We start from the raw sequence: 55,793 nt of genomic DNA on the forward strand, positions 1-55,793 counted from the left end.
CGTGCACGGCAGCGGACCGGCCTCACCGAGCACGAGCTTGCCGAGGTTGGTCGGGTGCAGGCCGTCGACGTCCTTGGCGGGATCGACGCGCGAGAGCAGGGCGAACTCGTCGAGGCCGGTGGGCTGCTGGACCAGGAAGCCGGTGCAGGCGGGGTCGGCGTTGAGCTCGTCGATGACGGCCTCCACCTCGGCCTGGGTGGCGCTGGCGGGCAGGTCACGGCGGATCGAGGAGATCCCCAGCTCCGCGCAGTCCTTGTGCTTGGCGCCGACGTACCACTGCGAGCCGGGGTCGTTGCCGACGAGCACGGTGCCGAGCCCGGGGGTGATCCCGCGCGCCTTGAGGGCGGCCACGCGCTCGGTGAGCTCGGCCTTGATGGTGCGCAGCGTTGCGGCGCCGTCGAGAGTCTGGGCAGTCACGTGGTCTCCAGGGTGGGCGAAGGGGTGGTGTCGGCCACGGGTGAACCGTGGTGGGCAAGGTACCGCTCGGCGGCCCGGGCCGCCGGGTGGGAGACGGCAGCGGCCGTGATGCCGATGAGGGCGATCACCGCCCAGCCTGGCGCGCCCCAGGTGAGGGCGAGGAAGGTGTAGAGCGCGGGGAAGACGAGCGGCTCGATCTGGTAGCCGAGGCCCCACACACCTTGGTAGTCGCCCATCCGGCGCGGGTCGGACAGCTCGGCGGTGAAGCCCCAGTCCGAGGCCGACTGCCAGAGCTCGGCGCCAGTGATGGTGATGTGGCCGATCCAGATCAGCACGATGGAGACCCAGCCGACGGTCTCGTGGGTCACGCTCAGGACCAGGCACGACAACACGAACGCCCAGCCCGATCGGCGTACGGCGCGCAGCGACCCGTTCACCGAGTCGGCACCCCGCGAGGCACGGACCTGGAGCAGGACTGCCAGCACCGTATTGGTCCCGAACAGCCACGCCAGCAGAGTGTGCGGCGCGTCGGTGCGCTCGACCAGCCAGAGCGGCACGACGACGTTGAGCAGGATCTGGTTGGAGGAGAGCACCCCGTTGCACACCCCCAGGACCAGGAAGCCCTTGTTCTTCAGCGCCGCCGGGGTGATGTGCAGGTCGGGCCCGGTCGAGACCTCCACCTTCCGCTTGATCGCGGGCAGGAACGAGACCATGACCGCGTTGATCGACAACAGGGCGGCGGTGATGAGGGGGATGGCGATGATGGCTTCCCGGGTCCCGATGCCGAGGGCCACGCCCGCCGTACCGGCACCCAGGGAGTAGCCGACGTTGCGTGCAGCCCGCTGGTAGGCCATGGCGCCGACCCGCTTGTCGCGCGGGAAGACCTCGATCCGGTAGACGTTGCGCGCCGAGCGCCCCGCCGTCTCGACCGACGCCAGCACGGCGAGCAGGACCACGAACGAGATGAAGCCCGAGGCGAGCGGCCAGGCGAGGTAGAGCAGCGCCTCGAGGAGAGCACTGATCACCCAGAGCCGCTTGGCGCCGACCCGGTCGCCGAGGCGACCGAGCGGGATCGACAGCGCGAGGGTGACGAAGGCCGCGGCCGACATGCCCAGACCGATCTGCGCCCCGGTGAGGCCGACGATCTGGGTGAAGAACACGGCCGTGCCGGTGAGGAACGAGCCGGTCGCGAACGCCGACAACACGCTCTGCAGCGCCAGGTCCCGTTCGAGCTTCGTGGGCGGCAGGATCGCCCGCAGCCATCTCGTCACCACATCACCCTCCCCCGATATCTTGACGTCAAGATATCACCGGTCAGTGGAAGAAGTGCCTGGCGCCGGTGAAGTACATCGTGATGCCGGCCTTCTCGGCGGCCTCGATGACCTCGTTGTCGCGCACCGAGCCACCGGGCTGGACGATCGCCGTCACGCCACCGTCGATCAGCACCTGGGCACCGTCGGCGAAGGGGAAGAAGGCGTCGGAGGCCGCGACCGAGCCGACGGCCCGCTCCCCCGCGCGCTCGACCGCGAGGCGGCAGGAGTCGACGCGGTTGACCTGGCCCATGCCGACACCGACCGAGGCGCCGTCGGCCGCGAGCAGGATCGCGTTGGACTTCACGGCCCGGCAGGCGCGCCAGGCGAAGGCGAGGTCGGCCAGCACCTCGGCCGAGGCGGCCGTGCCGGTCGCGAGCGTCCAGGTCGACGGGTCGTCGCCGCCACCGTCGACGACGGCGTCGATGACGTCGCGCTGCTGCACGAGCAGGCCGCCGGAGATCGCGCGGATCTCGGTGCCGCCACGCGGCAGCGGGGCCGACTCGAGGATCCGGATGTTCTTCTTCGCCGCGAGGATCTCGACAGCGCCGTCCTCGTAGCCCGGGGCGACGACGACCTCGGTGAAGATCTCCGCGACCTGCCTGGCCATCTCGACCGACACGGGCACGTTGGTGGCGATCACGCCGCCGAACGCCGAGACCGGGTCGCAGGCGTGGGCCTTGCGGTGGGCGTCGGCGACGTCCGCGCCGACCGCGATGCCGCACGGGTTGGCGTGCTTGATGATCGCCACCGCGGGCTGGTCGAAGTCGTAGGCGGCGCGCCGGGCCGCGTCGGCGTCGACGTAGTTGTTGTAGGACATCTCCTTGCCGTGGTGCTGGGTCGCCTGCGCGAGCCCGGGACCGCCGGGGAGGTGGCCGTTGGAGTAGATCGCGGCCGACTGGTGCGGGTTCTCGCCGTAGCGCAGCACCGCGTCCTTCTCCCAGGTCGCGCCCATCCACGCCGGGAAGCCCGTGTCGTCGCTGGAGTCGGTCAGGACGTTGCCCATCCAGGACGCCACGTGCACGTCGTACGTCGCGGTGTGCACGAACGCCTCGGCGGCCAGCGCCTTGCGGGCGTCCAGGGTGAAGCCCCCGGCAGCGACGGCGGCCAGCACGTCGGCGTACCGCGCAGGCGAGGTGACGATGGCGACCGAGGGGTGGTTCTTCGCGGCAGCGCGCACCATCGAGGGGCCGCCGATGTCGATCTGCTCGACGCACTCGTCGGGGCTCGCGCCCGAGGCGACGGTCTGGGTGAAGGGGTAGAGGTTGGACACGACCAGGTCGAAGGGCTCGACGCCGAGGTCGGCCAGCTGCTGGACGTGGGTGTCGAGGCGACGGTCGGCCAGGATGCCGGCGTGCACGCGCGGGTGGAGGGTCTTGACCCGGCCGTCGAGGCACTCGGGGAAGCCGGTGAGGTCCTCGACCTTCGTGACGGGCAGGCCGAGGTCGGCGATCAGCTTGGCGGAGCCACCGGTGGAGACCAGCTCGACACCGGCGTCGTGCAGCCCGCGGACGAGCTCGTCGAGCCCGGCCTTGTCGTAGACGGAGACCAGCGCGCGCTTGATCGGGATCTGGTCATGGGGGCGTTGGGACACGGGGCTGCTCCAAAAGTCGCTGCGGAGGGGAGCACCCAGGCGTTCGATGCTCCACGGCTTCACTCCCTGGTGGTCACCCACCTGCGCCAGTCGTGTGGGGGTCAGCCTACGGGGCCGCGGGGCCGATGTGCACCTTGCGTCCCTCGACGACCAGGCTGCCGTGGGCGATCCGGCCGACCGCGTCGACGAGCATCTCCCGCTCGGCCGCCTTGATCCGCTCGTGCAGGGACTCGACGTCGTCGTCGTCCTCGACCGGGACGGCCGTCTGGGCCACGATCGGGCCGGTGTCGATGCCGCCGTCGACCAGGAAGAGCGTCGCGCCGGTGACCTTGACGCCGTAGGCCAGGGCATCCGCCGGACCGTGCATGCCGGGGAACGACGGGGACAGCGCCGGGTGCGTGTTCACGACCCGGTGCTCGAACCGGGCCAGGAAGTCGTCACTGACCAGCTTCATGAAGCCCGCGAGCACGATCAGGTCGGGTTCGAAGCCCGCGACCGAGGTCGCCATGGCCCGGTCCCAGTGCTCGCGGCTGGTGAACTGCGACACCTGCTTGACGAAGGTGGGGATGCCGGCGCGGTCGGCCCGCGCCAGGCCCTCGATGTCGTCACGGTCGGCACCGACGGCGACGACCTGGGCGCCGTACGCCGGATCGGCGCAGGCGTCGATCAGGGCCTGGAGGTTGGTGCCTGCACCGGAGACGAGGACGACAAGACGAGAGGTCACGCGGCGGATTCTAGGGCGCGACGTCGCTGCCACGGCGCTGGTACCAGGCCATGGCCACGGCACCGACCAGGCCGCCGAGCCCGAAGGCCGTGATCGCGGCGACCAGCACGTCCGGCACGAAGGGCCCGACATGGCGCATCCGGCCCGGACCGGCTGCACCGCCGGCGACCGAAGCGAGCAGGGCGAAGACGACACCGGCCACGATCCCGCCGCCGCAGCCGCGCAGGGCGGCCTCGCGCCAGCCCGGCGCCGGGTGCCGGCGCTGCCACCACATGGTCGCGAGCGCGGCCACCAGCGGCGGCAGCCACACCAGCGACGACAGGAGGACTCCGGGCGCACCGACGCCGGGCAGAGCGGCGAGCAGCGCGAAGAGCGGGAGCGCTCCCAGGACGACGGTGCCGGGCGAGACGAGGGTGTTGCCACCCACGGCGAAACCCGGGCCGAGCAGGAAGGAGCCGGAGAACAGGGTGGCGTTGGGCGCGAAGCCGGCGTTGGCGACGGCGTAGACCGCGCCCTCCCCCACGCCGAGGTGCAAGCGGCTCATCATCGTGGCAGCCTCGCCGACGCCGAAGGCCAGAGCGACGAGGAACACGACGGTCGAGAGCGCGAGGAAGGCGGTCAGGACGACCGCCGCCGTGGCGGCGGCCTGCCGGACGACGGGCGGGACGAAGGTCGCCCAGATGGCTGCTCGACCGGAGCCGATCGCAATGGCGGGCGCGGCGATGACGAGCGACATCCCCAGGCTCCAGAGCACCACCCGAGGCACGCTCAGGGTCGTCTCGACGCTCGCGGTCAGGGTTGCGACCACCACCGCGACGAGGGCGTAGCCGACGAAGAACAGCCCAGAGCCCATGGGCACGGTCAGGTCGCGCTCGCCGTCGGAGATCCGGTCGGAGTCGGGGCCGTGGCCCGACAGGGCCTCCCCGACACGGTGCCCCAGCCGCCACATCGACCAGGCGCAGATCGCGGTCAGCCCGAGCGGCACGATGCCCACGGCGGTGCCGTAGACGGTGATCCCGGAGCCGTGGGCCATCAACCAGGCGACCGCACCCATCCGCATGCCGTCGCGCGGGACCCCGTGGGCGCCGGCGTCGGCGGCGAACCAGCCGATGATGCCGACCGCCACGCAGACCAGCAGCGGTGCCAGGGCAGCCGCCGCCCCGCCCAGCGTCGCGACGAGGACCAGCGGTCGCTGCGCGCGGGGGCTGGTGGTGCGGTCACGGCGGTCGAGAAGCAGGGAGGTCATGGCTCCGCCATCATGACCCGATCGCCGAGCGCGTTCGCGCTGCCACGCCGCGACCCCGTACCGTGGAGCGGTCATGAGGAGCCCTGAAGCGTTCGACGCCTTTTACGCCGGATCACGTGATCGTCTCCTGCTCGAGACCTACGCACTGACCGGAGACCTGCCCGCCGCGCGCACCGCCGTGCGCGACGCGTTCGCGGTCGCCTGGCACCACTGGGCGAAGGTGGGACGGCTCGAGGAGCCCGAGGCGTGGGTGCGCCCGCACGCCCACAGCCGGGCCCTGCGCCGGCACGCCGCCCGCCCGTGGCACCGCGACAAGGGTGTCGACGCCAACGTCCGGGCGACGCTGGACGCGCTCGGCAAGCTCAGCGGCCACGAGCGCAAGGCCCTGGTGCTGACGGTCCTGTCCCCGCTGCCGCTCGCCGACATCGCCCGCGAGGTGGGCCTCCCCCGTGCCGAGACCGAGCGCGCGCTGCAGAGCGCGACCACCCGGTTCGCGCTGGCACGCTCCGTTCCGAGCACCGACGTGCGGCTCCGGCTCGACGCGCTGCGGGCTCCGCTGATCGACACCCGCTGGCCACGCGGCCCGATCATCCGCCGGACGGGCACCACCCGTCGCCGTACCCACACACTGATCGGCTCAGCGACCGTCGGTCTCGCCCTCCTCGTCTCGGGCACGGTCGTCTCCTCCGGCGGCGCCGAGCCGAGCAGCCTCGACCAGGAGAACGCCCTGCCCGGCATCACGGTGCGCGAGGCCTCGGCCGAGGCCGCCCCGGCCCTCGACGACGGCACGCTCCTGGCCGCCGCGCAGACCGAGCGCTACGGCCGCGGCCTCACCTGGCGCGAGGCCGAGACCTCCGACAACCTGGCGGGCTCGGGCCTGGTGATGCCGTGCCAGCAGACGCGCTTCGCCGACCCGGCGGGCGCGGGAGCGCTGGTGCGCTCGTTCAGCGGGACGGCCCAGGTCACGAAGCCGGCGGGGAAGAAGTCCGCGAAGAAGCGCAAGGTCACCGAGGAGCGAGCCACCGCGATCGAGTTCGTGGAGCTCTCGGCCGACCAGGCGCAGGCCCGCGCCGCGTTCGAGACCACGCGCGGGTGGTATGCCGACTGCCTGGACGCCCGCACCCAGCTGTTGTCCACCGAGTCCGTGCAGCGCGTCGGCGACGAGGCCACGGTGCTGATGCTGCGCACCTGGAACAAGACCCCGAGCCGGATCGCCGTGGGACTCGCACGCACGGGCCAGCTCACCGTCACGACGATGGTGCGCTCGACCGGTGCCCCGGTGGCTGCCCGCACGGCCGCCGCGGGGCTGGCCGCCGCCGTCAACGCCACCTGTGGCGCCCCGGGCGCCGGGGCCTGCGCCGGACCGCCCCGGCTGCGCGCGAGCGAGCCGTTCCCGATCGGCCAGCCGTCGGGGCTGCTGGCCGCGGTCGACCTGCCGCCCGTCTCCGGCGCCGTCGGTCCGTGGGTCGGCACCGATCCCGTCCGTGCGCGGAACAACTACGCCGCCACGCGGTGCGACAACACCACGTTCCGCGGCAAGGGCCTCAAGCAGGCCCTGACCCGGACCTTCCTGTTCCCGGCGACGAAGAAGGACACCACCTTCGGGCTCACCCAGACGGTGGCCACGACGCGGGCCGACCGGGCCCGCGACTTCGTCGGCGAGGTGCGCAGCCGCATCCGCAGGTGCGGCCAGGCCAACCTCGGCACCTCCGTGAACACGCTGGTCAACCGCTCGGGCAAGGACGTCGAGATGACGGTCTGGGACCTCGACGTGGAGATCTCCGACAATCGCACGATCCAGTTCTGGATGGCGATCATGCGCGACGGCAACGCCGTCTCCCAGGTCGGCTTCACGCCGGCCGGGGACATGACCATCGCGCGTGACGACTTCACCGCGATCGCCGAGCGCGCGCTGGAGCGCCTCGACGACCTGCCCAGCGCACAGCGCTGAGCGGTCACAACTATCGCTGGGAGCCGCGCGTCTCCTGAGCATGCGACGACTCCTCCTGCTGGGCCTGCTGACCCTCGCACTCACGGGATGCAGCCAGGAGCGTGAGCCAGGGCCTGGGAAGCCACCCGTGTCATCGTCGCCGGCGACCGTGATCCCCGAGGACTTCCCGTTGGCCGACGAGATGCACGACGACGTCCACGTCTCCGCCCAGAGCGTCGGGATGCGATCCCTCGACTTCTGCGGGCGCAAGCCGCTGCGCGGCCTCGCGCCCGCCGACCGGCTGGCCGCGGAGGCCAGCGGCGACGAGTACGCCAGCACCCGCGACCTGATGCTCTTCGACGACGCCGCTCGCCCCGAGGCCGTGGTGCGCGACGTCCGCGCAGCCGCGATCGCCTGTCCGGCCGAGGAGGTGGGGCCCGGCGCCCGCCTGCTGACCGAGGTCCGCGAGTCGTCCTTCGGCCCGGCGGCTGCGACCGTCGTCCACACCTACGAGCAGGACGGCGAGGTCGGCGTCGGCGCCGAGGTCATCGAGGTCGTGCAGGTCGGTCGCGCGTTGCTGGTGACGTCGACGTACGGCGAGTGGGACCCGGCCAGGAACCTCGACGAGGGCATCACCGAGGACGCCGACCTGCTCGCGGCGACCGTCGAGGCGATGGCGGCCTTCGAGGGCGCCCTCCCGGCTGCCACGCCCTGAAGACAGCTGTACCCACCCTGGAGAGCTCCAGGGTGGGTACAGACAGGTGGATCAGAGGCCCTGCAGGATCTCCCGCGCCAGGGCGGCGGTGGCGGACGGCGTCTTGCCGACCTTCACGCCCACGGCCTCGAGGGCTTCCTGCTTCGCGGCAGCGGTGCCCGCGGAGCCGGACACGATGGCGCCGGCGTGGCCCATGGTCTTGCCCTCGGGGGCGGTGAAGCCCGCGACGTAGCCGACGACCGGCTTGGTGATGTTGGCCTTGATGTAGTCGGCCGCACGCTCCTCGGCGTCGCCGCCGATCTCACCGATCATCACGATCAGCTTGGTCTCCGGGTCGTCCTCGAACGCCTGCAGCGCGTCGATGTGGGTGGTGCCCACGATCGGGTCGCCGCCGATGCCGATGGCCGTGGAGAAGCCGAAGTCACGCAGCTCGTACATCATCTGGTAGGTCAGGGTGCCCGACTTCGACACGAGACCGACCGGGCCCTTGCCCGCGATGGTGTGCGGCGTGATGCCGGCCAGCGACTCGTCCGGCGTGATGATGCCGGGGCAGTTGGGGCCGATCATCCGGGTGGACCTGCCCTCGAGGTAGGCAACGACCTCGGCCGTGTCCTGGACGGGCACGCCCTCGGTGATGACGACGAGCAGCGGGATCTCGGCGTCGATGGCCTCGATCGCGGCGTCCTTGGTGAACGCCGGCGGCACGAAGGCGACCGACACGTCGGCGCCCGTCTCCTTCATCGCCTCGGCGACGCTGCCGAAGACCGGCAGCTCCTTGCCGCCGAGCTCGACCGTGGTGCCGGCCTTGCGGGCGTTGACGCCGCCCACGACGTTGGCGCCGGACTCGACCATGAGGGTGGTGTGCTTGGCACCCATCCCGCCGGTCATGCCCTGGACGATGATCTTGGAGTCCTTGTTCAGAAAAATGCTCATGGGATTCTCTCCGTCCTCAGGCGTTCGCCAGCTCGGCGGCCTTGTCGGCCGCGCCGTCCATGGTGTCGACCTGGGTCACCAACGGGTGGTTCAGCTCGTTGAGGATCCGGCGACCCTCCTCGACGTTGTTGCCGTCGAGGCGGACGACGAGCGGCTTGGTGGCCGCGTCGCCGAGGATCTCCAGGGCACCCTTGATGCCGTTGGCGACCTCGTCACACGCGGTGATGCCACCGAAGACGTTGACGAACACGCTCTTGACCTGCTCGTCGTTGAGGATCACGTCGAGGCCGTCGGCCATGACCTGCGCGTTGGCGCCGCCACCGATGTCGAGGAAGTTGGCGGGCTTGACGCCGCCGTGGTTCTCGCCGGCGTAGGCGACGACGTCGAGGGTCGACATGACCAGGCCCGCGCCGTTGCCGATGATGCCGACAGCACCGTCGAGCTTGACGTAGTTGAGGCCCTTGTCCTTGGCCTTCGCCTCGAGCGGGTCGGCCTCTTCGCGGATCTCGAAGGCGGCGTGCTCGGGGTGACGGAACTCGGCGTTCTCGTCGAGCGAGACCTTGCCGTCGAGCGCCTCGAGCTTGTCACCGGTCAGCCGCGCGAGCGGGTTGACCTCGACGAGCGTGGCGTCCTCCTCGGTGAAGACCGTCCACAGCTGCTGGACCATCTGGATCGCCTGGTCGCGCAGCTCGGCGGGGAAGCCGGCCTCGTCGACGATGGCGGTCGCCTTCGCCTCGTCGACGCCGGTGCCGGCGTCGATCGGGATCTTCTTCACGGCGTCCGGGTTGGTCTTGGCGACCTCTTCGATCTCCACACCGCCCTCGACGCTCGCGATGCAGAGGTAGGAACGGTTGGCGCGGTCGAGCAGGAAGGAGAAGTAGTACTCCTCCTCGATCGACGCACCGGGGACCACGAGCACCCGGTTGACCGGGAGACCCTTGATCTCGAGGTCCAGGATCGCGCGGGCGTGCTCCTCGGCCTCCTCGGGCGTCTTGGCGACCTTGACGCCACCTGCCTTGCCACGGCCTCCGGCCTTGACCTGGGCCTTGACGACGACGACGCCACCGATCTTCTCCGCGGCCGCGCGAGCGTCCTCCGGAGTCTCAACGGTGATGCCGAGGGCGCCAGCCACTCCATGCTTTGCGAAGAGTTCCTTCGCCTGGTACTCCATCAAGTCCACGACGTACCCAGTCCTTTGTGTGCTAATGCGTCCGGGGATTTCCACTGGGCACCCTAGACCTGTTGGGCGGGTCACATCGAGGCTGGGTTGAGTGGCCCTCCTCACCCCGTCGCTACGTTGAGGTGCATGGCCTCTGTCCTGTGGTTGCGCCGCGACCTGCGCGTGCGCGACAACCCGGCGCTCCTCGCAGCGCTCGACGACGGTCCCGTGACCGCACTGTTCGTCGTCGATCCCGCCATCTGGTCGGGCGCCGGTCCGGCCCGCCGGGCCTGGCTCGCCGCCACCGTCCTCGAGCTCGCCGAGCGCATCCCCCTGACCATCCGGTACGGCGACCCGCTCGACGTCGTCCCGGCCGTCGCCGGCGACCGGGCTGTCCACGTCGCGGCCGAGACCACGCCCTACGGCCGCCGCCGCGACCGCGCCGTCGGACAGCGCGTCGACCTCGTCGCCACCGGGTCGCCGTACGCCGTGGGGCCGGGGCTGGTCACGAACGGGACCGGCGATCCCTACCAGGTGTTCAGCGCCTTCGCCCGGGCCTGGCGCGAGCGGGGCTGGCCGGAGCCGGCCACCACACCGCGCTCCCCCGACCTCGCCCCCGCCGACTCGGACCCCGAGGCCGTCGCCCTGCTCGAGGAGGCGGTCGCCGAGGCTCCGTTCGACCTGCCGACCGCCGGCGAGGACGCGGCCCGCCGCCGCTGGCACGCCTTCCGCAGCGAGCACCTGGACGACTACCCCATCGAGCGGGACCGGCCCGACCACGACGGCACGTCCAGGCTCTCGCCGTACCTCCACCTCGGGGTGCTGCACCCGCGCTCGCTGCTCGCGGACCTCGATCCGGGCTCGACCTATGCGACCGAGCTGGCCTGGCGCGAGTTCTATGCCGACGTGCTGTGGCACCACCCGGCGTCGGCCTGGTCCGACCTCAAGCCGGCTCTGTCGGCGATGACCTACGACGAGCCCGAGGACGCCATCGACGCCTGGCGCACCGGCACGACCGGCTATCCGATCGTCGATGCCGGGATGCGGCAGCTGCTCGCGACCGGCTGGATGCACAACCGGGTCCGGATGATCACCGCGTCCTTCCTCACCAAGGACCTGCACGTGTGGTGGCCGATCGGCGCCCGGCACTTCCTGTCGTTGCTGATCGACGGGGACGTCGCCTCCAACAACCACGGCTGGCAGTGGGTGGCCGGGACGGGCACCGACGCGTCGCCGTACTTCCGCGTCTTCAACCCCGTGACACAGGGCAAGAAGTTCGACCCCGACGGCACCTATGTACGCCGCTGGGTGCCTGAGCTCGCCCACCTCGCCGGCGCCGTGGCGCACGAGCCGTGGAGGTCCGAGGCCGGCTACGAGGGCGGCTACCCGTTGCGGATCGTCGACCACGCCGACGAGCGGCGTGAAGCGCTCGAGCGCTACCGATCCGCCAGGGGCTGAGTCGACCCCCACAGGCCCGCGGCATCGGGCGTGAACACGGTGACCTCGATGTCGTCGGCCTCGCGCTCGGCGAGCAGGGCCGTCACGCGGTCGGCGTCGTCGGCTGCGGGTCCGGTGAGCGCGACCAGGTCGGCGTCCTCCTGGACGGCGGTCGCGACGAGCTGCTCCACCGTGTGCTCCCCGCCGGTGAAGATCACCTCGTGACCGCGGTCGCGCAGCGCGCGGGCAAGCCCCGGTTCACCGGCGATGATCCTCATGGTGCCAGCCTAGCCAGCGACGTGACCCACCCCACAGGGTGACGACGATCTGGGAGCAAGTACGGTGAAGCGCTGCGAGCGCCCGGTGTCGTCATCCACAATCCTGTCACCACGGATTTCGGCGGTCGTGACCAATCCGTTACAGTCTGACGTCGCCTTCCGGCGAATCCCCCCGCACAAAGGAACTCTCTATGGGAAACCACCGAGCGCACCGCGGCCCCCGCCGCGACCTCTCGGCAGCACCCGTCGCGGGTCGACGCAAGGCGAGCAAGCCGCCTGCGCGCCACCCCTTCCTCAGTGCCCTGCCGTCCGCCCCGATCATCGTGGGTGTGGCGGCTCTCGCCGTCTCTGCCGGCGGTGCCGTCAGCGCCGCCGATGCCGACCTGGTCGGCCAGGTCACCTCGCAGACCGGCTCCATGGCCGCTGCGGGCAGCACCGGCCTCGCCAACGTCGCCCCGATCGCCCACCGCGACGCCATCGTGTCGCGTGACTCGCGCCGTGACGCCCTCGCCGACGCCGCCAACGAAGAGCTGGTCGCGCAGGCCGAGGCCCAGGCCGAGCAGCAGCACGCCGCGCTCAAGGAGATGGCCCGGGCCGCCGAGCAGCAGTCGGCCAAGATCAAGGAGAACCAGTGGGTCCTCCCGCTGGAGAACTACCGCATCTCCGCGACGTTCGGCGCCTCGAGCTACCTCTGGTCCAGCGTCCACACCGGCCTCGACATGTCGGCCTCCATCGGCTCCACGATCCGCTCCGTCGCCAACGGCGTCGTGACCGAGACCGGCTACGACGGGTCCTACGGCAACAAGACCGTCATCACCCTCGATGACGGCACGGAGATCTGGTACTGCCACCAGACCTCGTTCCTGGTCAGCGTCGGCGACACCGTCCGTGGCGGCGACGCCATCGGCACCGTCGGCTCCACCGGCAACAGCACCGGCCCGCACCTCCACATCGAGGTCCGTCCCGGCGGCGGCGACCCGGTCGACCCCTTCACCGCGCTCGTCGAGCACGGCATCGCGCCCTGACCTGAGGCGCTAGAGCTTCTCCACCGGCGCGTAGCGCAGCAGCAACCGCTTCACGCCCTGCGACCCGAAGTCGATCGACGCGACGGACTTGTCGCCCGACCCCTCGAGCGCGACGACCGTGCCCATCCCGAACGAGTCGTGCAGCACCCGGTCCCCGGGCTCGAGTGACGGGATCTCGCGTGCGGGCTTCGACTTGGCCGCGACGTCCGCGCGCGCAGCAGCCGCGGAGAAGTTGTGGCGCCCGGCCGCGGTCGGTGCACCGAGGCGCGCGGCCGAGTTGGCCGCCAGGTCGGGGCGGCCCCAGCGCGTCATCGCCTGGGCGGTGCGCCGCCAGTCGATGAGGTCGACGGGGAACTCGTCGATGAACCTCGACGCGGGGTTGTGCGAGGGCGCGCCCCAGGCAGAGCGCACCATCGCGCGCGAGACATAGAGCCGCTCGCGCGCACGGGTGACGCCGACGTAGGCGAGCCGGCGCTCCTCCTCGAGCTCCGGCTGGTCGCCCAGCGAGCGCTGGTGGGGAAAGACGCCGTCCTCGAGGCCGGTCAGGAAGACGACCGGGAACTCCAGGCCCTTGGCGGTGTGCAGCGTCATCAGCGTGACGACACCACCGTCGTCGCCACCCTCCTCGCCGTCGGGGGCGTCGGGGATCTGGTCGGAGTCGGCGACCAGCGCGACGCGTTCGAGGAAGTCGCCGAGCGTGACGGCGACCGTGCCCGCCTCGACCTCGGTCGGGTCGGCCGACGGGCCGGGCTGCGGGTCGTCGGAGAACTCACGGGCGACGGCCACGAGCTCGGCGAGGTTCTCCACGCGCGTCGCGTCCTGCGGGTCGTCGCTCTCCTCGAGCTCGGTGAGGTAGCCGGAGCGCTCGAGCACCGACTCCAGGATCACGTCGGCCCGCTCGTCGGCGGCGACCATCGACTGCAGCTCCTGGATCATCGCCACGAAGCGCTGGATGTTCTTCAGCGACCGGGTCGCCAGGCCCGGCGCCTGGTCGGCGAGGACCAGCGCCTCCCAGAAGGAGATGCGCTCGCGCTGGGCCAGCGCGTTGACGCACGCCTCGGCCCGCTCGCCGATGCCGCGCTTCGGGGTGTTGAGCACCCGCCGCAGCGAGATCTCGTCGGCAGTGTTGACCAGCAGCCGGAGGTAGGCCAGCGCGTCGCGGACCTCCTTGCGCTCGTAGAACCGCACCCCGCCGACGACCTTGTAGGGCTGGCCGGTGCGGATGAAGATCTCCTCGAACACCCGCGACTGGGCGTTGGTGCGGTAGAACACCGCCACGTCGGCGGCTCGCACCGTGCCGGTGTCGACGAGCTTGTCGATCTCCTCGGAGACGAACCGCGCCTCGTCGTGCTCGTCGTCGGCGACATAGCCCACGATCCGCTCGCCGTCGCCGGCCTCGGACCACAGGCGCTTGTCCTTGCGGCTCGAGTTGTTCTTGATCACCGAGTTAGCTGTGGTGAGGATCGTCTGCGTGGAGCGGTAGTTCTGCTCCAGCAGGATCGAGGTCGCGTCGGGGAAGTCCTGCTCGAAGTCGAGGATGTTGCGGATGTTGGCGCCCCGGAACGCATAGATCGACTGGTCGGCGTCACCGACGACCATCAGCTCGCTGGGGGCGTCGTCGGCCGGTCGACCCGATTCGAGGTCCTGCCCGCAGAGCTGGTGGATCAGGGCGTACTGCGCGTGGTTGGTGTCCTGGTACTCGTCGACGAGCACGTGCCGGAAGCGGCGGCGGTAGTTTTCCCGCACGTCGGGCAGCGTCTGGAAGAGGTGCACCGTGGTCATGATGAGGTCGTCGAAGTCGAGCGCGTTGGCCTCGCGCAGCCGTCGCTGGTAGTTCGTGTACGCCGCTGCGTAGGCCTCCTCGAAGGAGTTGCGCGTGTCCTGGGCGGCCTCCTCGGGGTCGCGCAGCTCGTTCTTCTGGTTGCTCACCCAGTGCAGCACGGCGCCGGGCTGGTACTTCTTCGGATCGAGGTCGAGCCCCTTGAGCACCAGCGTCATCAGCCGCTTGGAGTCGGCCGCGTCGTAGATCGAGAAGTTGGACTTGTAGCTGACGCCGCCGAAGTCGAGCGCGGCGATCTCCTTGCGCAGGATCCGCACGCACGCGGAGTGGAACGTCGAGACCCACATGATCCGGGCGCGCTTGCCGACGAGCTCCTCGACCCGCTCCTTCATCTCGGCGGCGGCCTTGTTGGTGAAGGTGATGGCCAGGATCGAGCCGGGGTGGGCCTTGCGCTCGGTGATCAGCCAGGCGATGCGCCGGGTCAGGACCCGGGTCTTGCCCGAGCCGGCGCCGGCGACGACGAGCAGGGGCGCGCCGGCGTGCACGACGGCGGCGCGTTGGGGCTCGTTGAGGCCCTCGAGCAGCTCGTCGGGGCTCGGCCCGCGGCGGGTGGTGCGGGGCTCCTCGACGGGGGCGATGTGCTCGAGGCCGGGGATCAGGTGGGGGCTACTCATCTCCCGGCCAGCCTACGGCCAGGGACCGACAGCTCAGGCAGCGTGGGCAGGTGACCAGAAGATGGCCACCGCGACGTTCGCGACGCTCAGGAGCAGCAACCCGGCCCACAGGCCCTGCGGGATGCTCGGCTTGCGGACGTTGGCCATGACCAGCACCAGCAGCACGAGGCCGATGACGAACTTCACGGCGATCTTCGCGTGGTTGACCGGGTCCTCGCCAGCCTCGAGGACGCCGACCAGCAGCAGCCCGGCCAGGAAGGCGGTGCCGACTCCGTCTCGCATGGCGGCGTTGACCGACTTCTCGGCGCTCTTGGCCTGGACCACGAGGCCACCGAAGAGCGCGGCGAAGCCGAGCACGTGCACGAACAACAGGACGAGGCGCAGGATCTCCATGGCCGCAGACTAGCGGCGCTGCCGCGGCTTGGGTCGCACCACCAGCACCGGACAGGGTGCGTAGTGCTGGACCCGCTGCGCGGTGCTGCCGACGAGGACGGCGTCGCTCAGGCCACGGCCGCCGCTGGCGACCACCACCAGCCCGGCGTCCAGCTGCTTGGCGGCCTTGATCAGCTCGTTGGCCGGGGAGCCGGAGCGGATCCGCTTGTGCACGGTCGGGCCCCAGCCGTCGAAGACCGCGGCGACGACCTCGCTGGCCGCCTCGGCGGCCCTGCGGAACGAGGTCTCCGGCCCCGCGGCGTACGTCGATCCGCCGGACAGCTCGTCGGCGAACGCGACCGACGCGAGCGGACGGATGACCGCGATCACCGAGATGTCGGTGATCTTGGTCGGGTCGGCGAAGGACTTGAGCTTCTTGGCGGCGGCGAGCGACTGCTTCGACCCGTCGGTGGCGACGATGACGTGCATGTCAGGCTCCCTTCTCGTCGACGACCTCGGGATCGCCTCGCTCGGCACCCGATGGCCGGGTCTGGTTGCCGAAGAAGTACTCCAGCAGGAAGAGCACCACGCCGACGGCCACCAGCCCGGCGCACCAGATCAGCGACGTGGGGTCGTCGTAGATCGAGAACCCGAGAATGGCCAGGTTGCCGACCAGCCCGACGAACAGCAGGGGCGTGTTGGCGCGGAAGGTCTTCTCGGTCTCGTCCCGGCCGCGCAGCTTGAGGCACGAGACGATGACCAGGGCATAGATCGCGAGCAGGAACACCACGGTGACCAGGGCGAGCCGGTTGACCAGGTCGAGACCGGCGCCGGCCTCGGTCAGGAGCGTCCCGATCACCAGCAGCCCCGCCACCACCGCTCCGCAGAAGACGAGTCCGACCCAGGGGCTGCGCCGGGTGGAGTGGACCTTGGCGAAGACCCCGGGGACGACGTCCTCGCGGGCCATGCCGTAGAGGATGCGCGGCTGGGTCACCACGGTCACGAGCGTGGTGTTGGTGATCGCGATCAGCGCGATCACGGAGAAGAGCGTCGTCATGAAGCCGGTCGACACGGGCAGGATCCCCTGCTTGACCACCTCGAGCAGTGCCGCGTCGGACCCGGCGAGCGTGTCGACCGGCACCGTCAGGGCGGCGGCCATGGAGACCAGGACGTAGACGAGGCCGGCGACGAGCATGCCGCCGACCAGCGAGCGCGGGAACGCCTTGTGCGGGTCGATCGTCTCCTCGGCGACGTTGGCGGTGTTCTCGAACCCGGTCATCGCGAAGAAGGAGAAGGCGATGCCGGCGAGCACGGCGAGCGCGGGACTGCCGAAGTCGCCGGAGACGTCGACCTCGACGAGCGTGCCGAAGTCGGCCTTGCCCTGGGCGACGAACCAGACGCCGATGACGAGGACGATGAGCAGCCCCGCGACCTCGACGAAGGTCATCACCATGTTGATCACCACGGACTCGGTGATGCCGATGAAGTTCACGATCGCCAGCAGGGCCAGGAAGACCAGCGAGACCAGCAACGCCGGCGGCCCGCCGTCGTCGAACAACGTGGCGAAGTAGGACGAGAACCCGGTCGCCAGCGAGCCGGTGGCGGCCATGCTCGCCGAGAGGAACGACACGGTGATCAAGAACGTCAGCGCCTTGTTGCCGAACGCCTTGTTGACGTAGAGCGAGGCGCCGGCCGCCTGCGGATACTTCGTCACCAGCTCGGCGTAGGCCGATCCCGTGATCGCGGCGACCGTCACACCGAGGGCGAAGGCGATCCAGAACGCCCCGCCGACCGCGGCGGCGACGAGTCCGATGAGGACGTAGATCCCGGACCCGAGGACGTCACCGAGGGTGTAGAAGAACAGCTGTTTCCCGGTGATCGAGCGGCGTAGCCCGTTGTCCTCGTCGTCGGCGGTCACAACATCGGCCTGGGTCATGTGGGCTCTCTTCCGAGTCAGAGATGGGCTTAGACCTCACCTCGAACTCGGCCGGATGTCAACGCGGTTCCCCCCTAAAGGAGGCGTCGGTCCGTGGCCCAGCGGGTGAGCTCGTGGCGGCTCGAGAGCTGCAGCTTGCGCAGGGTGGAGGACATGTGGGTCTCGACGGTCTTCACGGAGATGAAGAGCTCCTTGGCGACCTCCTTGTAGGCGTAGCCGCGGGCGATCAGGCGCATCACCTCGCGCTCGCGCTCGGTCAGCCGGTCGAGGTCCTCGTCGACCGCGGCGACGTCGATCGAGCCGGCGAAGGCGTCGAGCACGAAGCCGGCGAGCCGCGGCGAGAACACCGCGTCGCCGTCGGCGACCCGGCCGATGGCGTCGACCAGCTCGGGCCCGGTGATGGTCTTGGTGACATAGCCCCGCGCTCCCCCGCGGATCGTGCCGATGACGTCCTCGGCCGCGTCGCTGACCGACAGCGCGAGGTAGCGCGCGTCGGCGTGCGGGACGCGGCGCATGACCTCGGCACCACCCCCGCCGGGAAGGTGCACGTCGAGGAGCACGACGTGGGGCTGGTGCTCGCGGATCAGGGCGACCGCCGAGTCGACGTCGGCCGCCTCGGCGACGATGTCGACCACGCCGGCCCCGGCGCTGGTGAGCTCGGCGCGGACGCCCGCCCGGAACATCGCGTGGTCGTCGACGATGACGACCCGGACGGGGCGGCTCGCGGGGGCAGCCTGGTTCATGACTTCTCCTCGTTCTTCAGCGGCAGGTGGAGCCGCACTTCGGTGCCCTCGCCCGGGGCCGAGCGGACCTCGCCCTGCCCGCCGTGACGGGCCATCCTGTCGATGATGCTGCCACGGACGCCCTGCCGGTCCTCGGCCACGCCGCTCGGGTCGAAGCCGGTCCCGCGATCGCGGACGAAGACGTCCACGGCGTCGGCCGACACCTCGGCGTACACATCGACGCGCGGTACGCCGGCGTGCTTGGCGGCGTTGGTGAGCGCCTCGCGGGTCGCGTCGGTGATCGGCTTGAGGGCCTCGGTCATGTCGAGGTCGCCGACCGCGACGACGTCGACGACGACGCCGTAGGTGTCCTCGACGATGGCGGCGTGGGCCCGGAGCTCGCCGGCGAGGGTGACGTCGGTGCCGACGGACTCGAAGAGCCACGCCCGCAGGTCGCGCTCCTGGGAGCGGGCCAGCCGGGCCACCATGGGCGCGTCGGTGGAGTTCTTCTGGATGAGGGCGAGCGTCTGCAGCACCGAGTCGTGCAGGTGAGCAGCCATGTCGGCGCGCTCCTGGGTGCGCACCCGCTCCGCGCGCTCGGCGCCGAGGTCGTGCACCAGCCGCAGCGCCCACGGACCGACCACGATGGCCAGCCCGAGCACGCCCAGCAGGCCGGCGATGATCACCGGCCCGGCGAACTCGAAGGAGCCGGACCACACGGCGAAGAGGATCAGCGCGGTGACGACGAGCGAGAGGCCGGCGAAGACCCGGAAGTAGGCCGCCCACCCGCCGCCGCCGAAGATCGCGCGGAAGGGGTCGATGCGCCCGGTCGAGTCGAGCCAGCGCTCACGCTGGGCCTCGTCGGCCTGCCGCCACAGCAGGGCGACACCGGCCAGGGCGATCACGACCGGCCAGAACAGCGCCCCCTGGCCGAACACCGCCTCGAAGCCCAGCACGGAACCGAACAGGAGCGCCCCGATCGCGATCCCCGGGCCGGCGTCGCGCAGCCGTGAGCCGCGGCGCGGTCGCTTGCCCGTACGGCGGGCACTCTCCAGTCCCGGCGCGGACTGCTCGAAGTGCGAGTCGCTCGGCAGGAACATCCACAGCCCGGCGTACAGCATCAGGCCGATGCCGTCGAGGACCGCGAGCAGCACGAAGGCCACCCGCACCCACAGCACGGGCACGCCGAAGTGCCGGGCCAGCCCGCCGGACACACCGCCGGCGATGGGTGACTCGGTGTCGCGGGCTGCCCGGCGATAGGGGCGCGGGCCGGTGCCGGTCGGGTGGGAGTGGGTCGTCGTGCTGCTCATCGTGCGTCCATCGTCGCAGGCTGGCGCGCCGGTCACCATGAGGAGCAACCCCGAGCAGACCCTGAGGCCCACGGGCGGACCCGGCGCCACAATCAGGGTCGTCCCCGATGGTGCGCAGCGCGCTGGTGGCGTTGAGTTGGGGCCATGACGAACACACCTCCCCCACCGCCGGCGGTCGAGCCCGAGGAGCACCAGGGCCCGCGCACCTCCCGCAACGAGGTCCTCGAGCTGGGCCGGCTGCGCCGTACCAGCGACGACCGCCACATCGCGGGCGTCGCCGGCGGCCTGGCCCGCCACCTCGACATCGACCCGATCATCGTCCGCGTGGCGCTCGTGGTGCTGGTGTTCTTCGGCGGCTCCGGTCTCCTGCTGTACGGCGCCATGTGGCTGCTCGTGCCCGAGGAGGGCACGCCCGCCCAGCCGCTCGGCCTCGACGACCGCAACCGCAACATCGCCCTGGTCGGCACCGTCGTGCTGGCGACGATCGCCGCCGTCGGCGACTTCGCCGGCGCGTTCTGGTTCCCGTGGCCGGTGGTGATCATCGGGCTGCTCGTCGTCTGGTTCCTCAACCGCAAGGAGCACAGCGACCGGCAGCCGGCGAGCTATTCGACGACGATGCACGGCTGGGGTCCGCCCGCGGACCAGGCCGGCGAGGTCTCGGCGGCCCAGCAGGCGCCGTACCACCCCTATGCCGCCACGGCCTACATCCGGCCCCGCAACCCGCGCAAGAAGGGCCCGATCCTGTTCTGGTTCACCCTCGCGCTGATCGCGACCGGCATCGGCACGCTCGGGCTCATCGACGTCTCCGGCACCGCGGTGCCCGACCCGGCCTATCCCGCCCTGGCGATGACGCTCACCGGCGCGATGCTGCTGCTCGGTGCCTTCTGGGGCCGGGCCGGCGGGCTCATCTTCATCGGCCTGGTCGCGGCCGCCGCCACCCTCGGCGCCACGGCGAGCAACAACTACGACAACGACCGCCTCGCCTACACCCCGACCTCCTCGGCCGAGGTCCGCGACTCCTACGACATGGGAGCCGGCGAGCTCACCGTCGACCTCTCCCAGGTGCGTGACATCGAGGGCCTCGACGGTCGCGAGCTGGAGATCGACGGCGGCATCGGCGACCTCGAGATCGTCATCCCCGACGGCATGGACGTCTCGGTCGACGCGTCGGCCGGGGTCGGCGAGCTGAACATCTTCGGGGAGCGGTCCGACGGGATCGACACCACGCAGCAGGGATTCGTCAACGGCGGCAACGACGTGCCCGACATGCGCATCACCATCGACCTCGGCGTCGGCCAGGTCACCGTCCGCGAGCAGTGAGGTCAGCCATGAGCAACTACCCCTACCCCCAGTCCTCCCACGAGGCAGACACCTCCGGACGCCACCCGGTCAGCGTCGGCCACCTCGTGATGGGCGTCGCCTTCCTCGGGCTGGCCACCATCTGGCTGCTGTTCCAGTCGGACACGATCGGCAACGACGACCTGCGCTGGTTCCTGCCGCTCCCCTGGCTCGCAGCCGGCCTGGCCGGGCTGCTGGCGGTGGCGCTCACCGGGCGTCGTGCGAAGCCAGATGTCGACGGCGGGTACGCCGAAGCGCCGGTCTACGCCGAGCCCGAGCCGATGTGGTCCGAGCCCGACGCGACCGGCGCCGGGGACGAGCAGGTCTAGCCCTCAGCCGAGCCAGTCGGCCAACGCGGCGGAGGCGATGTCGGGGTTGTCGGAGAACACTCCGTCGACCCCGGCATCGAGGAACGCCTGCGTCTCGGCGTACATGTCACCGGGCGCGTTGCGGTCGGTGCCGACGCGGAAGTTGGTCGCCATGAACTGGTTCTCGCGACGCAGCGTCCACACGTGCACGACCAGGCCGGCCGCGTGGGCGTCGTCGACGAGGGCGGAGGGCGTCGTGGTGGCGCCACCGGTGCGCGGCAGCACGAGGTCCTTGTTGGCGCCGATGCCGTCGGCATAGGCGGCGATCGCCTCGATGCCGGCGGGGGTCAGCATCGAGGCATACGTGACGCCGGTGCCCGCTGCGACCTGGTCGTACGGCGCCCCGCTGGAGCTCACCAGCTGCGCGATGTCGACGTCGACGACCTGGTCGAGCTCGACCAGGTTGGCCACCTCGAAGGACTGGATGATCACCTCGTCCTCGGCGTCGTCGAGGTCGTGCGCCTGCAGGGCCGCGACCAGCGGCTCCTCGAGGGACAGCCCGATCGAGTCGAAGTAGGTCGGGTGCTTCGTCTCGGGGTAGACGCCCACGCCACGCTTGCGCGCCAGCTCGAGGACCTGGTCGAACGTGGGGACCTTGAGCTCGCCGTCGAAGGCGGTGTTGTCGGGACGCACCTGCGGCAGGCGCTCCTTGGCGTTGAGCGTCTTGAGCTCGGCGTAGGTGAAGTCCTCGGTGAACCAGCCCGTGACCGGGTCGCCGTCGATCACCTTCGTGGTCTGCCGGTCGGCGAACTCCGGGCGGTCGGCGACATCGGTGGTGCCGGAGATCTCGTTCTCGTGGCGAGCCACCAGCACGCCGTCCCTGGTCGAGACCAGGTCGGGCTCGATGTAGGCGGCGCCCTGCTTGATGGCGAGCTTGTAGGCCGCCAGCGTGTGCTCGGGCCGGTAGCCCGAGGCACCGCGGTGACCGATCACGATCGGGGTGGCCTGCTCGCCGTCCGCGACCGCGGGTGCGGCTGCCTGGGCGGGCAGGCAGGTCAGGGTGGACAGGGTGAGTGCGGCCGCGACGGCGGCGACGGTCTTCCGGGTTGTCATGGCCCCGACCCAACCGGGCTCAAGCAGCCGCCCTGCGAGGTCGGGATGAACGTCAGGTGTCGAGCTCGCGGGCAGCCGCGACGGCCAGCTCGGGGTGGTCGGTGATCACACCGTCGGCCCCCGCGTCGAGCAGCGCGCGGACCTCGCCGGCCATGTCGCCGTGCGCGTCGGGCGATTCACCGTGGCGCAGGTTGGTCGGCAGGAAGCGGTTCTCGGCGCGCACCGTCCAGACGTGGACCGTCAGCCACAGGCGGTGGGCGTCGCGCACCAGGCTCGACGGCTCGCCGATGGCGCCCCGCTCATCTCGGGGCAGCACCAGGCCCTTGTGCGGGCCGATGCCGTCGGCGTACTCATCGATGCGGGCGAGACCCTCGGGCGTGCACAGCGCGGCGTGCGACTCCCCCACGTCGAGCAGCTGGATGATCGGCAGCTTCGTGCGCAGCGCCAGCCGGCGCAGGATGTCGGTCTCGAAGGACATCAGGCTGATCCGCGCCCACGGCCGGTCGAGGTCGTGGCGGTGCAGCGCGGCCAGCAGCGGATCGTCGAGCGGCAGCCCGATCGAGTCGAAGTAGGCGGCATGCTTGAGCTCGATCATCACCCCGACGCTGCGCCCGCGACGCATCGACTCGGCGTGCACCATGGCCAGGACCTCGGTGAGCGTGGCAATGCCCTCGGTGCCGTTGTGGGTCGCGTTGGCGGGCCTGGTCGCGGGCATGCGCTCGCGGGCGGTGAGGGCCTTGAGCTCGGCGAGCGTGAAGTCCTCGGTGAACCAGCCGGTGACCTTGTGCCCGTCGATGCAGCGTGTGTCGCGGCGGCTCGCGAACTCGAGGTGGTCGGTGACGTCGGTGGTGCCGCTCAGCTCCGACTCGTGCCGGGCGACCAGCACGCCGTCGCGGGTGCTGACGAGGTCGATCTCGATGTCGTCGACGCCCATCCGGATGGCGGTGCGGTAGGCCTCGAGCGTGTGCTCGGGCCGGTGCCCGCTGGCCCCGCGATGACCCACGATCGCGGGCGTGACGACCAGGCTCGGGATGCGATCCCGAACTGGCACCTGCCAGGTCACGGTCATGGGGCCACGCTGGCCGCGAGGAGCGTCGTCACGACGACCGTGGAGTGAACGCGACATGAGGAGATCAGGGCGAAAAGCATTCGCCGCGACGGCCCCGCGCTCCGTACTCTCGGACGAGTGCGTCAGCTCCCCGTCCCCGACCCCGGCATCGCCGATCACCGCGGGCCCGGGAAGTTCCTGTGGTGGCTCGCCCGGCAGCAGCGGCGCACCCTCGCCGGCGGCATGACGTTCGGCATCATCTGGATGTCGTGCCAGGCCGTGATGCCCGCCGTGCTCGGCCGCGCGATCGACCGCGGCGTCGCCGACAAGGACCAGCGACAGCTCGTGCTCTGGGCCTGCGTGATGCTCGCGATCGGCCTCCTGCAGGCCGTCACCGGCATCATGCGGCACCGGTTCGCGGTGACCAACTGGCTGACCGCGTCCTACCGGATCGTGCAGCTCACGACCCGTCAGTCGGTGCGCCTCGGCGGCTCGCTGCCCCGCAAGGTCAGCACCGGTGAGGTGATCGCGATCGGCACCACCGACCTCGACCACATCGGCAACGTGATGGACGTGACCGCGCGCTTCGCCGGCGCCATCGTGTCCTTCCTCCTCGTCTCCGCGATCCTGCTGTCCACCTCGGTCCAGCTCGGCCTGGTCGTGCTGATCGGGGTGCCGCTGCTGATGCTGGTGATGGGCCCGATCCTCAAGCCGCTGCAGGCCCGCAGCGCCACCGAGCGGCAGATGCGCTCCGACCTGTCCAACACCGGCACCGACATCGTCGGCGGCCTGCGGGTGCTGCGCGGCATCGGCGGCGAGGGCGTGTTCCTCGCCCGCTACCGCCGCGAGTCGCAGGCCACCCGCACCGCCGCGGTCAACGTCGCCAAGCTGCAGTCGGTGCTCGACGCGCTCCAGGTCTTCCTGCCCGGCACCTTCGTGGTGCTCGTGGTCTGGCTCGGCGCCCGCTCGGCCGTCACCGGCGCGATCACCGCCGGCGAGCTGGTCGCGTTCTACGGCTACTCCGCGTTCCTGATGCTGCCGCTGCGTACGGCGACGGAGTTCGCCAACAAGCTGATCCGCGGCCGGGTCGCGGCGTCGCGCGTGTGCCGGGTGCTGGCACTGGAGCCGGACGTGGTCGAGCCGTCGTCCCCCGTCGCTCCCCCGCCTCCGGGCTCGGAGCTGGTCGACCTTCGCTCCGGCCTGCACGTCCGGGCCGGCATCATCACCGCGATCGTCAGCGACCAGCCCGACGACTCGGCGCTGCTCGCCGACCGGCTGGGGCTGTGCGCGGCCGAGCAGGACGACGACGTGTCGCTCGGTGGCATCGCGCTGACGTCGCTGCGCCACGCGGACGTCCGCGAGCGGGTCATGGTCTCCGACACCGGTGCCGCCCTCTTTGCGGGGCGCCTCGCCGACCGCATCGACGAGCGCGGCAGCGGCGACGTCGAGAAGGCCCTGTTCACCGCCTCCGCCGAGGACATCCTCGAGGCGCTCCCCGACGGGCTCGAGTCCGTCGTCACCGAGAAGGGGCGCTCCTTCTCCGGCGGCCAGCGCCAGCGCCTGGTGCTGGCCCGCGCGCTCGCGGCCGACCCCGAGATCCTGGTGCTGGTCGAGCCGACCAGCGCCGTCGACGCCCACACAGAGGCGCGGATCGCGGCCCGGCTGCGGGCACACCGAGCGGGTCGCACCACGGTCGTCACGACGGTGAGCCCGCTCCTGCTGGACGCCGTCGACGAGGTGGCGTTCCTGGTCGACGGGCGGGTCGCCGCGGTCGGCACCCACGCGTCGTTGCTGGCCGACGTGGCGGCGTACCGCACCGTCGTCGTGCGGGACGTGGAGGCAGCGGTATGAGTGTCACGACCCGACTTCCGATCGCCGACGGTCGCGCCGTACGCCGCTATGTCGGCCAGGTCGCGCACCGGCACCCCCGCCTCCTGTGGACCGCTCTCGGGCTGCACGTGCTCGCCGCGCTGACCGCGCTGGCCGCCCCCCGCCTGCTCGGCGAGCTCGTCGAGTCGGTGGAGGAGGGCACGACCCGGTCGCACGTCGACGAGATCGTCATCTGGCTGGCGATCTTCCTGGTGCTGCAGTCGGTGCTCACCCGGTTCGCGCGCTACCGCTCGCAGGTGATGGGCGAGCTGGTGCTCGCCGAGCTCCGCGAGGACTTCGTCGCCAACACCCTCGCGCTGCCCGTCGGCACCGTCGAGGCCGCCGGCTCCGGCGACCTGCTGACCCGCACCGGCTCCGACATCGACCGGCTGGGCTGGTCGGTGCGCTGGGCCCTGCCCGAGTGGACGATCGCGGTCGTCTCGGCGGTGCTGACCTTCGCCGCCGCGCTCAGCGTCGGCTGGTGGGTGGCCCTGCCGTGCCTGCTCGCGCTGCTGCCGCTGGTGATCGGCCTGCGGTGGTACCTCGCCCGCGCGAAGGACGGCTACCTCGCCGAGACCGCGTCCTACTCGCAGATCACCACGACGCTCTCCGAGACCGTCGAGGGCTCGCGCACGGTGGAGGCCCTCGGACTGGGCGCCAAGCGCGTCGACATGTGCGACCGGGACTGTGCCGACTCGTTCACGGCCGAGAAGTACACCCTGCACCTGCGGACCGTGTTCTTCCCGAGCATGGAGCTCAGCTATCTCCTGCCCGTGGTCGGCACGCTGCTCTTCGGCGGCTACCTCTACACCCAGGGCTCGGTGTCGCTGGCCGAGGTCACGACGGCGACGCTCTACGTGCAGATGCTCATCGATCCGGTCGACCGGATCGTGTCCATCCTCGACGAGCTCCAGCTCGGTGCCGCCGCGCTCGCGCGGCTGCTCGGCGTGGCCCAGGTGCCCGACGACCGCTCGGTCTCCGGGCGCGTCCCGTCGTCCGAGAAGCTCGACGCCCAGAACGTCCGGTTCGCGTACGTCGAGGGGCGCGACGTGCTCCACGGCGTCGACCTCGACGTCGGGATCGGCGAGCGGATCGCCATGGTCGGTCCGTCAGGTGCGGGCAAGTCGACCCTCGGGCGGCTGCTGGCGGGGATCCACCCGCCGCGGTCCGGCTCGGTCACCGTCGGTGACGTGGGGCTCGTCGAGCTGCCGCTCGGCGAGCTGCGCGGTCACGTCGCGCTCGTCACCCAGGAGCACCACGTCTTCGTCGGCACACTCCGCGAGAACCTCGTCCTCGCCCGGCCCGGCGCCTCCGACGAGGAGGTGCACGCCGCCCTCTCGGCGGTCGACGCAGCGGAGTGGGTGGCTGCCCTACCGGCCGGTCTGGACACCGTCATCGGCTCCGGCGGGCGGGCCGTCACCGCCGCGCACGCCCAACAGATCGCGCTGGCGCGGCTCGTGCTCGCCGACCCCCACACGCTGGTCCTCGACGAGGCGACCTCGCTCATCGACCCTCGAGCAGCCCGGCACCTCGAGCGCTCGCTCGCCGCCGTACTCGAAGGACGGACCGTGATCGCGATCGCGCACCGGCTCTTCTCCGCGCACGACGCCGACCGCGTCGCGGTGTGCGAGGACGGGCGGATCAGCGAGTTCGGGTCGCACGACGAGCTGGTCGCCGCGGGTGGTTCGTACGCCGCGCTGTGGGACTCCTGGCACGGGAAGTCGTGACCCTGTTGCGATTGTGACAGTAATGGTGTCACAGTTGGCGCATGAAGCTCTCCATGCCGCTGATGTATGCCGGCAACCCTCGCGAGGCCGCCGACCAGGTGACGCAGCTGGAGCAGGCCGGCCTCGACACCGTGTGGGTCGCGGAGGCCTACGGCTTCGACGCGCCGACGCTGATGGGCTACCTCGCGGCGAGGACCGAGACGATCGAGATCGGCTCGGCGATCCTCAACGTCTACTCCCGCACCGCCGGCGCGCTGCTGCAGACCGCGGCCGGTCTCGACAACGTCTCCGGCGGTCGCGCGATCCTCGGGCTCGGTGCCAGCGGGCCGCAGGTGATCGAGGGCTTCCACGGCGTGCCCTACTCCAAGCCGCTGGCCCGCACCGCCGAGGTCATCGACATCGTGCGCCGCGGCCTCAAGCGCGAACGGCTCGAGAACGACGGCCTGATCAAGCTGCCGCTGACCAAGGCGGACGGCGCGGTGACCGGGCTCGGCAAGGCGCTGAAGATCCTCACCCACCCCGAGCGCGACTCGATCCCGATCTACATCGCCGCGCTGGGCGAGAAGTCGGTCGAGCAGACCGCCGAGATCGCCGACGGCTGGATCCCGATGCTCTTCCACCCCGAGAAGGCCCACCTCGTCTGGGGTGACGCCCTTGCGGCCGGCGCCGCGAAGCGCTCGGCCGACCTCGGCCCGCTCCAGGTCAACGCCGGCGGCATGCTCGCGATCGGCGAGGGCCCGGAGACGAAGGCGCTGCTCGACTTCGCGCGCCCCCTCTACGCGTTGTACGTCGGCGGCATGGGCGCGAAGGGCAAGAACTTCTACAACGACGTCGCCTGCGCCTACGGCTACGAGAAGGAGGCCACCGAGATCCAGGACCTCTACCTCTCCGGCAAGAAGAAGGAGGCCGAGGCGCTGGTGCCGCTCGAGTGGCTGGAGGCCGCCAACCTCGTCGGCCCCGCGTCCTACGTCCGCGAGCGGATCGAGGCGTTCAAGGAGTCCGGGGTCACCAACCTGTCGCTCACCCCGGTGACCGACGACCCGGCGGCGGCGATTGCGCAGGTGAAGGAGTGGGTCTCCTGACCAGGCGCCTGGCCCACCCTCGTCGCTACGACAACCTCCGCCGCATCCAGGGCCTCGACCCGGAGGTCGACTACGACGAGATCACCAACCTGACCGCGCGCCACGAGTTCCCGTGGGACTACGTGCAAGGCACCGGGATCGCGTTCATGCGCGACTACGGCGTCCCGTCGATCTCCCGGCTGCTGCACCACACGGGCGAGTTCGAGCGCGACGGCGTGAAGCGCTACGACGACACGATCCTGATCGGCGAGGAGTCGACGATCGAGGGCATCGACTCGTCTCGCGGGCACGCGGCGGTGCGACGCCTGAACAAGATCCACGGCCACTACGACATCCCCAACGACGAGTTCGCCTATGTCCTGGCGACCACCATCGTCGGACCGGTCCGCTGGATCTCGGCCTACGGCTGGCGCCCGCTCGACCCGAAGGAGCTGGTCGCGATCACCCGGGTCACCACCCGCTTCGGCGAGCTGATGGGGATCAAGGGGCTGCCGTCGACGTACGACGGCTATCTGCAGCTGCTGCTCGACTTCGAGCGCGCGCACTTCTCCCCCGACCCGGCCAACACCGCGCTCGCCGAGGCCTCGATCGACATCGCGCGCACCGTCGCACCGGCCCCGGCCCGCCCGCTCGTGCGGCGCGTGACGATCGCGCTGATGGACGAGCCGCTGCGGGTCGCGCTCGGCCTGCCGGCGCAGCCCCGCTGGTTCGTCTCGCTCGTACGCCGTTCGCTGCGTCTGCGAGGACGAGCGCTGCGGTTCGCGGCGCCCCGCGAGGCGCCGTACGTCCACCGGGCCGTCACCTATCCCGACGGCCACCACCTGACCGATCTCGGACCACTCTCCATGTTGCACAGACTCAACGCGCACGACGAAGGGAAAGCCCATGCCTGAACGCCCCACCATCCTCGAGCAGGAGCACGAGGACTTCCGCCGCACGGCGCGCGCCTTCATGGAGAAGGAGGTGCAGCCGTTCCACGAGCAGTGGGAGAAGGACGGCCAGGTCGATCGCGACGTCTGGCGCAAGGCCGGCGAGATGGGCCTGCTCTGCTTCGACGTGGAGGAGGAGTTCGGCGGCCCCGGCATCAAGGACTTCCGCTACAACATGGTGATGGCCGAGGAGATCAGCCGGATCGGTGCCAGCGGGCTCGGCTTCCCCGTGCACACCGACATCATCGTTCCCTACATCAGCTCGCTGGCCAACGACGAGCAGAAGCGGCGCTGGCTGCCGGGCCTGGTGGACGGCTCGCTCATCTCCGCCATCGCGATGACCGAGCCGGGCGCCGGCTCCGACCTCCAGGGCATCCGGACGACGGCGGTCGACAAGGGCGACCACTACGTCCTCGACGGGTCCAAGACCTTCATCAGCAACGGCATCCTGGCCGACCTCGTCATCGTCGTCGCGCGCACCAACCCCGACGCCGGACACCAGGGCATCAGCCTGCTGGTGGTCGAGCGCGGCATGGAGGGCTTCGAGCGCGGTCGCAACCTGGACAAGATGGGCCTCAAGGCGCAGGACACCGCCGAGCTGTCCTTCGACAACGTCATCGTGCCCAAGGCCAACCTGCTCGGCGAGGAGGGTTCCGGCTTCATCTCGCTGATGGTCAACCTCCCCCAGGAGCGCATCTCCATCGCCGTCATCGCGGTGGCCGCGATCGAGCACGTGCTGGACATGTGCCTGTCCTACGCCAAGGAGCGGGAGGCCTTCGGTCGCCCGATCGGGAAGTTCCAGAACACCCGGTTCGTGCTCGCCGAGATGGCCACCGAGGCCCACATCGCGCGGGTCTTCGTCAACGACTGCGTGCGCAGGCTCAACGCCGGGGACGTCGACACCTCGCTCGCCGCGATGGCGAAGTGGTGGACCACCGAGCTGCAGAAGCGCGTCGTCGACACCGGCGTCCAGCTGCACGGCGGCTACGGCTACATGTCGGAGTACCCGATCTCCAAGGCCTACGTCGACAGCCGGATCCAGACGATCTACGGCGGCACGACCGAGATCCAGAAGGAGATCATCGGGCGGATGCTGGGGCTGTAGGCCCCGGCCGCCTCACGCGGCGAGCGTCAGGGCATCTCGGAAGAAGAGCTCTGCCCGGCTCGCTGCTTGGTGCTGCCGCTGGCCGGCCTGATCCAGTCGCTTCGTCCCGGTGTGGTCGACGAGGTAGATCGCTCCGTGGGGGTCGCGCCAGACGTAGATGCCGGGGAACGGTTGCTGCACCTGCCAGCCACCGTGGGTCTTGATCCGGTGGTGGAAGCGGGTCATCGGCCCGTAGTTGCCCACCCTCGACTGCCCGGCGCCCTCGTCCGCACCGTGTCGGAACGGCACGGTGTGGTCGATCTGCTGGGTGCGGGAGAGGCATGCTCCCCAGGGGAAGGTGTCGGCCGGCGTCATCAGATGCACGGCCCGTCTATGTCGGTCGGGGATCTCGTAGGCGTCGACGGGCGCCTGGCCGTCGAGGTCGCAGACCGGGGTGACGGTGATCGTGGCGTGGGGTCCGAGGTGGCGGCGGATCCAGTCATCGGTGACGGGCCCGTGTCCCTCGACGCGGACGATGCCGGTCTCCTGTGCGCCTGCGTAGGCGTGGAGGAACAGGACCACCGTCGGCATGAGCGCTGCCCAGTCGACCTCGGGCTTCGGCCCGGTGCGGGGTGAGGCTGGCTCGTGCTCGGCGCAGGGGTCGGCCGCCGCTGGGTCGTCGGACCGGTGCTGCCAGGCGGCGTAGTGCGCCAGCAGCTCGCGGGCGCGCTCCGGGTCGGTGAGGATGAGCACCGCCTTCACGCGCCGCTGGTCCTCGGGGTCAGGGTCGCCGAGCTCAAGCAGGATGCGCGCGATGTGGGTCACCATCGCGTCGAGGCGCGCGATGACGTGCAGCGGGGCGCGGACGTAGAAGCCGCGCAGGCCGGCGTCGGTGGAGCGGGTGGGGTTGGCGAACTGTCGGGTCGCGGCCTCGCGCTCGCGCTCGGCCGTGGCGGCGGGGTCGCTGGCCGCGATGGCCCCTTCGACCAGCGCCTCGAACCGGGTCCACGGGATCCGGCCGTCAGCAGCCTGGTGGACCCGCCTGTCGACGTACGCCGCCTGCTCGACGCCGAGGTCACGGGTCTTGCGGGCGACGAAGCGGGCGTAGGACGCCTTCACCTGGAGCGCCTCGACGCGGCGCCACAGCCGGGGCAGGCGGTGAGCGATGTCGAGGGCGTCGGCCATCAGCGAGTGGGCAGCCCCGGTCGACATCTGCAGCCGCGCGCCGAGGACGGCCGGCGCGAACTCGAGCACTTCGGGCGTCCCCGCTCCCCCGAGCCGCTTGGCCTGCTCGCGCCCGGGTCGTCGGGCCTCGTCGCGGTCGAGGCGGTCGGCGTTGTTGAGGATCGCGTGCTGGACCGCGATGCGCAGCGTCTCTGCCTCGGCCTCGCGCTGTGCGCGCGCGACCGTCTCGGCGTGAGCGAGGAGCTGGTCCTCGGTCAGGCCTTCGAGAGCGGTCGTCGTCGGCATGGATCCACTCAAGCAGGGACCACCGACAATGACGCCTCACGGCGGATGCTCGGATCTGCCGAGTTGAGGCCGGATCGCCAGGCTCCCTTGCGGGGCGCGAATATGGTTCCGGCATGGCTGCAGATTCGGAAGACTGGGAACCACGCGTCGCTCACTTCTGGAGCACCGTCGATCTTGACTACCGTGCCCGCGCCGTCGCGGCCATGCGGGAACTCGCGGCCGAACGCGGGCCAGACGACCCCGACGCCCAGTTCGAACTTGGCGGGATCTACGACTCGACCGGATATGAGGCTGAGGCGAACGCGCACTACGCGGCAGCGCGTGAACTTGGCCTCGCGGGCGCACGCCTCGCGCAGCTGAATATCCAGCAAGGATCGACGCTTCGAAACCTGGGTCGCGTCGACGAGGCGATCGCAATGCTGGAGGCAACGACGCCGGACCCCAGCATCGGCGACGCACGGGCCGTCTTCCTTGCCCTCGCGTTACGGGACGCCGGCCGCCACGATGAAGCCCTTCGACTGTGCATCGAAGCCTTGGTTCCGCACCTGCCGCGCTACCAGCGATCCGCTGCAAACTACGCGCATGCGCTCACCGAGGCGACCGACTGATCCGATCGGATCTGCCGCAGACCGCGTGGGTGCGGTCGTCCCGTTGTGCCGCGAGTGAGTGTGGTGGCGGTCCGTCCTAGGCCTGCTGGAACTCGATTCGGTTTCCAAAGGGATCGTAGGTGTGGAATCGCAGGACGCCGGGGATCTGGCCGTCAGCCCGAACGCACTCGTGTCCGACCGAGACCAACATGCCTTCAAGTGCGTCCAGGTCATCTACCAAGAAGGCCGGGTGGGCTTTGCGGGCGGCGACAAAGGGCTCCTCGACCCCGAGGTGCAGCACGGCTGATCCGGACTCGAACCAGCACCCACCGCGAGCAGCCAAGGCCGCAGGCTTCGGAATCTCTATCATTCCCAGTACGTCGCCGTAGAACCGTCGGGCGACTTGCTCGCTGTCAGGCGGCAGCGCCACTTGTACGTGGTCAAGCCCAATGATCGGCATGCCAACCCCTCTCTCTTGACGTCAAGATATGCCGCGGTCGACGGATTGTGCTAGCCCCACGATCTGCCCGAGTTTGCCGCGGATCGGGCACCTCAGTGGGCGAGCTTGAGACCGATCACGCAACCGAGCAGACCCATCAGCAACAGCACCTTGATGACGGAGACCGACTCGTCGCCCGACGCCATACCGTACAGGACCGTCAGCGAAGCTCCGACGCCCACCCAGACCGCATACCCCGTCCCCACGGGGAGGGTGCGCAGCGCGTAGGCCAAGCCGCCCATGCTGAGCCCGAGGCCGACCAGGAACACCAGCGTCGGGGTCAGTCGCGAGAAGCCTTCCGACCTGCCGAGGGCCACAGCCCAGACGGCCTCGAGAACACCGGAAAGGACCAGAACCAACCACGCCATGACGGACTCCTCGGGTGGCCGTCTTGGCGTTCCGGGTACGGCTCCCTCGTCCGGGCGAGCCCTCTCGGCTCACTTCCAGTTTAGGTAGCCAGGCGCGTCAGGGTGAATTCGCAAGGGGTCTGCGATGCCGCGATACGCGCTGTCGTGATGAGATCCACGCGCCTATCGGGTTGCCGTTGCCCCCGTCCTGAGTGAGGCTCAGGCGCGTGATCTCTTGGACCGCGGCACTCGGAATCGCGCTCATCACGTTCGGTTTGGCCATCACGCCCGGACCGAACTCGATGTACCTCGTGTCGAGGTCGCTGACTCAAGGTCGTCTCGCCGGCCTTGTTTCATTGGGCGGCGTCGTCACGGGGTTCATGGCCTACCTGCTCGCCACCACAGTCGGACTAGCGGTCCTCTTTTCCACGGTTCCTCTGCTGTTCGTAGCAATAAAGGTCGCGGGCGCCGCATACCTGCTCTGGCTGGCGATCTCGATGATCCGCAAGGGCAGCTCTGTCTTCCGGCCCGGCGATGGGCGGCGGCACTCGGCCAGCAGGCTGTACGCAATGGGACTCGCGACGTGCCTTCTCAATCCGAAGATCGCCCTGTTCTATGCAGCGCTGCTGCCGCAGTTGATCAACCCCGACGGCGCGAGCATCTGGGCGCAGACGATGCAGCTGGGCCTCGTGCAGATTGCCGTGGCCACGCTCGTCAACATCTGTTGGGTCGTGGCGGCGGCAACACTGGCCAGCGTCCTTGCTCGTAGCCGCCGGGCTGATCACATCGTGCGCATCGCGGCTAGCGGACTCCTCGCATGGTTCGCGGTCCATCTGGGGCTGGCGCAGCCTGCCACCGCTCAACCCTGAGCCCCACGACCTTGCCGGCTCCGGCACGACGGAGCGGGATAACCCGAGTGGTGGTCGGCTCGTTGGGCAAAGGTCTGGACCACCTCCGAAAGGACCACCATGCGTCTCCCGTCCCGTCTGACCGTCGGCCTGACCGGCCTCGGCCTCGCTCTCGCCTCAGGCCTCACGAGCAGCCCGGCCGGCGCCATCGTCGGTGGCTACCAAGCCCAGGACGGCGAGTTCCCGTTCATGGCGTCGATCCAGGACAAGGGCTCCTCAGGACTGACGGCCACTTCTGTGGTGGTTCCGTTGTCGCGAAGCAGTGGGTGCTCACAGCTGCCCACTGCATGGTGGACACCAACCCGCGAGACATCCAGGTCGGTGTCGGCCGGACCAACATCGACGATCTCTCGACCGGGCAGACCTTGTCGGTCGACCGGATCATCGTGCACCCCGACTACGAAAAGACCGGCACCTTCGACGCGGCGCTGATCCACGTCACCTCCGACATCGCCTCGCCGGCGATCCCCCTGGTCCCGCTCACCAACAACAGTCTCGAGCAGGACGGCGCGCCGCTCACGGTCGCCGGCTGGGGGACCGAGTTCTTCGGCTCGCCCCTCATTCCGGCGGACCTGAAGGCGGTCGATGTCAAGGCGGTCGCCGACGAGAACTGCACGACGAACGGGCTGATGGGTTTCCAGCCGGAGTCCGAGATCTGTGCCGAGACGCTGGGTGGTGACTCCTGCCAGGGCGACTCGGGTGGCCCGCTGTTCGGCACCCTCGCCGACGGTCGCCAGGTCCAGGTCGGCATCGTCAGCTACGGACTCGGCTGCGCCGTACCCGCTTTCCCGGGTGTCTACGGCGAGGTCAACAACGCGTCGATCCACACGTTCATCACCTCGACGACCGCTACGGGGACCACTGGCGCCAAGAAGGGACGCAAGCGCCGCTGATCGTTGACGCCTCGACGGGGAAGTCCGCATCAGCGGTCGATGAAGATGTCCCACTCGAGCTCGCCGGTGCCGCCGTACTGACTGAGGTCGGTGACGCCGGCCTCGGCGAGCACGTCGACGTCGAGGAACGTGTTGCCGGTGCACTCGCGGGCCGGGCGGGAGAGGATCTCGACGGCAGCGTCGGCGACGATCTCCGGCGTCCGCGTCTTGCTCATCACGTCGTCGCCGCCGAGCAGGTTCTGAACCGCGGCCGTGGCGATCATCGTCTCGGGCCAGAGGCAGTTCGCCGCGACGCCGTGCTCGGCGTACTCCGCGGCCCAGCCGAGGGTGAGCATCGACATGCCGTACTTCGCGAGCGTGTACGCCGGGTGCGCGCCGAGCCACTTCGGGTCCAGGTTGACCGGCGGCGACAGCGACAGGATGTGCGGGTTCGTGCCTTCGCGGAGGTGAGGGAGCGCCTTGCTGGACAGCAGGTAGGTGCCCCGCAGCTGGATGCTGACCATCAGGTCGAAGCGCTTGACCGGCAGCGTCTCGGTGGGGTCCAGCGCGATCGCGGACGCGTTGTTGACCACGATGTCGATGCCGCCGAACCGCTCGACCGCTTGCGCCACCGCGTCCTCCACGGACGCCTCGTCGCGGACGTCGCCGACCACGGCGAGCGCCTGCCCGCCGGCCGCCTCGATCTCGGCAGCGGCGGTGTGGATCGTCCCGGGCAGCCGAGGGTCCGGCTTGTCGGTCTTGGCGAGCAGCACCACGTTGGCGCCCTCGCGGGCAGCGGCGACGGCGATCGCCAGGCCGATCCCGCGGCTGCCGCCGGACATGATCATCGTGCGGCCGTCGAGGCGCTGGTCGGTCATGGTCGCTCCTGGGGGGGTCGGTGTGGGACGGACTGCCCGACCGACCTTACAGATTGTCTACGACTGTGCCAAGACTGTAAGGTTCGCATGTGACGACGACGGAGGACGCCCCGCTGTTGCGGCCCGTCTCCGCGCGCTCGGCGATCCTGACCATCCTGCTCGCGGCGGACCCGCCCAGCCTGAGCGCGAGCCAGATCTGCGCTGCGGCGACCCGGGTCGGCTACGCCGAGGCCACGGCACGGGTGGCTGCCTCGCGCATGGTCTCCTCCGGCGAGATGCTCCGCGAGGACAGGAGCTACACGCTCTCCCCCCGACTGATGGAGCGCCGCCGCCGGGTCGACGCGTCGGTCAGCCCACGACTGCGTGACTGGTCCGGTGACTGGGAGCTGGTGGTGATCACTGCCGTCGGCCGCAGTCCGGCGGACCGGTCCGACCTGCGCGGCGATCTGACCGGGCTCGGCCTGGCCGAGCTGCGCGAAGGCGTGTGGATGCGCCCGGACAACCTGGAGCGTCCTTGGCCCGAACGCCTCGACACCACGTGCCGCCGGATGGTGGTGCGACCTGTCGAGGACGCCGCTGACCTCGTCGGTCAGCTCTGGGACCTCGACGCGTGGTCGACGCGCGGGCGCGCGTTGCTGGACGCGACAGGCAGCGAGGACGCGAACACCCGCTTCACCGCCACTGCTGCCGCCGTGCGCCACCTGGTGGCCGACCCGGTGCTGCCGACCAACCTGCTCCCCGACGGGTGGCCCGGCGACGAGCTCCGCGCTGCGTACGCCGACTACAAGCCCTGGCTCTTCACCACCCCCTCTGACTGACCCCCAACAACCCAGGAGATCCCATGACCGAGCTGACCGGCATCCGCTACTCCGTCGACGGCGGAGTGGCCACCATCGCACTGGCCCGCCCCGACGCGTCGAACTCGTTCGACCTGCCCACCGCGCAGTCGTTGGGAGCTGCCGTGGACCGCGCGAGTGCCGACCCGTCGGTCGCCGTGGTGCTGCTGACCGGTGACGGCGCACGTTTCTGCGCCGGCGGTGACGTCTCCTCGATGGCCGCCTCGCAGGACCCCGCGGCGTACCTCCTGGAGCTGGCGCAGGAGCTCGACGGCGCACTGCAGCGACTGGGCCAGATGGAGAAGCCCGTCGTGGCTGCGGTCCAGGGGGCTGCCGCCGGCGCCGGCCTCGCCGTCGTGCTGAGCGCCGACGTGGTCGTCAGTGGAGCAGGGGCGAAGTTCCTCACGGCCTACGCCGGCGTGGGGCTGACCCCGGACTGCGGACTGTCCTGGCTGCTGCCGCGCGCGGTCGGGCAGCAGCGGGCGCTCGAGCTGGCACTCACCGGCCGGGTGCTCTCCGCGGCCGAGGCACGCGACTGGGGTCTGGTGACCACCGTCGTCGAGGACGACGAGCTGGAGGCCGCCGCGACCGAGCTCGCCGCGAAGCTCGCGACGAAGCCGCCGTTCGCGCTCGGCCAGGCCCGTCGGCTGATCCGCTCCTCGTGGACGGCGACCCGGGCCGAGACCGGCGCTGACGAGGCGCAGACCATCTCGCAGGCAGTCACCACGCCGGAGGCCCGGACGCTGGTCGCGAAGTTCGCCGGCCGCTGAGCCGAATCGTCAGGCGGGGCGCTCGCGACTCAGGTACCGGACGGGCTTGCCGAGCGACCCGGCGTAGGCGATCTCCCGTCGGGTCGACTCACCCAGATAGCCACCCGGATCCACGACGTACACCTCGTCGGCCATGCGGATCTTCTGGAAGTGCAACGCGCCCAGCCGCTCCTTCAGGTCCGAGCCGTCGACTGTCCCGAACATCCCGAGGCTGATCACGACGTACCCGTCCATCGTGAGCCGCTGGTTGACCTCCGCGAACTCGGCCTCGAACCTGGTCGAACCGCAGAGCGTGATGACCCTTGCCTCGGCCGACTCGGTGCGTAAGCGGCTCCGCTCGTCATCGACGCGGCGCTCCTCGTAGATGTCGCCCGCCCGCGCCAGCGCCCGCCAGGGCTTGGCGAGGTCGAGCGCGACGTGGAGTGCGGGGTCGCCCCGGTCCAGCGTCCCGATCACCAGCCCCGCCTCGCTGCCGACGTCGGCCAGCACCTCGCCGTGCGGTCCGATGAGTCCGGAGTGGAACAGGTGCGTTCTCTGCGCGGGCACCGACAGGCTCAGCCAGTAGTTGTGGATCGCGGCGTGGGCGCGGGCCTTGGTCTCGAAGATCGAGTCGACCGGATATGCCGACAGCAGCACGCAGTCGACCCCGAGCCGTCGGTACTCCGCGAACAGGTCCTCGAAGTTCACCTCGATGCAGAGCGCCAGGCCGAAGCGGAAGCCGTCGACGTCGACCACCACCGGCTCGAACCCCGGCGTGTAGAACCGGGTGAGCTCGGTGTTCGAGCACTTCCGCTTGTCGTAGCGGTCGACGAGCTCCCCCTGGTCGGAGATCACGTAGAGGCTGTTGTGCGGCCAGTGCGGCGGGGTCAGCGGGTGCGCGGACCCGAGCACCACCCAGATCCCGAGCTCACCGGCGAGTGCGGCAACTTCCTCGAGCTCGCGGCGTACGGCGGACCAGTCGACGTCCTCCCAGGCGGCCACGTCCGCCACGGCGTAGCCAGACAGGAACCCCTCGGGGAAGTGGGCCAGCCGCGCGCCCGCCGCTGCAGCGACCCGCAACATCCGCCGTACCTCGGCGCCGTTGGCACGGGGATCGGAGGAGGCGGTGGGCTGGCAGGTGGCCATCGCAAGGCTCATCCGCGCATCTTGGCAGGCCGCCGCGCCCTCACCCCTCAGGCAGCTCTGCAAACGCGCGCTTCACGTCGCGGTACCAGCCCATCCCGGCGACGGGCCGCTTCCAGCGGCCCTTCATCTCGTTGCGGGCGGGCACGTGGGCCTCGTCGCCCTGGGCCACCAGGTCCTTGAGGTGCTTGTCCTGGGCCTTGATCACCTCGTCGGCGGTCTGTCCCGCCAGGGCGAGGTCGCAGGGGCCGCCGAGCTGCTTGCAGGTCATGGTCTTCATGGGTCTTCCTCACGTCGAAGTGACACTCTCACCTGGATGACGTGAGCGGCCGCCGAAGTGTGACCGGCTACTCGCGTCGTTCGTGGAGCCGCTGCTGGGCGGCCTCGAGATAGGCCAGGCACGGCGCCTCGACGCCCGGGTGCTTCTCGACCAGGTGGAAGATCCACCGGTCCATCGCCGCCATGTAGCCGTTGTCGCCGCCGGGACGGTAGGTCGACCAGGCCCGCGGGCGCGTGCCCCGTGACGCCGTGTTGCGGCACACGGTGCAGGCGACCTTGTAGGAGAACTGCTGCTGCGCATCCAGGTCGATCTTGGCCGTCGCGAGCGGGCCGGCCTCGACGGCGGCCTTCCGTTCGCGAGCTGATCGGCTCGCCACCATGTGTTGTGTCGCCTCTGTCGTATTCCGCGGGTGCCGTTCGTGGTCCTTATGAGAGTACCCAAGGAAGATTCGGAGGCACGACCATGTGGGACACCGTCCAGATCAACACCGTCCACCTGTCGCACGACCTTCCGTGCCCGCGGTGCGGACACGCGCTGCACACGCACCTCGCGTGCAGCGACGCCTGCGACTGCGCGCCCGTCGTGATGCCCGGAGCGACGTGGCGCGCCGCCTGACCTCCTAGGATCGAGAGCCCGACCCAGGGAGGACGCGTGACCTTCGACCTGCAGGCCCACCGCGGTGGTGCCGGACTCCACCCGGAGAACACCCTCGAGGCCTTCGGCGGCGCCCTGACCCTCGGCGTCTCCACGCTCGAGCTCGACGTGCACCTCACCCGCGAGGACGACGTGGTCGTCAGCCACGACCCGGCGCTCGCCGACGCGCGGCTGATCCGCCGCCTCACGCGCGCGGACCTGCCGCCGTCGATGCCCCTGCTCCGCGACGTCGCAGCCCTCCTCGACGAGCGCGCGGCCCGCGGCGTACGCCTCAATCTCGAGATCAAGTTCGACGCGATGGCGGCCGCCGAGCTGACGACACGAGCCGAATTCGTCGCCGTCACCCTCGACGCGATCCGCATCGACGGCCTGGTGGACAGGACTGCCGTCCAGTGCTTCGACTGGGGCGTCCTGGACCTCGTCGGCAAGGAGGAGCCGGGCGTCCGCCGCAACCTGCTCGTCTCCCCGAAGTACCTCAAGCCCGACAAGGACGGCCCGTCGCGCTGGTTCGGCGGCCTCGACGTGGCCGAGGAGTTCCTCACCACCGCGGCCGAGCAGGGCTTCGACGCGGTCTCCCCCATCCACGGCAGCCCCTTCCTCGGCGGCGTCGACGACGAGGCCTACGTCGCGTTCGCCGACGGCGAGCTCGTCGACGGCGCCCATGCCGCCGGCCTGCAGGTCATTCCGTACGTCGTCGACGACCCGCCGACGATGGCCGCGCTCGTCCGGCTCGGTGTGGACGGCCTGATCACCAACTACCCCGACCGGCTCCGCGCCGTGCTCGAGGCCGAGGGACTCTCGCTGCCGCAATCGTTCCCGCCACGCAACCTTTGAGCACGGTCGAAACGTCAGACCAGACATGAAGCGACTCCTCACGACCCTGGCCGTCGCACCGCTGGCCCTGGCCCTCGTCGGCCCGGCCTCGCAGGCCACTGCACCCGCACCGCCCACGACGATCTTCGACGTCTCCTCGCTCAAGACCGGCGCCGCGCCCAGGCTCGCCTGGTCCGAGACGACCGGCTCCAGGACGACCATCCACGCACCCGGGGGAACCACGACCCCCGTCGCGGGTCGGATGAACGCGTTCGCGCCGATGGGATCGGGCTATGTCGTCCAGTCGTTCGACACCACGACCGCCGCCCGCCCCACCACCCGCTGGGTCAGCGCGAGCGGTTCGCCCGGTCGCTCCAGCTGGCGCACCGGCTACGGCCTGGCGACGTCGCCCGACGGCGAGGCGGTCGCCTTCACGGTCCGTCGTGGCGGCGTGCGCGTCATCGACCAGGACGGCGACCGGGTGCTGCGGATGCCGTCCATCCCGAGCAAGCAGTTCGGGACCCCGGCCCACGTCACCAACGGCTACTGCAAGGAGGACGCCACCAGCAACGGCTGCGCGGTGCTCGTGAACTCGAGCCGCGGCCGGACCAGCTGGTACGTCACCTCCCACGGCATCGTCGACGAGACCGGCCTGAAGTGGGTCAGCACCGCGAAGGGTCGCTGGACCGGCGGCCTCACCAAGATCCTGGACGCCGGCTCGTGCAGCGTGATGAAGAGGGGCCAACGCAACCGCTGGCGCACCTGCGACAACCAGTTCGGCGACATCTCGCCCGACAAGCAGCACGTCCTCGGTGAACCGGCCTACTCCGACGGCTTCGGTCCCTCCGACCTCGACCTGCTCGACCTGCGCTCGGGCGCCCTCGAGCGCTCGTGGGCGAGCGACCGCAAGGGCACCAGCGCGGTCTACTTCGACGCGGTCTGGGAGGACTCGACCCACCTGCTGGTCGTCACCTACCAGGACGCCGAGTGGGCGATCGTGCGGCTCGGTCTCGACGGTTCGATGGAGTACGCCGTCGCGCCGGTCGCCGACGACGGGGACATGGAGACCCCGTCCCGGCTGCAGGTCCGCTGACCGCGTGCCCAACGTGGGGTAAAACCTCGGGGACCCTGAGGCTGCCTCAGGGTCAATCCGGATGCGTGGCGTCGGTGGGCTCCGGTTGACTTGTCCTCATGCATCGACAGATCGCCGGTTCGCTGACCGGCCCCATCACCAAGTGGATCGTTCTCATCGCCTGGCTGGCCATCGCCGTCGGGTCCTCCATGTTCGCCTCCAAGCTCGTCGACGTGCAGAACAACGAGGCGTCCTCGTGGCTGCCCGAGAGCGCTGAGTCGACCCGCGCGCTCGACAAGCTCGGCGCCTTCCAGGACGTCAACGCGATCCCCACCCTCGTCGTCTACGAGCGCGAGGGCGGCCTGACCGAGGCCGACCTCGCCGCCATCGAGGAGCAGGCGACCGAGTTCGCCGCGCTCGAGGGCATCGACGAGGCCGCCCAGGCCCCCGTCGTCAGCCCGGCCACGGCCGAGCAGTTCGGGTTCCCCGCCGTTTCGGAGGACGGCGAGGTCGCCCAGACCCAGGTCACGTTCAACTTCGGCAAGGACGGGTGGAACGCCCTGCCCGACGCAGCCGACGAGCTGCGCGGCATTGCCCAGATCGACGGCGTCGAGGTCTATGTCGCCGGCATGGGCGGGCAGGCCGCGGACGCGGCCGAGGCCTTCGGCGGCATCGACACCACGCTGCTCTTCGCGACGTTGAGCGTCGTGATCCTGATCCTGCTGTTCACCTACCGCAGCCCGGTGCTGTGGGTGCTGCCGATCCTGTGCGCGATGTTCGCGCTCGTCTCGTCCCAGGCCCTGATCTACCTCCTCGCGAAGTACGCCGACCTGACCGTCAACGGGCAGTCCCAGGCGATCCTCACGATCCTGGTCATCGGCGCCGGCACCGACTACGCCCTGCTCCTGGTGGCGCGCTATCGAGAGGAGCTCCGTCGCCACGACAACCGGCACGAGGCGATGGCCTTCGCGCTGCACCGTGCCGCGCCCGCCATCCTCGCCAGTGCGGCGACCGTGGTGCTGGGCATGCTGTGCCTGCTGTTCGCCGAGATGAACTCCACTGCCGGCCTCGGTCCGGTGGCCGCCATCGGCATCGCGGTGACGTTCGTCGTCATGGTGACGCTGCTGCCCGCCCTGCTGGTGATCACGGGGCGCTGGATCTTCTGGCCGCGCCGCCCCGCGTTCGGCTCGCCCGAGCCCACGCAGACCGGCGTCTGGGCCAAGGTCGGCCGCAAGATCGCGCCCAAGCCGCGCCGGGTCTGGGTCGGCACGAGCCTCATCCTGGCCGTCTGCTGCCTGGGGCTCTTCACCCTCGACACCAACGGCTTGTCGACCGAGGACACCTACACCAAGGAGTTCGAGTCGATCACCGGCCAGAAGACGCTGGTGGAGCACGGTCTGGTCGACCAGTCCAACACCGTGGCCGTCGTCGCCAACGCCGAGCAGGGTGACGCCGTCGCCGAGGCGATGACCGGCATCACGGGCGTCGAGGCGCCCCAGGCTCCGGTCGTCAAGGACGGCGTGGCCTTCATCGAGGCCACGATCGACTCCGACCCGTCGTCACCGGCCGCGTTCGAGGCCGTCCAGGCCGTGCGCGACGCCGTGCACGCGGTGGACGGCGCCGACGCCCTGGTGGGCGGCGGGTCGGCGTTCTACCTCGACACCAAGGAGGCAGCCAACGCCGACAACGTGCTGATCATCCCGATCATCTTGCTGGTGGTGTTCTTGATCCTGGTGGCGCTGCTGCGCTCGGTGCTGGCGCCGCTGATCCTGATGGGCACAGTCGTGCTGTCCTTCGGGGCCGCGCTCGGGATCAGCTCCCTGCTGTTCAAGCACGTCTTCGGCTTCGCCGGCTCCGACCCGGGGTTCCCGCTGTTCTCCTTCGTGTTCCTGGTCGCGCTGGGCATCGACTACAACATCTTCTTGATGACGCGAGTCCGCGAGGAGACGATGCACCTGGGCACCCGCAAGGGCTCACTGGTGGCGCTGACCTCGACCGGTGGCGTGATCACGAGCGCCGGCCTGGTGCTCGCGGCGACGTTCCTGGTGCTCGGGACCATCCCGGTGGTGTTCCTGGCCCAGCTCGGTGTCGCCGTCGCCCTCGGTGTCATCCTCGACACGATGATCGTCCGCTCGGTGCTCGTCACCGCGATCAACATGGACCTCGGCGGCAAGATCTGGTGGCCGAGCAAGCTCGACCGCGACGACCACGAGCTCACGGTCGAGGAGATCGCCGGACCGATCGAGACCGTCCACTGATCGGGCACTAGCCCTCGGGGTAGGGCACCGAGGACTCCGGGGCGAAGCTGCTCCAGCGGCCGTCGAGCAACAGCTCGGCGGCCGCTTCCACGGGCACGGACCATCCGTCCTCGTAGGGCTCGAGGACGACCTGGGCGCGTACGTCGCCGTGATCGCGCTCGAGGTAGAGCCAGCCCTCGCGCTCGCCGCCCGCGACGGTCTTGGCCAGGAAGGCCTCCCCCTCGATCTGCATGGTGCGGCAGTCAGTGAAGGCAGACGGGCAGTCGGGGGTGTCGGCGCTCAGCGCCTGCGCGTGCCACTGGACTCGTCCGGTCTCGAACCTGCTCCTGCGGTCCCCCTGGAAGACCCGGCCGTGCATCGAGGGGACGTCGCTGAGTGCCATGGGCGCGCGGGTCATGAGGTCGTGCCCGTTCAGCCCATCGATCCCCATGACCTGCAGGGTGTTGGCCCAGGCCTCAGCGGCGGTGAGCGTGGATGCCGGCACGTCGAGCTCGGTGAGCAAGGTGTCGATCAGGTCGGCGGACAGGCTGGGCTCTCCCCGGGCAGCCAGCTGGACCACCACCACGTCACCGTCTGGCTGGTCGAAGACGTAGCCGCGGATCTCTCCCCCAGCGGACGTGCCCCGCTCGCCGACACCCTCGCCGTTGCCGAGGGGATGGCTGGTGACGTCAGTGAAGCCGTCCCAGCGGACGGCCTCGCGGCTCACACCCGCGGTGACCACGACGAAGTCACCTGTATCCCACTGGGTGCGGTAGGACACCGCGCTCGTTTCACCCAGGACGTAGGAGGCGTCCACCATGGTCCTGTCGTCGTCCGGGCGGTCGAGCAGGCGCCTGACCTGGTCGCCGAAGGTCTCGGCATCGGGAGTGCCCTGCGAGAGGACTCCCGGCAGGTCCCACTTCGTGGTGGCGGTCTCGCTGGGCGTCGGGTCGTTCGCGATGTGCTGCCCGGCGTCGACATCGCCGTCGGCGAGGTTGCCGAGGACCAGTGCCGAGACGGCGGCAGCCGCCACCAGCCCGACGCCGGTCTTGACGACCCGGTTGCGGCGGCGCGCCTCCCGGGCTCGGCGGACGTCGGCGAGCGGATCGACGACGGGCATGTCGGCACGGGCGGCGAGGGCGTCGAAGCGACGGCGCAGGTCCTCGTCGTGAAGGTCGAAAGCGTGAAGATCGTCGGTGCTCATCGGTGTCCCCCGTTCAGTTCAGTGGTGCCCAGGACCGACCGCAGGCTGTTGAGCGCGGTCCAGGTCTGGCGCTTGACGGTGCCCTCGCCGATCCCGAGGTCGGCCGCGGTCTCGGCGACCGAGAGTCCCCAGTAGTGGCGCAGCAGCACGATCCGGCGCTGGCCGATGGGCAGTCCGCGCAGCGCGGTCCACAGCGCATCGCCCTCGCCGGGATCGGGGTCGTGCACCGCCGGCGGCTCGATGTCGTCGAGGACGAGCCGCTCGCGGCGCCACGGCCGGCGGTGCTCGCTGAGGTGGGCGTTGATGACCGCCCGCCTGGCATAGGCCTCGACGTTGTCGACCGATGCGACGCGCGACCAGGCGACGTACAGCTTGGTCAGGGCGGTCTGCACGATGTCCTCGGCGCGGTGCGCGTCACCGACGAGCAGGTAGGCCGTGCGGAACAGTCGGGCGCGATGGGCAGCGACGAACTCGACGAAACTGTCGTCGATGTTGCGTGTCATCGTCGAGCTCCCCTTCCTCCAGCGGTTGATTCTGCACACTCAACCCGGCCCGCACCCGATCGGTTGTCCGCCCGGCTGTGACAATGGCCCCATGGAGCCGACCCCCGCCCAGATCCGCCGTGCGCTGGTGCGTGCGGAACGCGGTGCGGCGCTCGACGTCGAGGAGGCCGCCGCGCTGCTGGCCGCCCGGGACGAGTCGCTCGACCGTCTCTGCGCCGTCGCCGCCCGAGTGCGCGACGCGGGCCTGGTCAGCGCCGACCGACCGGGCGTGGTGACCTACTCCCCGAAGGTCTTCATCCCGATCACCCGGCTGTGCCGCGACCGGTGCCACTACTGCACCTTCGTGACCGTGCCGGGCAAGCTGTCGGCGCCGTACTTGTCCCCGGACGAGATCCTCGCCGTCGCGCGCGAGGGCGCAGCGCTGGGCTGCCTGGAGGCGCTGTTCACCCTCGGCGACCGGCCGGAGGACCGCTGGCCCGAGGCGCGGGTGTGGCTCGACGAGCAGGGCTACGACTCGACGCTCGACTACGTCCGCGCGATGGCGATCCGGGTGCTGGAGGAGACCGGCCTGCTGCCGCACCTCAACCCGGGCGTCATGTCGTGGGAGGAGATGACGCGCCTCAAGCCGGTGTCGCCGTCGATGGGGATGATGCTGGAGACGACGTCGCGCCGCCTCTTCGAGACCCGCGGTGAGGCGCACTTCGGCTCCCCCGACAAGGACCCGGCGATCCGCTCGCGCGTGCTGGAGGACGCCGGCCGGCTGTCGATCCCCTTCACCACCGGGCTGCTCGTCGGCATCGGCGAGACGCTGACCGAGCGCGCGGAGACGATCTTCGAGCTCCGCCGGATCGCGAAGCACTACGGCTCCGTCCAGGAAGTCATCGTGCAGAACTTCCGGGCCAAGCCCGACACCGCGATGCGCCACACCGACGACCTCGCGCTGGCCGACTACCGCGCCGCGATCGCGGTCTCGCGGATCGTGCTCGGCCCGACGATGCGGATCCAGGCGCCGCCCAACCTCGTCGACACCGCCGAGTGCCGCTCGCTGCTCGACGCGGGCGTCGACGACTGGGGCGGTGTGTCGCCGCTGACCCCGGACCACGTCAACCCCGAGCGACCCTGGCCCTCGATCGAGCGCCTCCGCACGATCACCGCCGAGGCCGGCTTCGAGCTCGCGCCCCGCCTGACGGTCCACCCCCACTACGTCCGCCAGCGCACGCCCTGGATCGACCCGCGCCTCGACGCCCACCTCGACGCGCTCGCGCTGCCCGACGGACTCGCGCGCATCGGCGTACGACCCGTCGGACTGCCGTGGCAGGAGCCCGATGCCTCCGAGGGCAGCGGTCGCACCGACCTGCACACCACCATCGACACCGAGGGCCGCACGGCTGATCGTCGCGACGACTTCGACAGCGTGTACGGCGACTGGGCGGCCGTCGCGGAGAGCGCCGCCGGCCTCAGCGTCGGCACCCACGCGGGGTCCGAGGGGTACGCCGCCCTGCGGGCCGCCGAGCGGGACCCGGCCGGCCTCGATGACGACCAGGCCCTCGCCCTGATGACGGCGGAGGGCGACCTGCTCGCGGAGGTCTGCCGCCTCGCCGACGACCTGCGCCGCGACACCGTGGGCGACGACGTCACCTACGTCGTCAACCGCAACATCAACTTCACCAACATCTGCTACGTCGGCTGCCGCTTCTGCGCCTTCGCGCAGCGCAAGACCGACGCGGACGCGTTCTCGCTCTCCCTCGAGCAGGTCGCCGACCGTGCGCAGGAAGCGTGGGAGCTCGGTGCGACCGAGGTCTGCATGCAGGGCGGGATCGACCCGGACCTGCCGGCGTCGGCCTACTTCGACCTGGTCTCCGCGGTGAAGCAGCGGGTGCCCGACATGCACGTGCACGCCTTCAGCCCGATGGAGATCGTGAGCGGCGCGGCTCGCACCGGGCTGTCGATCGAGGACTTCCTGATCAAGGCCCGCGAGTCCGGACTCGACACGATCCCGGGCACGGCCGCGGAGATCCTCGACGACGAGATCCGCTGGGTGCTGACCAAGGGCAAGCTCCCCGCGAAGACCTGGATCGAGGTCGTCACCACCGCACACGAGGTGGGCCTGCGGTCCAGCTCGACGATGATGTACGGCCACGTCGACAACCCGCGGCACTGGGTGCAGCACCTGCGGGTGCTGCGCCGCATCCAGGAACGGACCGGCGGCTTCACCGAGTTCGTGCCGCTGCCCTTCGTGCACACGAGCTCACCGATCTATCTGGCCGGCGTGGCCAGGCCGGGCCCGACGCTGCGCGACAACCTCGCCGTGCACGCGCTGGCGCGGATCATGCTGCACGGCTCGATCGACAACATCCAGACCAGCTGGGTCAAGCTCGGCGTCGACGGCACCCGCGCGATGCTGCAGGCCGGGGCCAACGACGTCGGCGGCACGCTGATGGAGGAGACGATCTCCCGGATGGCCGGCTCCGAGCACGGCTCCGCCAAGACCGTCGCCGAGCTCGTCGAGATCGGGGCCGGGATCGACCGCCCCGTCGTCGAGCGCACGACGACCTACGGCCGCCCCGCCCGCTAGGTCCCGACTGTCACGACACGCGTGCGGCCGAGCACCCGGCCGTCGGCGTCCAGCGCCTCGGCGCGCACCACGCCCGCGCTCGCGTCGAGCGGCACTGCCGTCTCGAACCCGGCCCGGTCGACGGTGGCCGCTTCGGCCAGGCGATCAGGTCGACGGCCGGCGAGCACCCGCCAGCGCGCCACCTCGGTCGCGCCGTTCCAGCTGACGTAGGCCCGGCCGTCGGGACCGATGGCGAGGTCGGGCGGGGTGGCGGGGCGACCGCGCCACGACGAGCGGTAGGACCGGTAGGAGCCGAGCGCCAGGCCGCGCAGCTCGAAGACGGGCTCACCGGCCTCGTCGAACTCGGTGAGCACGGGGTCCATGCCCCAGCCGACCAGCACGTGCCCGTCGTCGAGGTACTGCGCGTTGCCCATCGCGTAGCCGTAGTGGTCGTCGTACCGGAGCGCCTGCACGAGCGTTGCGGTCATCGCCTGCTCGTCGATCTCGAACTTCAGGGCCGCCGAGACGGCGTCGGTCTTCTCGGCGTGCTCGTGGTTGTCGTAGATCGTGATCGTGCCGTCGGGCTGGCGCCGCGCGTCGTGCTGCCAGCCGAACTCGCCGCCCGCGGGCACCTCGATGTCGCTCAGCTTGCCGCCGAAGCGCCAGCGGATCTCGCCAGAGCGCCGGTCGATCCGATAGACCGCCGAGGTGTGGCGCGCGGACAGCAGCAGCGCGTCGCCGTCGGCGGCCACCGAGTTGAGGTGCACCGGGTCGAAGGGCTTCTTCTCCGACTCGCCCTCGCCGTCCTCGGGCTCGCGCACCGTCTCGGAGACGGCGATGTGCTCGAGGCCGTCCCAGTCGAAGAGGACCTTGCCGGTGGCGACGTCGATCTCCTGCACCTGCGCGCCGTAGACCCAGCCCTCGACCGGCCCGCCGACATCGCTGAGGTCGGCCTGCCGCACGGGATAGGACAGCACCAGCGCGGTGCCCTCCTCGGTGAGCTGGAACTCGTGGAGGTCGACCAGCAGCCCGTTGCCGGCCCGCACCTCCGCGACGGGGAGATAGCGCTCGTCGAGGACCACGCCCTTGCCGTAGCCCAGCCCCTCGACGATGTGGCCGGTCCAGTAGGTCAGCACGGGCCGGCCGCGGTAGCGCTGCACCCGCAGCTCGGTCGCGGCGTTGCCGTCGGGCTCGATCCAGACGGGCTCCCCGTCGTTGTCGTAGATCACGGCACGGAACGTCGGGTTGCGCGGCGTGGTCAGGAGCAGGCCCGCGGACAGCACCGCCCCGGCCTTGCGCCACGGCACCACCTCGGGCGCCGTGAGCGAGGTCGACACGAACGTGCGGACCGGGGCGGCCGGCGGTGGCGCCGGGGCCGCCTCCGGCTCCGGCGCCGGGCCCGGCTCGCCACCCGAGGTGAGGGCCCAGCCCGAACCGACTGCGGCGGCTCCGAGGGCGACGCCCACAGTTCCGACGAGGACGTCACGTCGGGCGACGCGTGGCGTGGAGGGCTCCGTGGCCTGGTCGTTGTCCGGGGTCACAGAGCCCACGCTACGCCGCCGCGGGTCCGAGCGGCCCCCTCCTCAGGGGCGGAGGTCCACCCACACCTGGCGGTGGTCGGAGGTGGGCACGAACGGGAAGCTGCCCGTCAGGTAGTAGAACTTCTGGTCCTCGGTGGGCCAGAAGATGCCCGACCCGAGCACCCTGAGACCGGTCGAGGGCAGCACGTAGTCGGCCCGCAGGTTGCCCGGCCCGCAGCACAGGCGGTCGTCGAAGTCCGCGGTGTCGAACCGCGGGTGCGACTCGTGGCCCAGGTTGGCCGCGCCCTGCAGCTCGGCGGCCCAGGTGCCGCCGACCGAGGCGGGAGCCTTGGCGTCGTTGACGCGGGGGTGGTCGAGCAGCTGCTGCGCCGAGCCGGGCACCGAGTCGCCGTCGAGCGGGTCGGAGTTCTGGTCCCCGGCGATCACGAAGCGCTCGCTGGCCGGCAGTCCGCCGTACACACCTGCGTCGTCGTAGATGTAGGCCGAGTCGGCGGCGTCGGACGACACGTAGTCGGCCCAGAAGCGGATCTCGTCGTGGTTGCGAGTGCCGTTGCGGTCCTCGGCGCCGTCGAACACGGGCGGCGTCGGGTGCGAGACGAGGAAGTGGATCGTGGAGCCGTCGACGTCGATCGGCACGTCCCAGTGCGACTTGGACGAGAGTCGTACGTCGCCGAGCTCGGCCGCGGAGTACCAGTCGGCCGGCTCCGGCGTGGCCGGGTCGTCGGGCAGCATCGCACCGGGCATGTCGGCCCACCGGAAGGTCTGGAAGGTGCGGACGGCGTCGGTGTCGATGGGGTGCTTCGAGTAGACGACCATGCCGTACTGGCCCTCGAAGAGCCCGAACCCAAAGGCGTCGTTGCCGCCGCCGACGGAGCCGTTGTTGTCGAGGTCGTGACCGCTCGGCACCCCGGTGTTGGACGGCGCGATGTAGGCGTAGGGGTAGTCGATCGGCTCGGAGCCGTGGTGCGACACCTCGAGGTAGTTGTCGCGGAACAGGTCCACGGCCTCGGGCGCGTAGTCGAACTCGTTGACCAGCAGCACGTCGGGGCGCACGCGCTGGACGGTCTCGGCGACGTTCTGTGCCTGGACGTTGTCGGGGATCGAGAGGTCGGCCACGAGCTGGCCGGCGACGTTGCGGTTGAGCGAGGCGTTGAACGTGGAGAAGCGGACCTTGCGGTCCGGGGCCTCCTCGGCCTGGGCGACAGGCGCGAGCGCGAGGGGCAGTGCCGCGAGCAGTGCGGCGGCGATCAGGGTCGGGCGGTGCATCGTCGAACCTCCGGGTGGGTGGGCGGACCCCCACCGTAGGTTCGCGACATGGCCGCGCGGTGAACTCGGCTCAGGTGATCCCGAGCTTGGCGCAGCGCTTCGCCGTACTGCCGGAGCACAGCTCGGCGATCGTCATCGCTCCGGAGGCGACGACGACACTGGTGAGGTCCTCGATCCTCACCGTGACCGGATCGAAGAGCCAGGACGGAACGCCCTCGTGCTCGACCGACTCGCCGACCGGCTCGTCGGCCAGCTCGCCGACGGCGACGTCGGCGGCCTGGATGCTCATCTCGGCCGCCGGGAGGTGGACGAAGCTCTTGCGGTCGCCCCCGATGACCTCGCGCGCGGCCTCGAGATCACTGTCGACACCGTCCATCCGCGCTGCCGGCTCGCTCAGGCCGACGAACCAGTCGGCGCCGGGCACCAGGGTGCCGAGCGCGATGACCGGGACCTCACCCGCCTGCTGGACCAGTGACTCGGCCAGCTCGGGGTCGACAGCGTCGAGCACCACCAGGTCGGCATCCTCCAGCGCCTGCTCGAACTGGCTCGCCTGGACGTCGGCGTCGCTGCCGGCGTCCTGGACCCGCACCGTGCACCCGTCGCAGACCTCCGCGACCCGCTGCTCGAGGCGTTCGACGTCGATCGGCTGCTGGACCTGCGCCGTCTCGTCGGCCACCAGGACCGCGATCACGGTCGAGTCGGTCGCCGCGCAGCCCGAGAGCGCGCTCGTGAGGACGAGGGAGCAGACCAGCAGGAGGCATCGCATGACGGGCACATCGTGTCACCCAGCGGCTAGCCCCGACCACTCGACGTGCGCAGGCGGCGCGACACGGAGTCGATCGCCACGGCGATCAGCAGCACGGCACCGGTGACCATGAACCGCACCGACGAGTCGACGCCGACCAGGTTGAGCCCGGTCTGGATCGCCTGCAGCACGATGATGCCGAGCATCGCGGAGTAGGCCGATCCACGCCCGCCGAAGAGCGAGGTCCCGCCGATGACCGCGGCCGCGATGGCGGTGAGGTTGGTGTCGGTGGTGCCGCTGGCCTGCGACACGCTCGTCTGGAGGCCCGCCGCGAGCAGCCCGCCGACGGCGGCGAGCATCGAGCACAGCGCGAACACCGAGAAGTAGATCCGGCTGACCTTGATCCCCGAGCGGCGCGCGGCCTCCTCGTTGCCGCCGACGGCGAAGACGTGCCGTCCCCATCTCGTACGGCGCAGCGCGAGGTCCATCAGCACGACCAGCAGCACGAAGAAGAGCCAGAGATAGCTCCAGCCACGGTCGATGTTGACGTAGTAGGTCAGCGCGCCGAGCCCACCCACGAGCAGGGCGCCCTTGACCAGCACGAGCGCGATGGGTGGACTGCTCAGCTCGGCGGCGGTGCGCTGGCGGATCGTGAGCAGCTGCGCGGCGACGTACAACAGGCCGATCGCCACGACGAGGACGTAGGACATCGCGGGGCTGAGGAACTCGAACCGGGTGAACTGCACGAGGAACGAGTCGGACGGCAGGTTGATGGTGCCGTTCTTGCCGAGGACGTAGAGCAGGGCTCCTTGGAAGCCGAGCAGGCCGGCGAGCGAGAAGACGAACGATGGCACGCCGAGCTTGGTGTAGAGCACGGCATAGAGCGCCCCGATCGCGACGCCGACCGCCATCGCGGCGAGGATCGCCACCAGCATCGACTGGCCGTGGTCGACGAGCAGCACGGCCATCGTGGCCGCGGTGAAGCCGCTGACCGAGCCGACCGAGAGGTCGATCTCGCCGAGCAGCAGCACCAGCACGATGCCGAGCGCGATGATGCCGATGGGCGCGGCGAACTGGCTGATCGAGACCAGGCTGCGCGAGGAGAGGAAGCGCGGCTCCTGGCTGTAGAAGCCGATGCAGATGATGACCAGGCCGATGACGACCGGCAGGCTGCCGAGCTCGCCGGAGCGGAGCCGGTTCCAGAACAGGTGGGCGTAGCCGCCGAGTCCCTGCGTGCGGATCAGCCGCTCGTCGGCGAGGTCGGCGGCGACCGTGGAGGCGGACGGGTCACTCATGGTGCTCACCCCTGGTGGCGCGCTTGGAGACGACGTTGTCGGAGGCGCCGGTGATCGCAGCGACGAGCTCCTCGGTGGTGGCGTCCTCGACGCGGAACTCGGCAGCGTTGCGGCCGAGGCGGAGCACCACGATGCGATCGGCGACAGCCTGCACGTCGGCCATGTTGTGGCTGATCAGGATCACGCCGAGGCCGGGCTCGCGCAGCCGCTCGACGAGGTTGAGCACCTCAGCGGTCTGCGCGACGCCGAGGGCGGCGGTCGGCTCGTCGAGCATGACGATCTTGGGGTTGCCCACCAGCGAGCGGGCGATCGCGACGGTCTGGCGCTGGCCGCCCGACAGCGAGGCGATCGGGATGCGCACCGAGGGGATCTTGGCCGACAGGGTGCGCAGCAGGCGCCACGCCTCCTTCTCCATGTGCACCTCGTCGATGACGCCGGCGCGGCGCTTCTCCTGGCCGAGGAAGAGGTTCGCCACGACGTCGAGGTTGTCGCACAGCGCGAGGTCCTGGAAGACCGTCGCGATCCCGAGCGCCTGGGCCTCGGAGGGGCCGCCGACGGTGATCTTGCGGCCGGCGAAGGTGATGTCGCCCTCGTCGGGGGTGTAGACGCCCGAGATGACCTTGACCAACGTGGACTTGCCGGCGCCGTTGTCGCCGACCAGGGCGACGACCTCGCCCGCCCGGACGTCCAGGTGGACGTCCGAGAGGGCCTGGACGGCACCGAAGCGCTTGGTGACGCCGGCCAGGGACAGGACGACGTCCCCGGCCGGCGGTGCTGCTGGTGCGGTGGTCATCAGGAGATGCCAGCCGCCTCGCACGCCTGGGCGTACTCGCCGGTGCAGATGTCGTCGGCGGAGTAGAAGCCGTCCGCGATGACGGTGTCGGCGACGTTGTCCTTCGTGACGACGATCGGCTCGAAGATGTAGGACGTGACGCCCTCGTAGTCGCTCTGGGTGATGCCGGTCTCGCTGGTCTCGCCCACCTCGTCGCCGTTGGCCAGCGCGACCGCGACCTCGGCGGCCGTCTCGGCCTCGATCGGGATCGGCTTGTAGATCGTCATCGACTGCTCGCCGGCGAGGATCCGCTGGATCGCGGCGAGCTCGGCGTCCTGGCCGGTGATCGGGGGCAGCGCGTCGGCGGCCACCCCGCCACCGGTGAGGGCGGCGACGACGCCGCCGGCCTGGCCGTCGTTGGCTGCGTAGACGCCGTTGATCTCGTCGGCGTCGTACTTGCTGAGCATGTCGGTGACGAACGTCTGCGCGTTCTCCGGGCTCCAGTCGGGGTTGTCGTACTCCTCGAGGATCTTCACGCCGGACTCGTCGAGCACGCTGTGCGCGCCGGCCTTGAACTGCGCGGCGTTGGGGTCGCTCGGAGCGCCGTTGAGCATCAGGATGCTGCCCTTGTCGCCCATCGCCTCGACCAGCGCCTCGGCCTGCATCGTGCCGACCGTCTCGTTGTCGAAGGACATGTAGTAGTCGGCCTCCTTGATCAGCCGGTCGTAGGCGATCACCTCGGCCCCGGCGTCGTGGGCGCTCTGCACCATGCCGCCCGCGCCGGCACCGTTGACCGGGTCGAGCACGATCACGCCGGCACCCTCGGAGATGGCGGTGTCGAGCTGCTGGCTCTGCTTGGCCTCGTCCTGGTCGGCGTTGTAGTAGACGATCTCGCACTCTGCGCACAGCTCGCCGACCTTGGCCTCGAAGAGCGGCCTGTCGAAGGCCTCGTAGCGCGTCGTCTTGGACTCGGGCAGGAGCAGCGCGATCACCGGGCTCTCGGCGCCGTCACCGGAGTCGCCGCCGGTCTGGGCGTCGTTGGCGCCACAGGCCGAGAGGCCACCGGCACCGAGGAGGAGCACAACGCCGGCAGCGGCGATGCGGAGGGACGGTCGGGACATGAGGAGTCTCCTGGGGGCCGGGGCTCTGGGGCGAGCCGGGGTGGAACGAGACTCTCAGTGTGCTGAGTCACATTCTTGTCGTCAAGACTTGAATGCAAACTCGTGACAATTGTGTATTCGTGGTGGTTTTGTCGCCACTCTTGACTGCAAACGGTCCGATCCTCCACAGTTCCACCATGTCCTCCCCCGGCTCGACCGCGTCGCTGCGCTCGGCAAACCAACAGCGCGTGGTCGACGTTCTCCGTGCCGGCGGCACGGTCAGCCAGGCCGACATCGCCCGCCAGACCGGGCTCGCGCCGGCCACCGTGTCCAACATCGTGCGCGAGCTCGCCGGCGCCGGGCTGGTCGCCACCGAGCCCGGCAGCGGCCGGCGCGGCACCACCGTCGCGCTGGCCCGCACCGCCGGCCTCGTCGCCGGCATCGACTTCGGCCACAGCCACGTCGCGGTCGCCCTCGGCGACCTCACCGGCCAGCTGCTCGCCGAGGAGCGCCGCCCGATCGACTTCGGTCATGCGTACGCCGACGGGCTGGCCGAGGCCGAGTCCATCCTCGACTCCCTGCTGGCTGCCGAGGGACTGGCCCGCGACAAGGTGCGCACCCTCGGGATGGGTCTGCCTGCGCCCATGACCGACGGGGTGGTGCGCACCTCCGCGATCCTCCCGGGCTGGGTCGGCGTCAACGCCCAGGACGCGGCTCGCGAGGCACTCGGCGCCGTGGTCCACACGGAGAACGACGCCAACCTCGGCGCACTGGCCGAGCACCGCCAGGGCGTGGCCCGCGGCCACGACACCTCGGTGTTCGTGAAGGTCTCCTCCGGTGTCGGAGCCGGGATCGTGCTCAACGACCAGCTGTTCCACGGTGCCGGCGGCACCGCCGGGGAGATCGGGCACCTCACCCTCGACGAGAACGGCCCGGTGTGCCGCTGCGGCAGCCGCGGCTGCCTCGAGGCCTACACCTCGACCGTCGCGCTGCAGGCGATGATGGGGCTCCAGCTCCCCGGCGCCACGGTCGACGACATCGTCGGTGCCGCCCGCGACGGCAACGTCTCGGCGCTGCGGGCGCTCGAGGACGCCGGCCTCCACCTCGGCTGGGCGCTCGCGAGCGTCGTCAACCTCCTCAACCCCGCGCTCGTCGTGGTCGGCGGCGACATGGCCCGCGCCGGCGAGCTGCTGCTGGAGTCGGCCCGCATCGGGCTCCGGCGCCATGCCCTCGACGCGGTCGCGTCCACCCCGGTCGTCGCCTCCGAGCTGGGCGAACGTGCCTCGCTCGTGGGCGCCGTACTCCTCGCGGCGGAACGCACGTCCCTGCTCACCGACTGAGATCGGGTCTACGGTGGCGAGCATGGCCACCCTGGACATCACCGCCCCGCCCGTCGCGCGGTCCGAGG

At 70.6% G+C, this 55,793-nt stretch carries 54 protein-coding genes and 2 riboswitches (2 of these 56 cut by a window edge); of the genes, 23 read left to right on the forward strand and 31 right to left on the reverse strand.

Annotated features, from left to right (window positions below; genetic code table 11):
• From C9J87_RS12305 to C9J87_RS12325, 5 genes are all read right to left on the reverse strand, one after another.
• Positions 1-417, reverse strand: partial view of a bifunctional methylenetetrahydrofolate dehydrogenase/methenyltetrahydrofolate cyclohydrolase gene (locus C9J87_RS12305; protein WP_010833926.1) — the 5' portion only. It extends 432 nt beyond the left edge of the window; only the first 417 of its 849 coding nucleotides appear in the window; its start codon is at positions 415-417; its stop codon lies off the left edge, out of view.
• Complete coding sequence (locus C9J87_RS12310) at positions 414-1,688, reverse strand: MFS transporter (protein WP_198016852.1); 1,275 nt, start codon at positions 1,686-1,688, stop codon at positions 414-416. Before C9J87_RS12310 ends, C9J87_RS12305 begins: the two co-directional genes overlap by 4 nt.
• Before the next feature lie 43 nt (positions 1,689-1,731).
• A complete protein-coding gene (purH, locus tag C9J87_RS12315) occupies positions 1,732-3,321 on the reverse strand; it encodes a bifunctional phosphoribosylaminoimidazolecarboxamide formyltransferase/IMP cyclohydrolase (protein WP_010833928.1) in 1,590 nt (529 codons plus the stop codon).
• A 26-nt stretch (positions 3,322-3,347) separates the two neighbouring features.
• Positions 3,348-3,425: riboswitch (ZMP/ZTP riboswitch) on the reverse strand.
• A 2-nt stretch (positions 3,426-3,427) separates the two neighbouring features.
• Complete coding sequence (gene purN, locus C9J87_RS12320; RefSeq protein ID WP_010833929.1) at positions 3,428-4,045, reverse strand: phosphoribosylglycinamide formyltransferase; 618 nt, start codon at positions 4,043-4,045, stop codon at positions 3,428-3,430.
• 10 nt (positions 4,046-4,055) lie between these two features.
• Positions 4,056-5,291: a cell division protein PerM gene (locus C9J87_RS12325; RefSeq protein WP_051204229.1), complete on the reverse strand. Its 1,236-nt coding sequence runs from the start codon at positions 5,289-5,291 to the stop codon at positions 4,056-4,058.
• A gap of 73 nt (positions 5,292-5,364) precedes the next feature.
• Here C9J87_RS12325 and C9J87_RS12330 point away from each other — a divergent pair, with 73 nt between their 5' ends.
• Positions 5,365-7,242, forward strand: coding sequence for a SigE family RNA polymerase sigma factor (locus tag C9J87_RS12330; RefSeq protein ID WP_107705660.1), 1,878 nt, complete (start codon positions 5,365-5,367; stop codon positions 7,240-7,242).
• Positions 7,243-7,282: 40 nt separating this feature from the next.
• Positions 7,283-7,936: a hypothetical protein gene (locus C9J87_RS12335; protein WP_157953184.1), complete on the forward strand. Its 654-nt coding sequence runs from the start codon at positions 7,283-7,285 to the stop codon at positions 7,934-7,936.
• A gap of 51 nt (positions 7,937-7,987) precedes the next feature.
• On the opposite strand, the gene sucD is transcribed toward C9J87_RS12335, so the two are convergent.
• Positions 7,988-8,869 carry a succinate--CoA ligase subunit alpha gene (gene sucD / locus C9J87_RS12340; RefSeq protein ID WP_010833933.1) on the reverse strand — a complete coding sequence of 294 codons (882 nt, stop codon included), beginning with the start codon at positions 8,867-8,869 and terminating at the stop codon, positions 7,988-7,990.
• A 16-nt stretch (positions 8,870-8,885) separates the two neighbouring features.
• Complete coding sequence (sucC, locus tag C9J87_RS12345) at positions 8,886-10,049, reverse strand: ADP-forming succinate--CoA ligase subunit beta (RefSeq protein WP_010833934.1); 1,164 nt, start codon at positions 10,047-10,049, stop codon at positions 8,886-8,888.
• Positions 10,050-10,175: 126 nt separating this feature from the next.
• Between sucC and C9J87_RS12350 the strand changes: the two genes are divergently transcribed.
• The gene (locus C9J87_RS12350; RefSeq protein ID WP_107705662.1) at positions 10,176-11,486 is read left to right on the forward strand and encodes a cryptochrome/photolyase family protein; all 1,311 of its coding nucleotides are present in this window, start codon (positions 10,176-10,178) and stop codon (positions 11,484-11,486) included.
• On the opposite strand, the gene C9J87_RS12355 is transcribed toward C9J87_RS12350, so the two are convergent.
• Entirely contained in the window at positions 11,465-11,743 is a 279-nt protein-coding gene (locus C9J87_RS12355; protein ID WP_107705663.1) for a cobalamin-dependent protein, read from the reverse strand. The genes C9J87_RS12350 and C9J87_RS12355 overlap by 22 nt on opposite strands.
• Positions 11,744-11,934: 191 nt before the next feature.
• On the opposite strand from C9J87_RS12355, the gene C9J87_RS12360 reads away from it, so the two are divergent.
• Positions 11,935-12,768, forward strand: a complete 834-nt coding sequence (locus tag C9J87_RS12360) for a M23 family metallopeptidase (protein ID WP_010833937.1) — start codon at positions 11,935-11,937, stop codon at positions 12,766-12,768.
• 9 nt (positions 12,769-12,777) lie between these two features.
• Here C9J87_RS12360 and pcrA read toward each other — a convergent pair whose 3' ends face one another.
• From pcrA to C9J87_RS12390, 6 genes are all read right to left on the reverse strand, one after another.
• The gene (gene pcrA / locus C9J87_RS12365) at positions 12,778-15,222 is read right to left on the reverse strand and encodes a DNA helicase PcrA (protein WP_010833938.1); all 2,445 of its coding nucleotides are present in this window, start codon (positions 15,220-15,222) and stop codon (positions 12,778-12,780) included.
• Positions 15,223-15,255: 33 nt separating this feature from the next.
• Positions 15,256-15,615 carry a hypothetical protein gene (locus tag C9J87_RS12370; protein ID WP_010833939.1) on the reverse strand — a complete coding sequence of 120 codons (360 nt, stop codon included), beginning with the start codon at positions 15,613-15,615 and terminating at the stop codon, positions 15,256-15,258.
• A 9-nt stretch (positions 15,616-15,624) separates the two neighbouring features.
• The gene (locus C9J87_RS12375) at positions 15,625-16,083 is read right to left on the reverse strand and encodes a universal stress protein (RefSeq protein WP_010833940.1); all 459 of its coding nucleotides are present in this window, start codon (positions 16,081-16,083) and stop codon (positions 15,625-15,627) included.
• A gap of 1 nt (position 16,084) precedes the next feature.
• Complete coding sequence (locus tag C9J87_RS12380; RefSeq protein WP_010833941.1) at positions 16,085-17,530, reverse strand: APC family permease; 1,446 nt, start codon at positions 17,528-17,530, stop codon at positions 16,085-16,087.
• Positions 17,531-17,604: 74 nt separating this feature from the next.
• Entirely contained in the window at positions 17,605-18,273 is a 669-nt protein-coding gene (locus tag C9J87_RS12385; RefSeq protein WP_010833942.1) for a LuxR C-terminal-related transcriptional regulator, read from the reverse strand.
• Positions 18,270-19,562, reverse strand: a complete 1,293-nt coding sequence (locus C9J87_RS12390; RefSeq protein WP_107705664.1) for a PspC domain-containing protein — start codon at positions 19,560-19,562, stop codon at positions 18,270-18,272. The genes C9J87_RS12385 and C9J87_RS12390 overlap by 4 nt, the downstream gene beginning before the upstream one ends.
• A 144-nt stretch (positions 19,563-19,706) precedes the next feature.
• Here C9J87_RS12390 and C9J87_RS12395 point away from each other — a divergent pair, with 144 nt between their 5' ends.
• Complete coding sequence (locus C9J87_RS12395) at positions 19,707-20,882, forward strand: PspC domain-containing protein (RefSeq protein ID WP_010833944.1); 1,176 nt, start codon at positions 19,707-19,709, stop codon at positions 20,880-20,882.
• Positions 20,883-20,890: 8 nt separating this feature from the next.
• Positions 20,891-21,229: a hypothetical protein gene (locus C9J87_RS12400; protein WP_010833945.1), complete on the forward strand. Its 339-nt coding sequence runs from the start codon at positions 20,891-20,893 to the stop codon at positions 21,227-21,229.
• A 3-nt stretch (positions 21,230-21,232) separates the two neighbouring features.
• On the opposite strand, the gene C9J87_RS12405 is transcribed toward C9J87_RS12400, so the two are convergent.
• Both C9J87_RS12405 and C9J87_RS12410 read right to left on the reverse strand, forming a co-directional pair.
• On the reverse strand, positions 21,233-22,321 hold the full coding sequence (locus C9J87_RS12405) for a glycerophosphodiester phosphodiesterase (protein WP_107705665.1): 1,089 nt from the start codon (positions 22,319-22,321) through the stop codon (positions 21,233-21,235).
• Between the two features lie 52 nt (positions 22,322-22,373).
• Complete coding sequence (locus C9J87_RS12410; RefSeq protein ID WP_157953185.1) at positions 22,374-23,390, reverse strand: glycerophosphodiester phosphodiesterase family protein; 1,017 nt, start codon at positions 23,388-23,390, stop codon at positions 22,374-22,376.
• A gap of 117 nt (positions 23,391-23,507) precedes the next feature.
• On the opposite strand from C9J87_RS12410, the gene C9J87_RS12415 reads away from it, so the two are divergent.
• From C9J87_RS12415 to C9J87_RS12435, 5 genes are read left to right on the forward strand one after another with little or no spacing between them, the layout of a single operon-like run.
• Positions 23,508-25,220: an ABC transporter ATP-binding protein gene (locus C9J87_RS12415; RefSeq protein WP_010833948.1), complete on the forward strand. Its 1,713-nt coding sequence runs from the start codon at positions 23,508-23,510 to the stop codon at positions 25,218-25,220.
• Positions 25,217-26,965, forward strand: a complete 1,749-nt coding sequence (locus C9J87_RS12420) for an ABC transporter ATP-binding protein (protein WP_107705667.1) — start codon at positions 25,217-25,219, stop codon at positions 26,963-26,965. Before C9J87_RS12415 ends, C9J87_RS12420 begins: the two co-directional genes overlap by 4 nt.
• Positions 26,966-27,006: 41 nt before the next feature.
• Positions 27,007-28,047, forward strand: coding sequence for an LLM class F420-dependent oxidoreductase (locus C9J87_RS12425; protein ID WP_010833950.1), 1,041 nt, complete (start codon positions 27,007-27,009; stop codon positions 28,045-28,047).
• The gene (locus tag C9J87_RS12430; RefSeq protein WP_010833951.1) at positions 28,035-28,940 is read left to right on the forward strand and encodes an oxygenase MpaB family protein; all 906 of its coding nucleotides are present in this window, start codon (positions 28,035-28,037) and stop codon (positions 28,938-28,940) included. Before C9J87_RS12425 ends, C9J87_RS12430 begins: the two co-directional genes overlap by 13 nt.
• Positions 28,933-30,081: an acyl-CoA dehydrogenase family protein gene (locus C9J87_RS12435; RefSeq protein ID WP_010833952.1), complete on the forward strand. Its 1,149-nt coding sequence runs from the start codon at positions 28,933-28,935 to the stop codon at positions 30,079-30,081. Before C9J87_RS12430 ends, C9J87_RS12435 begins: the two co-directional genes overlap by 8 nt.
• 12 nt (positions 30,082-30,093) lie before the next feature.
• Here C9J87_RS12435 and C9J87_RS19985 read toward each other — a convergent pair whose 3' ends face one another.
• Positions 30,094-31,530, reverse strand: coding sequence for a hypothetical protein (locus C9J87_RS19985; protein ID WP_198652341.1), 1,437 nt, complete (start codon positions 31,528-31,530; stop codon positions 30,094-30,096).
• 113 nt (positions 31,531-31,643) lie between these two features.
• On the opposite strand from C9J87_RS19985, the gene C9J87_RS12445 reads away from it, so the two are divergent.
• Complete coding sequence (locus C9J87_RS12445) at positions 31,644-32,138, forward strand: tetratricopeptide repeat protein (protein ID WP_010833954.1); 495 nt, start codon at positions 31,644-31,646, stop codon at positions 32,136-32,138.
• Positions 32,139-32,214: 76 nt separating this feature from the next.
• On the opposite strand, the gene C9J87_RS12450 is transcribed toward C9J87_RS12445, so the two are convergent.
• Positions 32,215-32,577, reverse strand: a complete 363-nt coding sequence (locus tag C9J87_RS12450) for a VOC family protein (RefSeq protein ID WP_107705668.1) — start codon at positions 32,575-32,577, stop codon at positions 32,215-32,217.
• A 92-nt stretch (positions 32,578-32,669) separates the two neighbouring features.
• The gene (locus C9J87_RS12455; protein ID WP_107705669.1) at positions 32,670-32,984 is read right to left on the reverse strand and encodes a DMT family transporter; all 315 of its coding nucleotides are present in this window, start codon (positions 32,982-32,984) and stop codon (positions 32,670-32,672) included.
• A 13-nt stretch (positions 32,985-32,997) separates the two neighbouring features.
• A riboswitch (guanidine-III (ykkC-III) riboswitch) is annotated at positions 32,998-33,060 on the reverse strand.
• Positions 33,061-33,190: 130 nt separating this feature from the next.
• Here C9J87_RS12455 and C9J87_RS12460 point away from each other — a divergent pair.
• Together C9J87_RS12460 and C9J87_RS12465 are read left to right on the forward strand one after the other, a co-directional pair.
• Positions 33,191-33,832 (forward strand): LysE family translocator, encoded by a 642-nt coding sequence (locus C9J87_RS12460; RefSeq protein ID WP_107705670.1) that lies wholly within the window; start codon positions 33,191-33,193, stop codon positions 33,830-33,832.
• Entirely contained in the window at positions 33,781-34,764 is a 984-nt protein-coding gene (locus C9J87_RS12465) for a serine protease (RefSeq protein ID WP_107705671.1), read from the forward strand. Before C9J87_RS12460 ends, C9J87_RS12465 begins: the two co-directional genes overlap by 52 nt.
• 29 nt (positions 34,765-34,793) lie before the next feature.
• Here the strand turns inward: C9J87_RS12465 and C9J87_RS12470 are convergent, their stop codons facing one another.
• Entirely contained in the window at positions 34,794-35,621 is an 828-nt protein-coding gene (locus C9J87_RS12470) for an SDR family oxidoreductase (protein ID WP_010833958.1), read from the reverse strand.
• Between the two features lie 89 nt (positions 35,622-35,710).
• Between C9J87_RS12470 and C9J87_RS12475 the strand changes: the two genes are divergently transcribed.
• Together C9J87_RS12475 and C9J87_RS12480 are read left to right on the forward strand one after the other, a co-directional pair.
• Positions 35,711-36,439 (forward strand): PaaX family transcriptional regulator C-terminal domain-containing protein, encoded by a 729-nt coding sequence (locus C9J87_RS12475; protein WP_107705672.1) that lies wholly within the window; start codon positions 35,711-35,713, stop codon positions 36,437-36,439.
• A 23-nt stretch (positions 36,440-36,462) separates the two neighbouring features.
• A complete protein-coding gene (locus tag C9J87_RS12480; RefSeq protein ID WP_232820041.1) occupies positions 36,463-37,227 on the forward strand; it encodes an enoyl-CoA hydratase/isomerase family protein in 765 nt (254 codons plus the stop codon).
• Positions 37,228-37,236: 9 nt separating this feature from the next.
• Here C9J87_RS12480 and C9J87_RS12490 read toward each other — a convergent pair whose 3' ends face one another.
• The 3 genes from C9J87_RS12490 to C9J87_RS12500 all read right to left on the reverse strand — a co-directional run bounded on the left by C9J87_RS12490 (position 37,237) and on the right by C9J87_RS12500 (position 39,008).
• Positions 37,237-38,364 (reverse strand): carbon-nitrogen hydrolase family protein, encoded by a 1,128-nt coding sequence (locus C9J87_RS12490; protein WP_232820042.1) that lies wholly within the window; start codon positions 38,362-38,364, stop codon positions 37,237-37,239.
• 28 nt (positions 38,365-38,392) lie between these two features.
• A complete protein-coding gene (locus tag C9J87_RS12495) occupies positions 38,393-38,629 on the reverse strand; it encodes a hypothetical protein (protein ID WP_010833962.1) in 237 nt (78 codons plus the stop codon).
• A gap of 67 nt (positions 38,630-38,696) precedes the next feature.
• Positions 38,697-39,008, reverse strand: a complete 312-nt coding sequence (locus tag C9J87_RS12500; protein ID WP_010833963.1) for a hypothetical protein — start codon at positions 39,006-39,008, stop codon at positions 38,697-38,699.
• An 83-nt stretch (positions 39,009-39,091) separates the two neighbouring features.
• On the opposite strand from C9J87_RS12500, the gene C9J87_RS19990 reads away from it, so the two are divergent.
• The 4 genes from C9J87_RS19990 to C9J87_RS12515 all read left to right on the forward strand — a co-directional run bounded on the left by C9J87_RS19990 (position 39,092) and on the right by C9J87_RS12515 (position 43,426).
• Positions 39,092-39,244, forward strand: a complete 153-nt coding sequence (locus C9J87_RS19990) for a hypothetical protein (RefSeq protein WP_198652342.1) — start codon at positions 39,092-39,094, stop codon at positions 39,242-39,244.
• A gap of 36 nt (positions 39,245-39,280) precedes the next feature.
• The gene (locus tag C9J87_RS12505; protein ID WP_010833964.1) at positions 39,281-40,117 is read left to right on the forward strand and encodes a glycerophosphodiester phosphodiesterase family protein; all 837 of its coding nucleotides are present in this window, start codon (positions 39,281-39,283) and stop codon (positions 40,115-40,117) included.
• A 25-nt stretch (positions 40,118-40,142) separates the two neighbouring features.
• The gene (locus C9J87_RS12510) at positions 40,143-41,189 is read left to right on the forward strand and encodes a hypothetical protein (RefSeq protein WP_107705674.1); all 1,047 of its coding nucleotides are present in this window, start codon (positions 40,143-40,145) and stop codon (positions 41,187-41,189) included.
• 98 nt (positions 41,190-41,287) lie between these two features.
• The gene (locus C9J87_RS12515) at positions 41,288-43,426 is read left to right on the forward strand and encodes an MMPL family transporter (protein ID WP_010833966.1); all 2,139 of its coding nucleotides are present in this window, start codon (positions 41,288-41,290) and stop codon (positions 43,424-43,426) included.
• A 7-nt stretch (positions 43,427-43,433) separates the two neighbouring features.
• Here C9J87_RS12515 and C9J87_RS12520 read toward each other — a convergent pair whose 3' ends face one another.
• Together C9J87_RS12520 and C9J87_RS12525 are read right to left on the reverse strand one after the other, a co-directional pair.
• The gene (locus tag C9J87_RS12520; RefSeq protein ID WP_010832270.1) at positions 43,434-44,609 is read right to left on the reverse strand and encodes a hypothetical protein; all 1,176 of its coding nucleotides are present in this window, start codon (positions 44,607-44,609) and stop codon (positions 43,434-43,436) included.
• Positions 44,606-45,112 (reverse strand): SigE family RNA polymerase sigma factor, encoded by a 507-nt coding sequence (locus C9J87_RS12525; protein WP_010832269.1) that lies wholly within the window; start codon positions 45,110-45,112, stop codon positions 44,606-44,608. The genes C9J87_RS12520 and C9J87_RS12525 overlap by 4 nt, the downstream gene beginning before the upstream one ends.
• A gap of 91 nt (positions 45,113-45,203) precedes the next feature.
• Here C9J87_RS12525 and C9J87_RS12530 point away from each other — a divergent pair, with 91 nt between their 5' ends.
• The gene (locus C9J87_RS12530) at positions 45,204-47,687 is read left to right on the forward strand and encodes a bifunctional FO biosynthesis protein CofGH (protein WP_107705675.1); all 2,484 of its coding nucleotides are present in this window, start codon (positions 45,204-45,206) and stop codon (positions 47,685-47,687) included.
• Here C9J87_RS12530 and C9J87_RS12535 read toward each other — a convergent pair.
• The 6 genes from C9J87_RS12535 to C9J87_RS12560 form a co-directional block, all read right to left on the reverse strand.
• Positions 47,684-49,207: an arylsulfotransferase family protein gene (locus tag C9J87_RS12535; protein ID WP_157953187.1), complete on the reverse strand. Its 1,524-nt coding sequence runs from the start codon at positions 49,205-49,207 to the stop codon at positions 47,684-47,686. The two genes, C9J87_RS12530 and C9J87_RS12535, sit on opposite strands and share 4 nt — an antisense overlap.
• Before the next feature lie 42 nt (positions 49,208-49,249).
• Positions 49,250-50,473 carry an endonuclease/exonuclease/phosphatase family protein gene (locus C9J87_RS12540; RefSeq protein WP_107705677.1) on the reverse strand — a complete coding sequence of 408 codons (1,224 nt, stop codon included), beginning with the start codon at positions 50,471-50,473 and terminating at the stop codon, positions 49,250-49,252.
• Between the two features lie 70 nt (positions 50,474-50,543).
• Positions 50,544-51,239, reverse strand: coding sequence for a type 1 periplasmic-binding domain-containing protein (locus C9J87_RS12545; RefSeq protein ID WP_010832265.1), 696 nt, complete (start codon positions 51,237-51,239; stop codon positions 50,544-50,546).
• Between the two features lie 26 nt (positions 51,240-51,265).
• Positions 51,266-52,513 carry a sugar ABC transporter permease gene (locus tag C9J87_RS12550; protein WP_010832264.1) on the reverse strand — a complete coding sequence of 416 codons (1,248 nt, stop codon included), beginning with the start codon at positions 52,511-52,513 and terminating at the stop codon, positions 51,266-51,268.
• On the reverse strand, positions 52,506-53,306 hold the full coding sequence (locus C9J87_RS12555; protein WP_107705694.1) for an ATP-binding cassette domain-containing protein: 801 nt from the start codon (positions 53,304-53,306) through the stop codon (positions 52,506-52,508). Before C9J87_RS12555 ends, C9J87_RS12550 begins: the two co-directional genes overlap by 8 nt.
• Positions 53,306-54,406, reverse strand: coding sequence for a sugar ABC transporter substrate-binding protein (locus C9J87_RS12560; protein WP_010832262.1), 1,101 nt, complete (start codon positions 54,404-54,406; stop codon positions 53,306-53,308). Before C9J87_RS12560 ends, C9J87_RS12555 begins: the two co-directional genes overlap by 1 nt.
• Before the next feature lie 176 nt (positions 54,407-54,582).
• Between C9J87_RS12560 and C9J87_RS12565 the strand changes: the two genes are divergently transcribed.
• Together C9J87_RS12565 and aceB are read left to right on the forward strand one after the other, a co-directional pair.
• Entirely contained in the window at positions 54,583-55,725 is a 1,143-nt protein-coding gene (locus tag C9J87_RS12565; RefSeq protein WP_107705678.1) for an ROK family transcriptional regulator, read from the forward strand.
• A gap of 22 nt (positions 55,726-55,747) precedes the next feature.
• Positions 55,748-55,793, forward strand: partial view of a malate synthase A gene (gene aceB, locus C9J87_RS12570; protein WP_010832260.1) — the beginning only. 1,526 nt of this gene lie beyond the right edge of the window; the window shows 46 of its 1,572 coding nt (coding positions 1-46); its start codon is at positions 55,748-55,750; its stop codon lies beyond the right edge, outside the window.

This window comes from Nocardioides allogilvus, from assembly GCF_003047285.1.
GTDB classification, from domain to species: Bacteria; Actinomycetota; Actinomycetes; order Propionibacteriales; family Nocardioidaceae; genus Nocardioides; species Nocardioides allogilvus.

Coding starts and splice junctions, on each gene's coding strand:
- C9J87_RS12325 (WP_051204229.1), bottom strand. CDS start 5,291: ATGACCTCCCTGCTTCTCGACCGCCGTGACCGCACCACCAGCCCCCGC.
- C9J87_RS12330 (WP_107705660.1), top strand. CDS start 5,365: ATGAGGAGCCCTGAAGCGTTCGACGCCTTTTACGCCGGATCACGTGAT.
- C9J87_RS12335 (WP_157953184.1), top strand. CDS start 7,283: ATGCGACGACTCCTCCTGCTGGGCCTGCTGACCCTCGCACTCACGGGA.
- sucD (WP_010833933.1), bottom strand. CDS start 8,869: ATGAGCATTTTTCTGAACAAGGACTCCAAGATCATCGTCCAGGGCATG.
- C9J87_RS12350 (WP_107705662.1), top strand. CDS start 10,176: ATGGCCTCTGTCCTGTGGTTGCGCCGCGACCTGCGCGTGCGCGACAAC.
- C9J87_RS12355 (WP_107705663.1), bottom strand. CDS start 11,743: ATGAGGATCATCGCCGGTGAACCGGGGCTTGCCCGCGCGCTGCGCGAC.
- C9J87_RS12360 (WP_010833937.1), top strand. CDS start 11,935: ATGGGAAACCACCGAGCGCACCGCGGCCCCCGCCGCGACCTCTCGGCA.
- pcrA (WP_010833938.1), bottom strand. CDS start 15,222: ATGAGTAGCCCCCACCTGATCCCCGGCCTCGAGCACATCGCCCCCGTC.
- C9J87_RS12370 (WP_010833939.1), bottom strand. CDS start 15,615: ATGGAGATCCTGCGCCTCGTCCTGTTGTTCGTGCACGTGCTCGGCTTC.
- C9J87_RS12375 (WP_010833940.1), bottom strand. CDS start 16,083: ATGCACGTCATCGTCGCCACCGACGGGTCGAAGCAGTCGCTCGCCGCC.
- C9J87_RS12380 (WP_010833941.1), bottom strand. CDS start 17,530: ATGACCCAGGCCGATGTTGTGACCGCCGACGACGAGGACAACGGGCTA.
- C9J87_RS12385 (WP_010833942.1), bottom strand. CDS start 18,273: ATGAACCAGGCTGCCCCCGCGAGCCGCCCCGTCCGGGTCGTCATCGTC.
- C9J87_RS12390 (WP_107705664.1), bottom strand. CDS start 19,562: ATGAGCAGCACGACGACCCACTCCCACCCGACCGGCACCGGCCCGCGC.
- C9J87_RS12395 (WP_010833944.1), top strand. CDS start 19,707: ATGACGAACACACCTCCCCCACCGCCGGCGGTCGAGCCCGAGGAGCAC.
- C9J87_RS12400 (WP_010833945.1), top strand. CDS start 20,891: ATGAGCAACTACCCCTACCCCCAGTCCTCCCACGAGGCAGACACCTCC.
- C9J87_RS12405 (WP_107705665.1), bottom strand. CDS start 22,321: ATGACAACCCGGAAGACCGTCGCCGCCGTCGCGGCCGCACTCACCCTG.
- C9J87_RS12410 (WP_157953185.1), bottom strand. CDS start 23,390: ATGACCGTGACCTGGCAGGTGCCAGTTCGGGATCGCATCCCGAGCCTG.
- C9J87_RS12420 (WP_107705667.1), top strand. CDS start 25,217: ATGAGTGTCACGACCCGACTTCCGATCGCCGACGGTCGCGCCGTACGC.
- C9J87_RS12425 (WP_010833950.1), top strand. CDS start 27,007: ATGAAGCTCTCCATGCCGCTGATGTATGCCGGCAACCCTCGCGAGGCC.
- C9J87_RS12435 (WP_010833952.1), top strand. CDS start 28,933: ATGCCTGAACGCCCCACCATCCTCGAGCAGGAGCACGAGGACTTCCGC.
- C9J87_RS19985 (WP_198652341.1), bottom strand. CDS start 31,530: ATGCCGACGACGACCGCTCTCGAAGGCCTGACCGAGGACCAGCTCCTC.
- C9J87_RS12445 (WP_010833954.1), top strand. CDS start 31,644: ATGGCTGCAGATTCGGAAGACTGGGAACCACGCGTCGCTCACTTCTGG.
- C9J87_RS12450 (WP_107705668.1), bottom strand. CDS start 32,577: ATGCCGATCATTGGGCTTGACCACGTACAAGTGGCGCTGCCGCCTGAC.
- C9J87_RS12455 (WP_107705669.1), bottom strand. CDS start 32,984: ATGGCGTGGTTGGTTCTGGTCCTTTCCGGTGTTCTCGAGGCCGTCTGG.
- C9J87_RS12465 (WP_107705671.1), top strand. CDS start 33,781: ATGGTTCGCGGTCCATCTGGGGCTGGCGCAGCCTGCCACCGCTCAACC.
- C9J87_RS12470 (WP_010833958.1), bottom strand. CDS start 35,621: ATGACCGACCAGCGCCTCGACGGCCGCACGATGATCATGTCCGGCGGC.
- C9J87_RS12480 (WP_232820041.1), top strand. CDS start 36,463: ATGACCGAGCTGACCGGCATCCGCTACTCCGTCGACGGCGGAGTGGCC.
- C9J87_RS12490 (WP_232820042.1), bottom strand. CDS start 38,364: ATGAGCCTTGCGATGGCCACCTGCCAGCCCACCGCCTCCTCCGATCCC.
- C9J87_RS12495 (WP_010833962.1), bottom strand. CDS start 38,629: ATGAAGACCATGACCTGCAAGCAGCTCGGCGGCCCCTGCGACCTCGCC.
- C9J87_RS12500 (WP_010833963.1), bottom strand. CDS start 39,008: ATGGTGGCGAGCCGATCAGCTCGCGAACGGAAGGCCGCCGTCGAGGCC.
- C9J87_RS19990 (WP_198652342.1), top strand. CDS start 39,092: ATGTGGGACACCGTCCAGATCAACACCGTCCACCTGTCGCACGACCTT.
- C9J87_RS12510 (WP_107705674.1), top strand. CDS start 40,143: ATGAAGCGACTCCTCACGACCCTGGCCGTCGCACCGCTGGCCCTGGCC.
- C9J87_RS12515 (WP_010833966.1), top strand. CDS start 41,288: ATGCATCGACAGATCGCCGGTTCGCTGACCGGCCCCATCACCAAGTGG.
- C9J87_RS12520 (WP_010832270.1), bottom strand. CDS start 44,609: ATGAGCACCGACGATCTTCACGCTTTCGACCTTCACGACGAGGACCTG.
- C9J87_RS12525 (WP_010832269.1), bottom strand. CDS start 45,112: ATGACACGCAACATCGACGACAGTTTCGTCGAGTTCGTCGCTGCCCAT.
- C9J87_RS12530 (WP_107705675.1), top strand. CDS start 45,204: ATGGAGCCGACCCCCGCCCAGATCCGCCGTGCGCTGGTGCGTGCGGAA.
- C9J87_RS12540 (WP_107705677.1), bottom strand. CDS start 50,473: ATGCACCGCCCGACCCTGATCGCCGCCGCACTGCTCGCGGCACTGCCC.
- C9J87_RS12545 (WP_010832265.1), bottom strand. CDS start 51,239: ATGCGATGCCTCCTGCTGGTCTGCTCCCTCGTCCTCACGAGCGCGCTC.
- C9J87_RS12550 (WP_010832264.1), bottom strand. CDS start 52,513: ATGAGTGACCCGTCCGCCTCCACGGTCGCCGCCGACCTCGCCGACGAG.
- C9J87_RS12555 (WP_107705694.1), bottom strand. CDS start 53,306: ATGACCACCGCACCAGCAGCACCGCCGGCCGGGGACGTCGTCCTGTCC.
- C9J87_RS12560 (WP_010832262.1), bottom strand. CDS start 54,406: ATGTCCCGACCGTCCCTCCGCATCGCCGCTGCCGGCGTTGTGCTCCTC.
- C9J87_RS12565 (WP_107705678.1), top strand. CDS start 54,583: ATGTCCTCCCCCGGCTCGACCGCGTCGCTGCGCTCGGCAAACCAACAG.